The 55,513-nt window shown below is 59.2% G+C and carries 56 protein-coding genes, 1 pseudogene and 1 riboswitch (2 of these 58 cut by a window edge); of the genes and pseudogenes, 33 read left to right on the top strand and 24 right to left on the bottom strand.

Features of this window, described 5'->3' with window-relative positions; all coding sequences use genetic code 11:
- The 3 genes from PSH64_RS25375 to PSH64_RS25365 all read left to right on the top strand — a co-directional run.
- Positions 1-518 carry the 3' portion of a molybdopterin-synthase adenylyltransferase MoeB gene (locus tag PSH64_RS25375; protein ID WP_305479065.1) on the top strand. Its footprint begins 238 nt before the window's first position, so 518 of the gene's 756 nt are visible here — the last part of the coding sequence; the start codon falls outside the window, past its left edge; the stop codon is at positions 516-518.
- The gene (gene murI, locus PSH64_RS25370) at positions 511-1,302 is read left to right on the top strand and encodes a glutamate racemase (protein WP_305479063.1); all 792 of its coding nucleotides are present in this window, start codon (positions 511-513) and stop codon (positions 1,300-1,302) included. Before PSH64_RS25375 ends, murI begins: the two co-directional genes overlap by 8 nt.
- Before the next feature lie 115 nt (positions 1,303-1,417).
- Positions 1,418-1,936, top strand: coding sequence for an acyloxyacyl hydrolase (locus tag PSH64_RS25365; protein ID WP_105348001.1), 519 nt, complete (start codon positions 1,418-1,420; stop codon positions 1,934-1,936).
- Between the two features lie 134 nt (positions 1,937-2,070).
- On the opposite strand, the gene PSH64_RS25360 is transcribed toward PSH64_RS25365, so the two are convergent.
- The 6 genes from PSH64_RS25360 to PSH64_RS25335 all read right to left on the bottom strand — a co-directional run bounded on the left by PSH64_RS25360 (position 2,071) and on the right by PSH64_RS25335 (position 7,777).
- A complete protein-coding gene (locus PSH64_RS25360) occupies positions 2,071-2,376 on the bottom strand; it encodes a YkgJ family cysteine cluster protein (protein ID WP_105347998.1) in 306 nt (101 codons plus the stop codon).
- Positions 2,377-2,436: 60 nt separating this feature from the next.
- Positions 2,437-3,213 carry an SDR family oxidoreductase gene (locus PSH64_RS25355; protein WP_305479060.1) on the bottom strand — a complete coding sequence of 259 codons (777 nt, stop codon included), beginning with the start codon at positions 3,211-3,213 and terminating at the stop codon, positions 2,437-2,439.
- Between the two features lie 40 nt (positions 3,214-3,253).
- Positions 3,254-4,696 (bottom strand): deoxyribodipyrimidine photo-lyase, encoded by a 1,443-nt coding sequence (phrB, locus tag PSH64_RS25350; protein ID WP_305479059.1) that lies wholly within the window; start codon positions 4,694-4,696, stop codon positions 3,254-3,256.
- Between the two features lie 34 nt (positions 4,697-4,730).
- Complete coding sequence (locus PSH64_RS25345) at positions 4,731-5,672, bottom strand: MerR family transcriptional regulator (RefSeq protein WP_305479057.1); 942 nt, start codon at positions 5,670-5,672, stop codon at positions 4,731-4,733.
- Entirely contained in the window at positions 5,672-6,634 is a 963-nt protein-coding gene (locus tag PSH64_RS25340; protein ID WP_305479055.1) for a DUF523 and DUF1722 domain-containing protein, read from the bottom strand. The genes PSH64_RS25345 and PSH64_RS25340 overlap by 1 nt, the downstream gene beginning before the upstream one ends.
- A gap of 156 nt (positions 6,635-6,790) precedes the next feature.
- On the bottom strand, positions 6,791-7,777 hold the full coding sequence (locus tag PSH64_RS25335) for an NAD(P)/FAD-dependent oxidoreductase (RefSeq protein WP_305479053.1): 987 nt from the start codon (positions 7,775-7,777) through the stop codon (positions 6,791-6,793).
- A 196-nt stretch (positions 7,778-7,973) separates the two neighbouring features.
- Here PSH64_RS25335 and PSH64_RS25330 point away from each other — a divergent pair, with 196 nt between their 5' ends.
- Both PSH64_RS25330 and hemH read left to right on the top strand, forming a co-directional pair.
- Positions 7,974-8,876 carry a TIGR01777 family oxidoreductase gene (locus PSH64_RS25330; protein WP_305479052.1) on the top strand — a complete coding sequence of 301 codons (903 nt, stop codon included), beginning with the start codon at positions 7,974-7,976 and terminating at the stop codon, positions 8,874-8,876.
- A 13-nt stretch (positions 8,877-8,889) separates the two neighbouring features.
- Positions 8,890-9,912 (top strand): ferrochelatase, encoded by a 1,023-nt coding sequence (gene hemH / locus PSH64_RS25325; protein WP_105347981.1) that lies wholly within the window; start codon positions 8,890-8,892, stop codon positions 9,910-9,912.
- Positions 9,913-10,047: 135 nt separating this feature from the next.
- On the opposite strand, the gene PSH64_RS25320 is transcribed toward hemH, so the two are convergent.
- The gene (locus PSH64_RS25320) at positions 10,048-11,322 is read right to left on the bottom strand and encodes a uracil-xanthine permease family protein (RefSeq protein WP_305479049.1); all 1,275 of its coding nucleotides are present in this window, start codon (positions 11,320-11,322) and stop codon (positions 10,048-10,050) included.
- 2 nt (positions 11,323-11,324) lie between these two features.
- Positions 11,325-11,963 (bottom strand): uracil phosphoribosyltransferase, encoded by a 639-nt coding sequence (upp, locus tag PSH64_RS25315; protein ID WP_007939777.1) that lies wholly within the window; start codon positions 11,961-11,963, stop codon positions 11,325-11,327.
- A 176-nt stretch (positions 11,964-12,139) separates the two neighbouring features.
- Between upp and PSH64_RS25310 the strand changes: the two genes are divergently transcribed.
- Positions 12,140-12,697 (top strand): hypoxanthine-guanine phosphoribosyltransferase, encoded by a 558-nt coding sequence (locus PSH64_RS25310; RefSeq protein ID WP_007905841.1) that lies wholly within the window; start codon positions 12,140-12,142, stop codon positions 12,695-12,697.
- A gap of 60 nt (positions 12,698-12,757) precedes the next feature.
- Here PSH64_RS25310 and dauA read toward each other — a convergent pair whose 3' ends face one another.
- Positions 12,758-14,479, bottom strand: coding sequence for a C4-dicarboxylic acid transporter DauA (gene dauA / locus PSH64_RS25305; RefSeq protein ID WP_305479047.1), 1,722 nt, complete (start codon positions 14,477-14,479; stop codon positions 12,758-12,760).
- A gap of 150 nt (positions 14,480-14,629) precedes the next feature.
- Between dauA and PSH64_RS25300 the strand changes: the two genes are divergently transcribed.
- Together PSH64_RS25300 and PSH64_RS25295 are read left to right on the top strand one after the other, a co-directional pair.
- A complete protein-coding gene (locus PSH64_RS25300; RefSeq protein ID WP_105347974.1) occupies positions 14,630-15,115 on the top strand; it encodes a hypothetical protein in 486 nt (161 codons plus the stop codon).
- A 63-nt stretch (positions 15,116-15,178) separates the two neighbouring features.
- Positions 15,179-15,466 (top strand): PA4642 family protein, encoded by a 288-nt coding sequence (locus tag PSH64_RS25295; RefSeq protein WP_105347971.1) that lies wholly within the window; start codon positions 15,179-15,181, stop codon positions 15,464-15,466.
- Between the two features lie 226 nt (positions 15,467-15,692).
- Here the strand turns inward: PSH64_RS25295 and mqo are convergent, their stop codons facing one another.
- Positions 15,693-17,201, bottom strand: coding sequence for a malate dehydrogenase (quinone) (mqo, locus tag PSH64_RS25290; protein ID WP_105347969.1), 1,509 nt, complete (start codon positions 17,199-17,201; stop codon positions 15,693-15,695).
- 740 nt (positions 17,202-17,941) lie between these two features.
- Positions 17,942-18,175 carry a hypothetical protein gene (locus PSH64_RS25285; protein WP_105347966.1) on the bottom strand — a complete coding sequence of 78 codons (234 nt, stop codon included), beginning with the start codon at positions 18,173-18,175 and terminating at the stop codon, positions 17,942-17,944.
- A gap of 205 nt (positions 18,176-18,380) precedes the next feature.
- Between PSH64_RS25285 and PSH64_RS25280 the strand changes: the two genes are divergently transcribed.
- Positions 18,381-18,965 carry a YajG family lipoprotein gene (locus PSH64_RS25280; protein WP_105347963.1) on the top strand — a complete coding sequence of 195 codons (585 nt, stop codon included), beginning with the start codon at positions 18,381-18,383 and terminating at the stop codon, positions 18,963-18,965.
- 165 nt (positions 18,966-19,130) lie between these two features.
- Here PSH64_RS25280 and PSH64_RS25275 read toward each other — a convergent pair whose 3' ends face one another.
- Together PSH64_RS25275 and PSH64_RS25270 are read right to left on the bottom strand one after the other, a co-directional pair.
- Positions 19,131-19,508, bottom strand: coding sequence for a DUF6124 family protein (locus tag PSH64_RS25275; protein ID WP_105347961.1), 378 nt, complete (start codon positions 19,506-19,508; stop codon positions 19,131-19,133).
- A gap of 320 nt (positions 19,509-19,828) precedes the next feature.
- On the bottom strand, positions 19,829-20,035 hold the full coding sequence (locus PSH64_RS25270; protein ID WP_007939788.1) for a hypothetical protein: 207 nt from the start codon (positions 20,033-20,035) through the stop codon (positions 19,829-19,831).
- A 194-nt stretch (positions 20,036-20,229) separates the two neighbouring features.
- Between PSH64_RS25270 and PSH64_RS25265 the strand changes: the two genes are divergently transcribed.
- Positions 20,230-20,508: a hypothetical protein gene (locus tag PSH64_RS25265; RefSeq protein ID WP_105347958.1), complete on the top strand. Its 279-nt coding sequence runs from the start codon at positions 20,230-20,232 to the stop codon at positions 20,506-20,508.
- 179 nt (positions 20,509-20,687) lie between these two features.
- Here the strand turns inward: PSH64_RS25265 and PSH64_RS25260 are convergent, their stop codons facing one another.
- Positions 20,688-21,854: a 1-acyl-sn-glycerol-3-phosphate acyltransferase gene (locus PSH64_RS25260; RefSeq protein WP_105347956.1), complete on the bottom strand. Its 1,167-nt coding sequence runs from the start codon at positions 21,852-21,854 to the stop codon at positions 20,688-20,690.
- Positions 21,855-21,993: 139 nt separating this feature from the next.
- On the opposite strand from PSH64_RS25260, the gene PSH64_RS25255 reads away from it, so the two are divergent.
- Genes PSH64_RS25255 through PSH64_RS25245 form a run of 3 tightly spaced genes read left to right on the top strand, consistent with a single transcriptional unit; the run spans position 21,994 to position 23,108 of the window.
- Positions 21,994-22,176 (top strand): CPXCG motif-containing cysteine-rich protein, encoded by a 183-nt coding sequence (locus PSH64_RS25255; RefSeq protein ID WP_018929594.1) that lies wholly within the window; start codon positions 21,994-21,996, stop codon positions 22,174-22,176.
- 12 nt (positions 22,177-22,188) lie between these two features.
- On the top strand, positions 22,189-22,449 hold the full coding sequence (locus PSH64_RS25250) for a putative signal transducing protein (protein WP_007939795.1): 261 nt from the start codon (positions 22,189-22,191) through the stop codon (positions 22,447-22,449).
- A gap of 35 nt (positions 22,450-22,484) precedes the next feature.
- Positions 22,485-23,108, top strand: a complete 624-nt coding sequence (locus tag PSH64_RS25245; RefSeq protein ID WP_305479038.1) for an SOS response-associated peptidase — start codon at positions 22,485-22,487, stop codon at positions 23,106-23,108.
- Between the two features lie 130 nt (positions 23,109-23,238).
- Here PSH64_RS25245 and PSH64_RS30535 read toward each other — a convergent pair whose 3' ends face one another.
- Both PSH64_RS30535 and PSH64_RS30530 read right to left on the bottom strand, forming a co-directional pair.
- Positions 23,239-23,943, bottom strand: a complete 705-nt coding sequence (locus PSH64_RS30535; RefSeq protein WP_370694484.1) for a methyl-accepting chemotaxis protein — start codon at positions 23,941-23,943, stop codon at positions 23,239-23,241.
- A 198-nt stretch (positions 23,944-24,141) separates the two neighbouring features.
- A pseudogene (locus tag PSH64_RS30530) lies at positions 24,142-24,201 on the bottom strand (hypothetical protein); the annotation flags it as partial.
- A gap of 1,453 nt (positions 24,202-25,654) precedes the next feature.
- Here PSH64_RS30530 and PSH64_RS25235 point away from each other — a divergent pair.
- On the top strand, positions 25,655-26,473 hold the full coding sequence (locus tag PSH64_RS25235; protein ID WP_305479034.1) for a M48 family metallopeptidase: 819 nt from the start codon (positions 25,655-25,657) through the stop codon (positions 26,471-26,473).
- A gap of 44 nt (positions 26,474-26,517) precedes the next feature.
- Here PSH64_RS25235 and PSH64_RS25230 read toward each other — a convergent pair whose 3' ends face one another.
- The 4 genes from PSH64_RS25230 to PSH64_RS25215 form a co-directional block, all read right to left on the bottom strand.
- Positions 26,518-27,024: a hypothetical protein gene (locus PSH64_RS25230; RefSeq protein WP_105347946.1), complete on the bottom strand. Its 507-nt coding sequence runs from the start codon at positions 27,022-27,024 to the stop codon at positions 26,518-26,520.
- A 137-nt stretch (positions 27,025-27,161) separates the two neighbouring features.
- Positions 27,162-27,749, bottom strand: coding sequence for a TMEM165/GDT1 family protein (locus PSH64_RS25225; RefSeq protein WP_105347944.1), 588 nt, complete (start codon positions 27,747-27,749; stop codon positions 27,162-27,164).
- An 89-nt stretch (positions 27,750-27,838) separates the two neighbouring features.
- Positions 27,839-27,961, bottom strand: a riboswitch (yybP-ykoY riboswitch).
- A gap of 194 nt (positions 27,962-28,155) precedes the next feature.
- Entirely contained in the window at positions 28,156-29,154 is a 999-nt protein-coding gene (locus PSH64_RS25220; protein ID WP_105347941.1) for a class I SAM-dependent methyltransferase, read from the bottom strand.
- A 33-nt stretch (positions 29,155-29,187) separates the two neighbouring features.
- Positions 29,188-30,153: a 2-hydroxyacid dehydrogenase gene (locus PSH64_RS25215; protein ID WP_305479032.1), complete on the bottom strand. Its 966-nt coding sequence runs from the start codon at positions 30,151-30,153 to the stop codon at positions 29,188-29,190.
- 91 nt (positions 30,154-30,244) lie between these two features.
- Here PSH64_RS25215 and PSH64_RS25210 point away from each other — a divergent pair, with 91 nt between their 5' ends.
- Positions 30,245-30,874, top strand: a complete 630-nt coding sequence (locus PSH64_RS25210; RefSeq protein ID WP_019582369.1) for a LysE family translocator — start codon at positions 30,245-30,247, stop codon at positions 30,872-30,874.
- 13 nt (positions 30,875-30,887) lie between these two features.
- Here PSH64_RS25210 and PSH64_RS25205 read toward each other — a convergent pair whose 3' ends face one another.
- The gene (locus PSH64_RS25205; RefSeq protein ID WP_105347936.1) at positions 30,888-31,658 is read right to left on the bottom strand and encodes a helix-turn-helix domain-containing protein; all 771 of its coding nucleotides are present in this window, start codon (positions 31,656-31,658) and stop codon (positions 30,888-30,890) included.
- Positions 31,659-31,742: 84 nt separating this feature from the next.
- On the opposite strand from PSH64_RS25205, the gene PSH64_RS25200 reads away from it, so the two are divergent.
- The 7 genes from PSH64_RS25200 to PSH64_RS25170 all read left to right on the top strand — a co-directional run bounded on the left by PSH64_RS25200 (position 31,743) and on the right by PSH64_RS25170 (position 42,901).
- Positions 31,743-32,927, top strand: a complete 1,185-nt coding sequence (locus PSH64_RS25200; RefSeq protein ID WP_105347934.1) for an MFS transporter — start codon at positions 31,743-31,745, stop codon at positions 32,925-32,927.
- Between the two features lie 147 nt (positions 32,928-33,074).
- A complete protein-coding gene (locus tag PSH64_RS25195) occupies positions 33,075-34,757 on the top strand; it encodes a fatty acid--CoA ligase (protein ID WP_105347931.1) in 1,683 nt (560 codons plus the stop codon).
- A 335-nt stretch (positions 34,758-35,092) separates the two neighbouring features.
- Positions 35,093-36,982, top strand: coding sequence for a DUF1302 domain-containing protein (locus PSH64_RS25190; RefSeq protein WP_105347928.1), 1,890 nt, complete (start codon positions 35,093-35,095; stop codon positions 36,980-36,982).
- A 28-nt stretch (positions 36,983-37,010) separates the two neighbouring features.
- A complete protein-coding gene (locus PSH64_RS25185) occupies positions 37,011-38,375 on the top strand; it encodes a DUF1329 domain-containing protein (protein WP_105347926.1) in 1,365 nt (454 codons plus the stop codon).
- 227 nt (positions 38,376-38,602) lie between these two features.
- Entirely contained in the window at positions 38,603-41,338 is a 2,736-nt protein-coding gene (locus PSH64_RS25180) for a LuxR C-terminal-related transcriptional regulator (protein WP_305479028.1), read from the top strand.
- 85 nt (positions 41,339-41,423) lie between these two features.
- Positions 41,424-42,065: an MBL fold metallo-hydrolase gene (locus tag PSH64_RS25175; RefSeq protein ID WP_305479026.1), complete on the top strand. Its 642-nt coding sequence runs from the start codon at positions 41,424-41,426 to the stop codon at positions 42,063-42,065.
- Positions 42,066-42,169: 104 nt separating this feature from the next.
- Positions 42,170-42,901, top strand: a complete 732-nt coding sequence (locus PSH64_RS25170) for an OmpA family lipoprotein (RefSeq protein WP_018930113.1) — start codon at positions 42,170-42,172, stop codon at positions 42,899-42,901.
- A gap of 245 nt (positions 42,902-43,146) precedes the next feature.
- Here PSH64_RS25170 and PSH64_RS25165 read toward each other — a convergent pair whose 3' ends face one another.
- Positions 43,147-43,581: a YhcB family protein gene (locus tag PSH64_RS25165; RefSeq protein ID WP_105347917.1), complete on the bottom strand. Its 435-nt coding sequence runs from the start codon at positions 43,579-43,581 to the stop codon at positions 43,147-43,149.
- Positions 43,582-43,725: 144 nt separating this feature from the next.
- On the opposite strand from PSH64_RS25165, the gene PSH64_RS25160 reads away from it, so the two are divergent.
- The 3 genes from PSH64_RS25160 to zapE all read left to right on the top strand — a co-directional run bounded on the left by PSH64_RS25160 (position 43,726) and on the right by zapE (position 46,935).
- Positions 43,726-44,370: an alpha/beta hydrolase gene (locus PSH64_RS25160; protein ID WP_305479024.1), complete on the top strand. Its 645-nt coding sequence runs from the start codon at positions 43,726-43,728 to the stop codon at positions 44,368-44,370.
- Between the two features lie 24 nt (positions 44,371-44,394).
- Positions 44,395-45,750, top strand: coding sequence for a tryptophan--tRNA ligase (locus tag PSH64_RS25155; protein WP_305479022.1), 1,356 nt, complete (start codon positions 44,395-44,397; stop codon positions 45,748-45,750).
- Positions 45,751-45,840: 90 nt separating this feature from the next.
- Complete coding sequence (gene zapE, locus PSH64_RS25150; protein WP_305479020.1) at positions 45,841-46,935, top strand: cell division protein ZapE; 1,095 nt, start codon at positions 45,841-45,843, stop codon at positions 46,933-46,935.
- Between the two features lie 169 nt (positions 46,936-47,104).
- Here the strand turns inward: zapE and PSH64_RS25145 are convergent, their stop codons facing one another.
- Complete coding sequence (locus tag PSH64_RS25145; RefSeq protein WP_181150731.1) at positions 47,105-48,001, bottom strand: GlxA family transcriptional regulator; 897 nt, start codon at positions 47,999-48,001, stop codon at positions 47,105-47,107.
- 244 nt (positions 48,002-48,245) lie between these two features.
- On the opposite strand from PSH64_RS25145, the gene PSH64_RS25140 reads away from it, so the two are divergent.
- On the top strand, positions 48,246-49,382 hold the full coding sequence (locus PSH64_RS25140; RefSeq protein ID WP_305479018.1) for an acyl-CoA dehydrogenase family protein: 1,137 nt from the start codon (positions 48,246-48,248) through the stop codon (positions 49,380-49,382).
- Positions 49,383-49,432: 50 nt separating this feature from the next.
- On the opposite strand, the gene PSH64_RS25135 is transcribed toward PSH64_RS25140, so the two are convergent.
- Positions 49,433-50,473 carry an NADP(H)-dependent aldo-keto reductase gene (locus PSH64_RS25135; RefSeq protein ID WP_305479017.1) on the bottom strand — a complete coding sequence of 347 codons (1,041 nt, stop codon included), beginning with the start codon at positions 50,471-50,473 and terminating at the stop codon, positions 49,433-49,435.
- A 245-nt stretch (positions 50,474-50,718) separates the two neighbouring features.
- On the opposite strand from PSH64_RS25135, the gene rplM reads away from it, so the two are divergent.
- The 7 genes from rplM to PSH64_RS25100 all read left to right on the top strand — a co-directional run.
- A complete protein-coding gene (rplM, locus tag PSH64_RS25130; RefSeq protein ID WP_007939824.1) occupies positions 50,719-51,147 on the top strand; it encodes a 50S ribosomal protein L13 in 429 nt (142 codons plus the stop codon).
- Positions 51,148-51,161: 14 nt separating this feature from the next.
- Positions 51,162-51,554, top strand: a complete 393-nt coding sequence (rpsI, locus tag PSH64_RS25125) for a 30S ribosomal protein S9 (RefSeq protein ID WP_003205364.1) — start codon at positions 51,162-51,164, stop codon at positions 51,552-51,554.
- 266 nt (positions 51,555-51,820) lie between these two features.
- Positions 51,821-52,414, top strand: coding sequence for a ubiquinol-cytochrome c reductase iron-sulfur subunit (gene petA / locus PSH64_RS25120; RefSeq protein ID WP_105347901.1), 594 nt, complete (start codon positions 51,821-51,823; stop codon positions 52,412-52,414).
- Positions 52,414-53,625: a cytochrome bc complex cytochrome b subunit gene (locus PSH64_RS25115; RefSeq protein ID WP_305479015.1), complete on the top strand. Its 1,212-nt coding sequence runs from the start codon at positions 52,414-52,416 to the stop codon at positions 53,623-53,625. The genes petA and PSH64_RS25115 overlap by 1 nt, the downstream gene beginning before the upstream one ends.
- Positions 53,625-54,407, top strand: a complete 783-nt coding sequence (locus PSH64_RS25110; RefSeq protein ID WP_305479013.1) for a cytochrome c1 — start codon at positions 53,625-53,627, stop codon at positions 54,405-54,407. The genes PSH64_RS25115 and PSH64_RS25110 overlap by 1 nt, the downstream gene beginning before the upstream one ends.
- A 150-nt stretch (positions 54,408-54,557) precedes the next feature.
- Positions 54,558-55,175: a glutathione S-transferase N-terminal domain-containing protein gene (locus tag PSH64_RS25105; RefSeq protein ID WP_007905304.1), complete on the top strand. Its 618-nt coding sequence runs from the start codon at positions 54,558-54,560 to the stop codon at positions 55,173-55,175.
- Positions 55,176-55,191: 16 nt separating this feature from the next.
- Positions 55,192-55,513 carry the 5' portion of a ClpXP protease specificity-enhancing factor gene (locus PSH64_RS25100; protein WP_018930121.1) on the top strand. Its footprint extends 92 nt past the window's final position, so the window shows 322 of its 414 coding nt (coding positions 1-322); it begins with the start codon at positions 55,192-55,194; the stop codon falls past the right edge of the window.

The following is a 55,513-nucleotide window of genomic DNA, read 5'->3' as shown; positions in this document are numbered from 1 at the left end:
TCGGCCTGAGTAAGGTCGATTCGGCCATTCGTCGTCTGAGCGCAATCAATCCGGAAGTTCAGCTGATCGCCCATCGCGCCGCATTGGACGAGGACTCGCTGGCTGCCGCCGTTGCTGCGGTGGATCTGGTGCTGGACTGCTCCGACAATTTTTCCACCCGCGAGGCGGTCAACGCCGCGTGTGTGGCTGCACGCAAACCGCTGGTCAGCGGGGCGGCGATTCGGTTGGAAGGGCAATTGTCGGTATTTGACCCTCGTCGTCCAGAGAGTCCGTGTTACCACTGTTTATATGGGCACGGCAGCGAGGCCGAATTGACCTGCAGCGAAGCAGGCGTCGTCGGGCCTTTGGTCGGGCTGGTCGGCAGCCTCCAGGCGTTGGAAACGCTGAAACTGCTGGTGGGATTTGGCGAGCCACTGGTGGGCCGCCTGTTGTTGATCGATGCCTTGGGCACGCGGTTCCGTGAGTTGCGGGTCAAGCGTGATCCAGGCTGCAGCGTTTGCGGGGCAAGCCATGCGTGAAGCGCCGATCGCCGTATTCGACTCCGGTGTCGGCGGGCTGTCGGTGCTGGCCGAGATCCAGCGCCTGCTGCCCAACGAGTCTCTGTTGTACTTAGGCGATTGCGGGAATATCCCTTACGGCGAGAAAACCCCGGCATTCATCCGCCAGCGCTGCAGCGTCATGGCGCAGTTCTTTCAACAGCAAGGCGCCAAGGCGCTGGTTCTGGCTTGTAACACTGCGACAGTGGCTGGCGTTGCGGACTTGCGGCGCGATTTCCCCGAGTGGCCCATCGTCGGCATGGAGCCCGCGGTCAAACCGGCTGCTGCGGCGACGCGCAGCGGTGTGGTCGGGGTGCTCGCCACCACCGGTACTTTACAGAGCGCCAAGTTTACCGCCTTGCTCGACCGTTTCGCCACCGATGTGCGGGTGATTACTCAGCCTTGCCCCGGGCTGGTGGAGCTGATTGAAAATGGTGATCTGCACAGCGAGGCGTTGCGTCAGTTGCTGCAAGGGTATGTTGAGCCGCTACTGGCTGCTGGTGTAGACACGATCATTCTTGGCTGCACGCATTACCCCTTTCTGAAGCCGCTGCTCAAGCAGATGCTCCCGCACAGCATCAGCCTGATCGATACCGGTGCCGCTGTGGCGCGGCAGCTCCAGCGTCTGCTGGCCGAGCGTGAATTGCTGGCCGAGGGACCTGCTCGTCCCGCACAGTTCTGGTCGAGTGCGGACCCGGAGCATTTCAGAAATATATTGCCGATTCTGTGGAATATGTCTGGGGTTGTGCGAAGCTTCGATAGGTAGAGACGGTAGCAAGCGAATAATTGGGGTGAACTTCTGATTAAACGACGATTTCCATAGCTTTGTTTGTTGAGCAGCATAAAAACCATACCGAATTGTTCGGAAAAGGAAGTTTCTAATGAAGCGACTATTCTGTTTGGCCGCGATTGCGACCGCATTGATGGGGCACAGTTTTACCGCGCAGGCGGCAGGGGTGGAGTTCGGGGTCGGCCAGACCAGCGATTCGACCATGACCTACCGGCTAGGCATGCAGTTCGATTGGGACAAGAGCTGGTTGCAGAGTGACGTTGGTCGCTTGACCGGTTACTGGAGCGGCGCTTACACCTACTGGGAGGGCGACACAACAGCGAGCAACCACAGCTTGTCGTTCTCGCCGGTGCTGGTGTACGAATTTGCCGGTCAGACCATCAAACCCTACGTTGAAGCAGGGATCGGCGTAGCGGTGTTTGCCAACACCGAACTTGAAGATAACAAGCTCGGCAGTGCCTTTCAGTTCGAAGACCGTTTCGGGTTTGGTCTGCGCTTTGCCGGCGGACATGAAGTCGGGATTCGTGCCACCCACTACTCCAATGCCGGGCTCAGCAACCCGAACGACGGTGTAGAAAGTTACGCATTGCATTACACGATGCCGTTGTAAGCAGTACTGCACCTTTAATGTGGGAGCGGGCTTGCTCGCGAATACGATTTAACATTCAACACTGATGTTGACTGACAATCCGCTTTCGCGAGCAAGCCCGCTCCCACATTGGATTTTCGGTGGCCTGTTGTTGCTTACCGATACGCCGTCGCAATCCCCTGGCGTTCGGTGAGGCATTCCGGTGCGCCCATTTCGAACTCCCGGCAGATCAGCGGACGCTTTTCGTAGATGGTGCACATCATGCTGTTGCGATCCAGCGCGGCGCACCAGCCGTCATCCAGTCGCAGCATGACTTCCCCACCCCAATCATCGGTATCGATAAAGCGTTCGGGCACGCCGGTATCGGTGATCAGCATCACTTCAAGTTGGCAGCAGCAGGCCGCGCAGGTCGAACAGGTGACCGCGGGCTCGGTGACCTGGGTGTGGGGAATGGTTTTCATGGCGCGCAGTGTAAGGCAGTGGGCCCACGCTGTGTGAAAGGCCTGACAGACGCTCAGGTTTCACGGCATATCCTCGATCGGCGGATTGTTTCGCTCCATGCGCTTGCCGATTTCCAGTCCCGTCTGGCCGGGCTTTTGCGGCAGAGGCCAAAGGACAGGCATGAGCAGTTCCGGTATGGAGAGCTCTGCTGGACGATTCTCAAGTCTGTCGAAGACGTATCGCGCGGTTTTACTCGCTGACCAGTCAAGGTGCATCGGAACTTCAGTGTCCAGGGGGAGATCGATAAGCCCCGGACTGACCACAGTCACTTCGATGTTTTCCCGCGCCACGTCAATGCGTAACGATTCGAATAGCTGATGTAACCCGGCCTTTGAATTGCCCCAGGATTCGGCCCATGGCAGGGGCAGCCAGGTCACCGAGCTGGCCATGCCCACCAGATGCGGCGCCGTGCCCGCTTGTAACAGGGGCCGGGCGGCTGCGATGCAATAGCTGCTGGCAAGCAAGTTGGTACGCACGATGTGCTCGATGATGGACGAGTCGAACTGATAGGGGTCGACGTATTCGCAGGTGCCCGCGTTGAGGATCATGGTGTCCAGAGAACCCCATTCCTTGGCAATCTGCTCGCCGATTTCGCGCACCCGCTGGCCGTTGGTCAAATCACCCGCGACCACCAGCACTTGGCCGGGATAGCGTTGAGCCAGGGCTTTCAATGACGCCACTGAACGGGAGCTGACCGCCAGTTGGGCGCCGGTTTTCAGTATTTCTTCGGCCAGCGCGGCGCCAATGCCATTGCTGGCACCGGTCAACCAGTATCGCCTTGGAGGTGTACGACTCATCCCGATTCCCTTTTTAACCCAATAATTTCCCGATTCAATTTTATTGCGGTGACGATAAACCCTGTCGTGATGGCAGTTTCTTGAATGCGGCCAGGGCCCGTTCGCGGGAAGCACCCGTATGGACAATCGGTAATGGATAATCCACTACGCCGAACAATTCGTCGAGACTCGTCGGGTTGTGCAGGTGTTTTTTGTTCAGCCCGCTGAGTTCCGGCAACCAGTGCTTGATGAACACACCTTGCGCATCGAACTTTTCCGACTGGCTCAGCGGGTTGAAAATACGGAAGTAGGGCGCCGAATCGGTGCCGGTGGACGAACTCCACTGCCAGCCCCCGTTGTTCGCCGCCAGGTCACCGTCAATCAGATGCCGCATGAAGAAACGCTCGCCCTCACGCCAGTCGATCAGCAGGTTTTTGGTCAGGAACATCGCCACCACCATGCGCAAGCGGTTGTGCATCCAGCCGGTCTCCAGCAATTGGCGCATGGCGGCATCGATGATAGGCAGGCCGGTACGCGCTTGTTGCCAGGCCTTGAGGTCTTCCGGGGCGTCACGCCAGGCCAGGGCTTCGGTTTCCGGGCGGAAGGCGCGGTGCCGTGATACCCGTGGGTAACCCACCAGGATGTGTTTGTAGAACTCGCGCCACAGCAGCTCGTTGATCCAGGTGACGGTGCCGACCTTGCCGCTTTCGAACTCCCCCTGATTGCTTCGCAGTGCAGCGTGTAGACACTGTCGAGGGGAAATCACCCCGGCGGCGAGATAGGCCGAGAGTTGACTGGTGCCGGGTTTGGCCGGGAAGTCGCGCTCGCTGTGGTAATGATCGATCCGGGCATCGACAAACGAGTCGAGTCGGCGCCGGGCTTCGGTTTCACCGGCCGGCCAGAGGGCACGCAAGCTGTCGCCGGGCGTATCGAAACCCTCGACACGGGAGGGCGGTTCGTCGCTGCCGATATCCAGCGGAGCCTGGATGGCAGGGGGAACGACCAGCATGGGTAACGACGCGCGCAGGCGTTCGTAACAGACCTTGCGAAACTGGCTGAAGACCTGGAAGTAGGTTCCGGTTCTGGTAAGCACGGTGCCTGGCTTGAACAGCAACTGATCGAGGTGGCTGTAAAAGTCGATGCCCCGGGCGTTCAGCGCTTGGGCCACCGCTGCATCACGGCGTGTTTCATGGATGCCGTATTCCTCGTTGACGTGCACCGCGTCGATCTTCAACTGCTGGCACAGTTCGAGCAGCACCTTGGGGGCTTCATCCCAGCGGGCCGCCTGGCGAATCAGCAACGGGATGTTCAGGGCGTCCAGCGCGTGGCGTAATTCGCCCAGGTTGCGCAGCCAGAAATCCACTTTGCACGGTGCATCGTCGTGCTCAAGCCACTGCTGCGGGCTCAGCAAATACACCGCCACGCTCGGGCCACGGGCAGCGGCGGCCGAGAGGGCGGTGTTGTCGTGTAGACGCAAGTCGCTACGCAGCCAGATCAATTGCATGCTCGTATCCGTACGATTCATTAAGAAAGCGCCATTAAATGAGCCCGCGCTGAATCAGGTTCAGGTGGGCCGATAACGGGTCTTCGGCCAGGGACAAATCAGCAATGGCGGTGGTTTTTTCAGACAACTCGGCGTGGTGGATGCATACCGTTGCTCCGGCGATCATTTTTGGGCAGCTGACGCCATTCAAAAGTTTCGACAACTTTGAAAGATTCATCGCTTTGCTGGAATACAGCAGTACGCCGCGGGCTTGCAGGTGATCGACTGCCAGCGTCAGTTCGCCGGCAGGGAGTGGCCAGTCGAATACCTCCACCGGGCAATCGGTGCTGCTGATCAGCCAGGCGGTGAGCCACAGATGAGGCTCCAGTGGCAGGTCCGAGTGATTGATCAGCAGCATCGGCGCGGTGCGTAACTGGCGGTTGTTGTGATAGACCCTCGCGCCAAATTTGCTGCGCAACCAGGAATAGACAAACACCCGCTCCATCTGCGCGCCGAACTGGCCTTGCCAGCGTTGTTCCAGTTCCGCCAGTAACGGCATCAACAGGTGTTCACACAAGGTGCGTGGCGGATACAGCGCCATCGCCTGGTTCACGGTGTCATCGAGGGTGCGTTCGGCCAATTGAGTGACCGCGTGCAGCAGTGTCTGGCACAGCACCCGCCAATCGTTCCCGACGGGTTCGGTCAACACCTGAGGCGTATCGAGCAACTGCTTGACCTGGCTGACCGCCACGCCGCGATTGAGCCAGGTGAGGATGGTCAGGATTCGTTGAACGTGCTCGGCACAGAACAACCGATGCCCCTTGGGGGTGCGCTGAGGCACGATCAGCCCGTAGCGCCGTTCCCAGGCACGCAGGGTGACGGCGTTGACTCCGGTCTGCCGGGCCACTTCACGAATGGGCAGCCAGCCTGCGTCCAGGGCCTTCTTGAAGTCGGGGCCGAGGTCTTCGCGGGCACTGGTGTCTGGTGGGGGTTTCATTAGATCGCGTTTCGCAGACTGAGGTTTTCCGGGTGCGGTTGCAGGTAAACCTGTTGCGCAATGTACGGATCCGGGTGCTGGCGAAAGTAGTGTTTGAGCAACGTCAACGGCACCACCAGCGGCACGATGCCGTGGCGATACTGGTCGATGACGTGCTGCACTTCCCGTTTGTCTTCGGTGTTGATGACCTGTTTGAGATAGCCGCTGAGATGGTGCAGGACGTTGGCATGGGTGCGGCGCGTGGCGCATTTTTTCAAGGCCGCCATCAGTTCGCTGAAATAGCGCGGGCCGAGCACTTCGGGATCGGTCCGGCCCATGTTGCCCAGCAGGTTGCCCAGGGTTTTGTATTGCACCGGGTTATGGGCCATCAACAGGTATTTGTAGCGTGCGTGAAAATCCGTGAGGCCGCGCCGGGTCAGGCCTGTTTGCAGCAACTGTTGCCAGGCGCTGTAGGCGAACACGCGAGTGAGGAAGTTTTCCCGCAGTACCGGATCGTTGAGCCGGCCTTCTTCTTCCACAGGCAAATCGGGATGCCGCGCACAGAAGGCCCTGGCGTAAATGCCACGGCTACTGCCGTTCACCGGTGCGCCGTTGGCTTGGTAGACCTTGACCCGCTCCAGACCGCACGAAGGGGATTTCTGCATGAAGATATAGCCGCAGACGTCATCCAGCTCCACCGCCATTTTCCGAGCATATTCGGCCAGCGGTCGAGTGACATTGAGCTCAGGGTTGAGCGTGCCGACGGCGTCTGGATGTTCGGGATTGCCCACCAGGCGGATCGGTTCGCGAGGGATACCCAGGCCGATGGCGACTTCCGGACACACAGGGACGAAATCGAAATGATCGCAGAGGATGCGACTGCACAGCTGTGAGGTCTTGTGCCCGCCGTTGTAGCGCACTTCGGCCCCCATCAGGCAGGCGCTGATGGCTATTTTTGGTGGGGTATCTGACTGTGCAGGCATCGGAGCACCTCGAATCCAGACCTGTACAGGTTATTAGATCTGTACAGCATGTATCTCATCATAGAATCAAAGGTGTACAAGTCAATTTTTTTGTATAGGTTTTTAGCGAAGCTGCTGCCCATGTCGACAGCAGCGATGGGCTGGACTTGATTCAATTCACTGCAGGTGTTCGTGCAGCCGGCGGGCTGCTTCCTGACCACTGAGCCAGGCGCCTTCGACACGGCCGGACAGGCACCAGTCACCGCACACATACAGGCCCAGATCGGCATCGGCCAGGGCACCCCATTCATGGCTGCTGGCCGGCCGGGCATAAAGCCAGCGGTGAGCGAGGCTGAAGGTCGGAGCAGGCATGGCATCGTGCAGCAATTCGGCAAAGGCACCGTGCAATTGCTCGATCACCGCTTCCTTGGGCAGGTCGATATGCTGCCGGCTCCACGTGCTGGTGGCGTGCAGCACCCAAGTGTCGAGGGTGGTGTCGCGTCCCGGTTTACTGCGGTTGCGCGCCAGCCAGTCGAGGGGGCTGTCTTGCACGAAGCAACCTTCAATGGGGGTTTCCAGTGGCGTGTCGAACGCCAGGGCGACCGCCCAGGTGGGCTCCATTTTTACTCCGGCGGCGGCTCCGGCGAGTTTCGGTGCCGCAGCCAGCAGCGCGGTCGCCTGCGGGGCGGGCATGGCGATGACAACATGACTGAACGGGCCGTGAGTGAAACCCTCGGCGTCTTGCAGATGCCAATGTTCTTCGCCGCGATAGACCTCGGTGATGCGGCAGGCGAAATGCACTTCCAGATCCCCAAGCAGGCCGCGTGTGATCGCGCTCATGCGTGGCGTGCCGACCCAGCGTGTCTGTTCGTCCGGCGAGGGTCTGAGCTGGCCGCCATGAAAGGTATAGAGCTGCGGCGTCCATACGGCGACCCAACCATTGGTTTGCCAGCGCTGGACTTCAGTGACGAAGCGACGGTCGCGGGCGGTGAAATATTGCGCACCCATGTCCAGAGCACCCGCATCGCTGCGCTTGCTCGACATGCGTCCGCCGCTGCCGCGGCTTTTATCGAAAAGTTGAACGATATGCCCGGCCTCCGTGAGGGCCTGGGCGGCTGAGAGTCCGGCGATGCCGGTGCCGATGATTGCGATAGGTACAGTCATAGGGGCCTCGTTTACCTGTCTGTACAGACTACGCCGTGGTTCAAACCTGTACAATATTGTTTTTTGGTATAACTTTTAGCGTTCTTGTTCTGAGAGCTTGGCCTATTGTTAAACACAGAGCCTGCCCGATACCAAAGATCCCTGCTTATAAAAATAGACTAGTGATCCGGGTAAAACGCCACGCGAGGAAGAAGTCATGCACATATTGCTGACCGGCGGTACTGGTTTGATAGGACGTCAGCTCTGCCGACACTGGTTGAGTCAGGGACATCACCTCACAGTCTGGAGTCGCACACCCGCAAAAGTCGCCAAAATCTGTGGCGCTCAGGTACGGGGAATAGCACGGCTTGAGGATCTGGGACAAGAACCGGTGGACGCAATCATCAACCTTGCGGGGGCGCCGATCGCCGATCGGCTCTGGACTCATAAACGCAAAGCGCTGTTGTGGAGCAGCCGGATCACCCTGACCGAAACCCTGCTGGCCTGGCTCGAAAGCCGTGAACAGAAACCGCAGGTACTGATCTCCGGCTCAGCGATCGGTTGGTACGGCGATGGCGGCGAGCGGGAGTTGACCGAGGAGTCTCCACCGGTCATTGATGATTTCGCCAGCCAATTGTGCATCGCCTGGGAAGAAACCGCGCAGCGCGCCGAAGCCTTGGGCGTTCGCGTGATCCTGATTCGTACCGGGTTGGTGTTGTCCGCCGAGGGCGGCTTTTTGTCGCGGCTGTTGTTGCCGTTCAAACTGGGGCTGGGCGGGCCGATCGGCAACGGTCGGCAGTGGATGCCGTGGATTCATATCGAGGATCAAATCGCCTTGATTGATTTTCTTCTGCATCGCAATGAGGCCAGCGGTCCCTATAATGCCTGCGCGCCCAAGCCGGTGCGCAATCGCGAATTCGCTAAAACGTTGGGTGAGGTGTTGCATCGTCCGGCGTTCATGCCGATGCCGACCCTCGTCTTGAAGGTCGCCCTGGGCGAATTGTCATTGTTGTTGCTGGGTGGCCAGAAGGCCATGCCGACTCGCTTGCTGGAAGCGGGTTTCACTTTCCGGTTCACTGATTTGCGCGCGGCACTGGACGATCTGTCCAGCCGCCTCTGAAATAGGACGTTGCATGACCGATCACGCGTTGCTTCTGGTCAACCTGGGTTCACCTGCTTCCACCTCGGTGGCGGATGTGCGCAGCTACCTCAATCAATTTCTGATGGACCCGTACGTGATCGACCTGCCGTGGCCCGTCCGGCGTTTGCTGGTGTCGTTGATTCTGATCAAGCGCCCGGAGCAGTCGGCCCACGCTTATGCGTCGATCTGGTGGGAGGAGGGCTCGCCACTGGTGGTGCTCAGTCGTCGTTTGCAACAGGCCATGACCCGGCAGTGGACCCACGGGCCTGTTGAGCTGGCGATGCGTTACGGCGAGCCGTCCATTGAGTCCGCGCTGGTGCGGCTGGCTGCCCAGGGCCACAAGAAAGTGACCCTGGCGCCGCTCTATCCGCAATTCGCCGACAGTACCGTGACCACGGTGATCGAAGAGGCCAAGCGCGTGGTGCGGGAAAAAAATCTCGACGTGCAGTTCTCGGTTCTTCAGCCGTTCTACGATCAGCCGGAATACCTCGATGCGTTGGTGGCCAGTGTCAGGCCTTATTTGCAACAGGATTTCGATCACCTGCTGCTGAGTTTCCACGGTTTGCCGGAACGGCACCTGAAGAAGCTCAATCCGGGGCACAGCTTCGAAGGTGGCGGCGATTGCTGCGCCGGTGCCCCTCCGGAAGTGGTCGCGACGTGCTATCGCGGTCAGTGCCTGCGCACGGCCGCAGAGTTTGCCAGGCGCATGGGCATACCGGACGGCAAGTGGTCGGTATCGTTCCAGTCGCGTCTGGGCCGGGCCAAATGGATCGAACCCTACACCGAAGCGCGCCTCGATGAATTGGCCAAGAGCGGTGTGAAGAAAGTCCTGGTGATGTGCCCGGCGTTCGTTGCCGATTGCATCGAGACACTGGAAGAGATCGGTGATCGCGGGAAGGAGCAATTCCGCGAGGCGGGAGGGGAGGAGTTGGTGCTGGTGCCTTGCCTCAACGATGAGCCGCAATGGGCCAAGGCATTGACTGCCTTGTGTGAACGGGCGCCGTTGGCGCTTTAAAAGCTTCGCGGGCAAGCCCGCCCGCTCCCATATTTGATCGGTGTCGAACAAAAAAATCAGTGCTCACCGACTATCTAATGTGGGAGCGGGCTTGCTCGCGAAAGCTATCTCTCAAACAACAAAGAACTTAAGCCCTTACAACAGCGGCTCATCCGCCTTCTTGTGCTTCCAGCTGTCATTGCCCGGCAGCAACAGGTTCAGTGCAATCGCCACCACCGCGCACAGCGCGATGCCTTTGAGGCCGAAATCGTCCGGGCCGGTACCGGTGCCGACCAGCATGCCGCCGATCCCGAATACCAGCGTCACCGAGACAATCACCAGATTGCGTGCTTCGCCCAGGTCGATCTTGTGGCGAATCATGGTGTTCATCCCCACCGCGGCAATCGAGCCGAACAACAGGCAGAGAATCCCGCCCATCACCGGCACCGGGATGCTTTGCAGCAGTGCGCCGAACTTGCCGATGAACGCCAGGCTGATGGCGAAGATCGCTGCCCAGGTCATGATTTTCGGGTTGTAGTTTTTGGTCAGCATCACCGCGCCGGTCACTTCGGCGTAAGTGGTGTTGGGCGGGCCACCGAACAGGCCGGCTGCGGTGGTGGCAATGCCATCGCCGAGCAGAGTGCGGTGCAGGCCGGGCTTTTTCAGGTAATCACGACCGGTCACGCTACCCACGGCAATCACGCCGCCGATGTGCTCGATAGCCGGAGCCAGGGCCACCGGAACGATGAACAAAATTGCCTGCCAGTTGAATTCCGGTGCCGTGAAGTGTGGAATTGCGAACCACGGTGCCGCGGCAATCTTTGCGGTATCGACCACGCCGAAGTAGAACGCCATGGCGAAACCCACCAGCACTCCGGAAATGATCGGTACCAGGCGGAAAATACCTTTGCCGAACACCGCGACGATCAGGGTGGTCAGCAGCGCCGGCATCGAAATCATCATCGCCGTCTGGTAATGAATCAGCTCGGTGCCATCGCCGGCCTTGCCCATTGCCATGTTGGCGGCAATCGGCGCCATGGCCAGGCCAATGGAGATGATCACCGGGCCAATCACCACCGGAGGCAGCAAGCGGTCGATGAACCCGGTGCCCTTGATCTTCACGGCAAGGCCGAGGAAGGTGTAGACGAAACCCGCCGCCATCACGCCGCCCATGGTCGCCGCGAGGCCGAACTGGCCTTTGGCGAGAATGATCGGGGTGATGAAGGCAAAGCTCGAAGCGAGGAACACCGGTACCTGACGCCCGGTGACCACCTGGAACAGAATCGTCCCAAGGCCTGCGGTGAACAGCGCCACGTTCGGGTCGAGGCCGGTAATCAGCGGCATCAACACCAGGGCGCCGAAGGCCACGAACAGCATCTGCGCGCCGGACAGTACCGTGCGCCAGAGCGGATCGTTGAACTCTTGCTGCATGGTCACGCGTCCTTTTGCTTGGTGCCGAAGATCTTGTCACCGGCATCGCCCAAGCCTGGGATGATGTAACCGTGTTCATTCAGTTTCTGGTCAATGGAAGCGGTGTAGATGGTCACGTCCGGGTGAGCCTTCTCCACAGCGGCGATGCCTTCGGGAGCGGCCACCAACACCATCGCCCGGATGTCTTTGCAGCCAGCCTTTTTCAGCAAATCGATGGTGGCGACCATCGAGCCGCCGGTGGCGAGCATCGGGTCGATGATCATCGCCAGGCGCTCGTCGATTTCCGGCACCAGTTTTTCCAGGTAGGTGTGGGCTTCGAGGGTTTCCTCGTTGCGGGCCACGCCTACCGCGCTGACCTTGGCGCCCGGGATCAGGCTCAGTACGCCTTCGAGCATGCCGATACCGGCACGCAGGATCGGCACCACGGTAATTTTCTTGCCGGCGATTTTCTCCACCGACACCGTGCCGCACCAGCCTTCGATGTCGTAGCTTTCCAGCGGCAGGTCTTTGGTGGCTTCATAGGTCAGCAGGGCGCCGACTTCCTGAGCGAGCTCACGGAAATTCTTCGTGCTGATGTCGGCGCGGCGCATAAGGCCAAGTTTATGACGGATCAGCGGATGGCGGATCTCACGGATGGGCATGGGGAAAGGCTCCGGCGGCGGGCAAAAAAACCGGCCTAGATTAATCTATCCGAGGGTGTTGTCCTATAGACATACAGTACGTTAGTCCACAAACGCTTGATCTGGCCGTGCGGGATGCGTACCTTTGCCCGCTTTTCCGAATCCGTCCCTCCCCCTCAAACCCCTTGGAGAGCGCCATGTCCGCTGATCTCGAGCATATCCGTCAAATCATGCGAGAGGCTGACTGCCTGTACACCGAAGCTGAAGTCGAGGCGGCCATCGCCCGCGTCGGTGCACACATCAACGAACAACTGGCTGAAAGCAATCCGGTGGTGTTCTGTGTGATGAACGGCGGCCTGATTTTCGCCGGCAAGCTGCTCACCCATCTGCAATTCCCGCTGGAAGCGTCCTACCTGCACGCCACCCGCTATCGCAACGAAACCAGCGGCGGCGATCTGTTCTGGAAAGCCAAGCCGGAAGTTTCGTTCATCGACCGCGACGTGCTGATCATCGACGACATCCTCGACGAAGGTCACACCCTGGGCGCGATCATCGACTTCTGCAAACACGCCGGTGCCCGCAAAGTGCACACCGCCGTGCTGATCGACAAGGACCACGACCGCAAGGCTCGCCCGGACCTGAAAGCCGATTTCGTCGGCCTGCCGTGCATCGACCGTTACATCTTCGGTTACGGCATGGACTACAAAGGCTACTGGCGTAACGCCAACGGGATTTTTGCCGTTAAAGGCATGTAAGCAGGGCGACTGTCCGGGGGCGGTTTTTACCGCCGTGCGCAGTTCGCTTGAACTGCGTGTTCAGTCCTGCCCGGCGAGCCAGCGTTCGCTTTTGCGTCGAGCCTGTTCCAGGTTGTTCACGTAAGCCAACTGGCGCTGTTCCCGATGGATTCCTGCGCGCCTGAATTTCAGGCGCACCCGCGCAGCCGTCCCCACCAGAATCAGGCCGATGCCGTCGGTGCGGTAATCCCTGAGGATGTTGTCGAAAGCCGCCAGCGCTGTCATGTCCAGCATGGACACGGCACTCATCTCGACAATCACCACTTTGACCTCCGGGCTGAATTTGCGCAGCACGCCCAGGGCTTTTTCCGCAGCGCCGAAAAACAGCGGCCCGCGTATCGCATAGCAACGAACATGCTCCGGCATATCCTGCAAGGCTTGATGGAATTCGCGAGGCAGCTCGGCGGTGTCGGTGAGGTCGCTCATGCGCTTGATGAACAACCCGGCGGCCAGCAACAGCCCAACGGCAACGGCCAGCACCATGTCGAACAGCACTGTCAGGCTCAGACAGGTCAGCAAGACCAGTACATCGCTGCGTGGTGCGATGCGCAAGGTGTGCACGACATGCCGGGCCTCGCTCATGTTCCACGCCACCATCACGAGCAGTGCCGCCAGCGCGGCCATCGGCAAGTAGCTGAACAGCGGGGCGAGGACGAGTATCGCCAGCAGCACCACCGCACTGTGGATAATTGCCGCCAATGGCGAAAACGCCCCGCTGCGCACGTTGGTGGCGCTGCGGGCGATCGCCGCGGTGGCGGTAATGCCGCCGAACAACGGGGCGACCAGGTTACCGATGCCCTGACCCAGGAGTTCGGCATTGGGGTCATGTTTGCTGCCCGTCATGCCATCGGCTACCACCGCGCACAACAACGATTCGATGGCGCCGAGCATGGCAATGGCGAACGCTGGCGCCATTAATTGGCGGATCAGGTCGTAAGACAAATGCAGCGGCTGACCATTGGGGCCTGGCAGATTCCACGGCCAGTCGAAGCTCGGCAGAAACGGCGGAATGCCAGGGTGGCTGACGCCATCGACGATATAGCTGAAGCGTTCGCCCAGCGTCGCAATCGGTAACCCGCCGCTTTCCAGGGCCAGCCCCAGCAACGCGCCGACGGCCAGTGCCACCAGATGCCCCGGAATTCGTGGCACGAAGCGCGGCCAGACGATCAGAACCGCCAGGCACATAACTCCAATGATCCCGTCCCCCAGGCGGGCGCTGGGTAATGCCTGGAGCAGCGCACCTAATTGCTCGATGTAATGCTCGGCATGCCCGGTGGTACTCAGGCCCAGCAAATCCTTCAATTGGAGGGTGGCGATGACAATACCGATCCCGGCGGTAAAGCCCAGGGTCACCGGATAAGGGATGTACTGAATCAGCCGCCCGGCCCGAATCAGCCCCAAGGCAATCAGGATTGCCCCGGCAAGCATGGTGCAAAGCAGCAGGCCGCCCAGACCGTATTGCTGGGTGATCGGCAGCAGTATCACCACGAACGCGGCTGTCGGCCCGCTGACGTTGAAGCGCGAGCCTCCCGTCAGTGCGATCAGGGGGGCGGCGATCAGCACCGTATACAAACCTTGCTGGGGCGCTACGCCCACCGCAATCGCCAGGGCCATGGCCAGGGGGATGGCGATAATCCCTACCGTCACCCCGGCACTGATATCGCCGCGCAGGCGTCTGAGGCTATAACCTGCACGCAGGGTCTGACGCCAGGCGGCGAATAACGGGGGGATGGAGAATGGCATGGGGACTCCACAGTAGACGGCGCGCCGTCGAAACAGGGCTGAAGGCTCTTTCAGTATGGCCAGCCTTGCCTTCCAGAGTATTGATCTGGATCGGTTATTCGCTCGATTGATCACATGTTAGAGTGCTCGGCCTCGTCCCTGGAGCCTGTCATGAGTCTTTTGATCCGCAGCTGCGCCGCCCTGATGTTGGTCTTCAGCCTGCCCCTGGCCGCTGCCCCGGCACCGATGCACGTGCAGTTTTTGCCCCCGGACGACTTGACGCTGCGTGACGCCGAACCCGAGCAACAACAACTGTTGCAGGTCACCGAGTATTCGGTGGTCCTGGGTAGCCAGCGTCAGTCCAACCAACAGCCGATCCCGGTCACCTCACCGCTGCTGATCCGCCTCAAGGGCAAACCCTTGAACAAGGGCGCGACCATCAGCCAGGTGCTGGTCAACTTCGATGGCGAAAGCAAAAGCCTGAAAAAGCCGATCTACGACGACAAGAGCAAAACCCTGACGCTCTATTACCCGCTGGCCCAGTACCGCGTGGTGATCGACTTGCTGCGCAACGAAACGGTGTATTGCCAGTTTTTGAATTACGCCAACGGCCATATCTGGGCCGATCTGCACACCGGCAGCGTTCGTCCGCGTTGAGCCCCATGGCCGTGCGGGGGTAAACTGCCCGCCCTGTGAAATGTCTGCGAGCTGGAGTCGGCAATGCGTAAAGATAAGAAGCAAGTGATTGGTGACGAGATCGGCGATGCGCAGATCAAACTGTTCCTCGATTTCGAGCCGGTCGACGCCACTTCACCGTCGCTGCACAAACTGATCAAGGCGTACCGCGGCCTGCGCATCGATGACTTCGAGCGTTTTCTGACGTTCTTTGTCGAAGCCGGCTACGATCTGGACGGCAAGGATGAGCACGGCAATGATTTCGTGGCACTGATTCAGGATCAACGCAACGCGGCCGAGTACATCGAGTTGATCGAGAAGGCTCGCGGTTAACCTCAGACACACCAGTTGTTGCCCTGAGTTGGTTGGTGCTTGTGCTGTCCCCTTCGCGAGCAAGCCCGCTCCCACATTTGATTTGTGTACGCCGATCCACTGTGGGAGCGGGCTTGCTCGCGAAGGCGGTGTAACTAACACCGAGGATCTTAAGGCCATCTGTTGCACAGCCCATAAAAAAACGCCCCGCCCTCAATGAGGACGGGGCGTTTTTTATGCCGCCGAATCAAGCGTAGCTTTGGGTTTCGCTGCTTGCTTCAACCAGTTCCAGCGCGACGTTGTTCTGCGTATTGATCTTGCGATACAGCGCAGCATCGGTTTCCAGGACCTTTTCCCGAGCCGGGAAGATTTCCGCCAGTTTGGCAGCCCATTCGCCCTTGGCCTTGTTCGGGAAGCACTTCTCGATCAGTTCCAGCATGATCGAAACGGTCACCGAGGCACCTGGGGACGCGCCGAGCAGGGCGGCCAGGGAACCGTCCTTGGCCGCAACCAGTTCCGTACCGAACTGCAGAACGCCGCCTTTCTTCGGGTCTTTCTTGATGATCTGCACCCGTTGGCCGGCCACTTCCAGGCGCCAGTCTTCGGCTTTCGCCTGTGGATAAAAGCGGCGCAGGGATTCCAGGCGCTGCTCCATCGACTGCATCACTTCGCTGACCAGGTACTTGGTCAGGTCCATGTTGTTTTTCGCCACGGCCAGCATTGGGCCGATGTTGCCGGCGCGGACCGACATCGGCAGGTCCATGAAGGAGCCGTGCTTGAGGAACTTGGTGGTGAAGCCGGCGTAAGGTCCGAACAGCAGGGACTTCTTGCCATCGACCACACGGGTGTCCAGGTGCGGCACCGACATCGGTGGCGAACCCACTGCCGCCTGGCTGTAGACTTTTGCCTGGTGGTGCTTGACCACTTCCGGGTTGTCGCAACGCAGCCACTGACCGCTGATCGGGAAGCCGCCGAAGCCTTTGCTTTCTTCGATGCCCGAGGCTTGCAGCAGTGGCAGCGCCGCGCCGCCAGCGCCGAGGAAGACGAACTTGGCGTCGACTTCACGGGTGTTGCCGCTATTGACGTCCTTGATGCTGACGGTCCAGCCGCCGTTGTTACGCTTCAGGCCGGTGACGCGCTTGCAGTACTTGACCTGGGCATCGGGTGCGCTGGTCAGGTGCTTGAGCAGTTGGTTGGTCAGGGCGCCGAAGTTGACGTCGGTGCCGTTCATCACGCGGGTGGCGGCGAGGACTTCGTCGGCCGGACGGCCCGGCATCATCAACGGCATCCACTCGGCCATCTTGGCTTTGTCTTCGGTGTATTCCATGTCCGAGAAGGCATGGTGCTTGCTCAGGGTCTTGAAGCGTTCCTTGAGGAAGGACACGCCATTCTCACCCTGCACGAAGCTCAGGTGCGGCACCGGGCTGATGAACGATTTGCACGAACCGAAGGTGCCTTTCTTGGTCAGGTAGGACCAGAACTGCTTCGACACCTCGAACTGGGTGTTGATGTGCACGGCTTTCTTGATGTCGACGGTGCCGTCAGCGGCCTGCGGTGTGTAGTTCAGCTCACACAGCCCGGCGTGACCGGTACCGGCGTTGTTCCACGGATTGGAACTCTCCGCGGCACCGGAATCCATCAGCTCGACGACTTCCAGCTTGATCGCGGGGTCGAGCTCTTTGAGCAGTACAGCAAGGGTGGCACTCATGATGCCGGCCCCAACCAGTACTACGTCGACTGCTTCGTTATGCGCCATTTAACGCGTCTCCAAAATCTGCAGCACCAAATTGTCGGCATAGCTGCCAGGCGTTCCGGGGCGTGTCAGTGATGCCCCAGGTACCCATGGCCAGGATCGCCATGTCCGAATCTTCGCAATTTTTCGCAACTTCGACGGATGCATGCGGCCTGGCCTCAAGAGTCACATGAACTCATTTCGGCGCGCGGCTGGCAATTCGACTTATGGTCGAGACATCCGTTTGTGCAACCAAATCCGTAGTGGACAGGCTTCAGTCCCCGGTGTTCGAGGAATACTCGGTCCTGTGTCGTTGGGCTGTTGTAGACGCTAATGGTGCATGTTCAGACGCAAAACTATTCATTTGCTCGCCACACTCTTGTGAAGTTGTGAAAACCCGTTTTTTTCACGCTCTTTTGAAGACGTGAACCTCAAAAAAGGGCTGTCCCAGCCTGGCACCGTGCCCGAAGGGATTGCCGCCATGGGATACATGACAGGCAAAACGGGCAAACAGCTCAGTGACCGAGCGTAATGACAGCTCTGCAGATTCGCGAAAAGTGGGGGTTTTGCTTGAGAAACAGCAAGCACGCCAGCTTCACTCGATCTGTGTGGGCGGCTCTCTGTGGGCGGTTCGGGGTGTCAATACCGGGGCATTGAACGATGCTGCGAGGCCCGATCAGGAGACGTCCTTATAATCGGGGGGAGATTGTAACGAAGAAACGCAGGGAAATGGTCGTGTTTAATGACTTTTATTAGGTGTCCGGTCAGGTGGTCAGCAGTTGCTGCGCGTGTGCACGTGGCGGGTGCTGGCTGACACGGGCGCTGGCGGGCAAAGGCTGGTGCAGCCAGTTGAGGCGGATTTCTTCGATTTCGACCCAGCCATCACCCATGGGCTGGAGGCTGCACTGCTTGAAGGCCTGGCAGTGACCATTACGGTCGAGCAGGGCGAAGCTGCGGTGCAGCGGGCGTGGTGCGAACATCGAGATGAGAAAACGCATGGCAAAGTACCTTGTGGATAGCTGCCGTGAAGGTTGCCAGCGGGCGATGACGTGCGCGTGTCCGGGCGGTGACAAAAGTGTGACAGGAACCGCGCTGTACCGGGTTTGTCAGAGATTTCAGTAATCATTGCGCGAAGCTAGTTCGCCACAGTGGCGCACCGCTATACTGCAGGCACTGTTAGTGCCTGATTCTGGAGAGAAGAGCATGTTGCAACGCCTGTTGTTCGGTTTGATCACTGTGACCAGTTTGACCCTCGTCGGCTGCGCCCACAGCCCGCAACAACTGAACCCGGAACCCAAGCTGACGGCTCAGCTGGCGCCGGTCGGCCATGGTCAGCCGGTGGTGGTGCGTGTGGTGGACGGCCGTCCGTCGCCAACCCTGGGGACCCGTGGCGGTCTGTATCCGGAGACCAGTGCGATCACTGTGCAGGGCGCGCAGATTCTGCCGAAACTGCAGGCTCAGGCTGAGGCGGCCGTACGGTTGCTGGGCTTTACGCCGACGGCCAATGCGTTGAATGCACCGCAATTGACGGTGACCCTGGCCGAGCTGAAGTACCAGTCGCCCAAAGAAGGCCTGTATGTGACTGAGGCGACGATTGGCGCAACGTTCCGTTCGGATGTGCAGAATGCCAACCGTCGTTACAGCGGTCGTTATGGTGCGTCGCTGGATCAGCGTTTTGGCATGGCGCCGAACCAGGAAACCAATACCAAACTGGTCAGCGATGTGTTGAGTGATGCGTTGACCCGCTTGTTCAAGGACCCGACGATTGGTCAGGTGCTTGCCGAGTAACGGTTTGCGGCTTGTTTAAAGAACCCGGTGCCAGTGATGGCGCCGGGTTTTTTTCTGCCCGCAGATCCATTGTGGGAGCGGGCTTGCTCGCGAAGGCGGTGTGTCAGGTAACTGAATGTTGAATGCAAGAAAGCCTTCGCGAGCAAGCCCGCTCCCACAGGGGGATCAGCTGTGTGGCGCAGGTTTTGGCACGCTCACGTTATCCAGCATCCGATTCACCGCCAGTTCCGCCAGCATGACGATCTGTTGAATCGCCATCGCTGTGTGCCGGTGCGGCCCTTCCAGATACCCCGCAAAATCACTCGCCATCACGCTGGCCTGGGCCAACGATTCACAGGTGTGGGCCAACAGGTCTTCGTCTTTGATATCCGGCGCAACCATAAACATCGTGCTCGGTTTGCGGGCCACGGGGGATTTGAGGGCGGCTGGGTTGAGGTAGTGATCGAGCGCGCGGTTGGCGGCGTCGTGGAGTTTTTTTGAATCGAGGGATTCGTAGGGGGAAACGTCGTCGGTTTCTGGGGGATTCGGTGTTTCTTTAATCATGGCAAATCTCCATTGAGTCATTGGAGCTGCCACTTTTCCGTTTCCACACGAGTAGGTGGCAGCTGTGCGCAGGGTGGAAAACCGAGACAACGGACAAAACCCGGCAGACCCGAAGGCCTCCCACGCACAGCCGCCATAACTCAAAACGGCGGCCAGAAAAACGCCGCAGTATGCCATGGGACCATGTCTGTTGAACCTCGGGTTTCCACACCCGGTCGCTGATGTGCAGCGACCCCCAAAGCCTATCCACCCCATTTCCGAGCGACAACCTTCAAAACCTGTCGGAATCTTCCCTTTCAATCACTGCGTTTGTAGGACGCTCAAGCCGCCTCCGAATAGAAATCCAGAACACTCACCCCGGTCAGCAAGTCCGTCTCCGGCAAATCCGCATGTTGATGCCCGCCCAACGCGCAATACACCAGCCAATGCCGGTCCTGTACATTGAAGGCAAGGCTGCCGACTAAGGTTTGTTGTTCGTCGCTTTGGGCAATGAGGTAGAGGCGGTCCTGGTTTTCGGCGTGGAGCATGACGGGGTCCGTGTCGGTTTCGAGGGGCGACAGACTGGCGGATTCAGATGACGGCGCCATGACACAGGACAGTCATCGGCTAAATGGTTTCGTTATTTGTCGGAAAGCCGGGGCAGGTCAGGGCACTTTCGGTAGAATCCGCGCCGTGGTCGTCGGTCCCGGCGTCTGCTACACCGGTTTGCCTGAGGTTTGTGATGTCGCTGCAATTGATTTCGCTCTTTACCGCTCATCCTGCCAAATTGATCAACCTGCTGGCTTTGCTGTTTGCCTGCCCGGGCGGCTGGTTGCTGCATGCCACCCGTCGTCGTGAACAACGTGCCTTGGCCAGTATCGAAGCCCAGCGCCAGAGCCGACCCAGCGAAGAGCCAACGCTCGATTGGGCGACCTTGCGCATGAACCGGTTTTTCTACCGCTTCGGTTTTGCCTGCCTCGGGATGGCGTTACTGGTGTCGTGGGTCAGTACTCGCGTCTAACCGCGACGCGGTAACTTGTGGCGAGGGGGCTTGCCCCCGTTGGGCTGCACAGCAGCCCTGAAATGGCAATCGCTGGTCTTTCTGACATGCCCGCTGCCATCGGTTCTACGACTGCTGCGCAGCCGAACGGGGGCAAGCCCCCTCGCCACAGGGCGCTGTTGTCATTTCCAGCCATTGCCCTACAGCGGCAACCCGGCCTTGACCCGATACTGATTGCGCACCGGCGTCGCATATTGCAGCACCAGGAACGGACGATGCTCCTCAGGGCAAGCCTCCAGCCGGCGCTGCCACTCTTCCTGAGCCTTGGCCAGCTCATCAGCCGCAAACAGCTCGGCCGCTTTTGGCACCTGCAATTGCGGGTCAGCATCTTTCCACTGTGCATACGCCAGGTAGTGCACCGGGAACAACCGGTAACCGCCAAGGATCTGCTTGTCCATTTCGATCGCCAATTGCTTGGTGTCTTCGAACAATTCGGTGATGGGCGCGGCGAAGTTCACATGAACCCGGCCCTTGTAACCGGTAATGCCCTTGGCGATGCTCACGTCATCCTCGCCCGGCGCCTTGGTGTAGCTGCCAGTGGTGGCGCGAATATAGAGCTCGCGGGCCTTGGCCTGGTCGCACGGGTCGTATTCGTAGCTGATCGACACCGGGGTGAGGTTCAGCGAACGGATGACTTCGCCGAACGGCTCGTCCTTGCGGCTCATGTGGAACATCTTGAGGATCGCCGATTCGGTGCGGTCGTCACCGTCCTTGGCGCGACCTTCGGCCTGGGCGATCCAGATCGAGGCGCAATCGTTGCGGATCGAGTGGTTGATGTAGGCCGACAGCAATTGATACGCCGCCATTTTCTCGCGACGACCGGTAATCGAACGGTGCACGATGAAGCTTTTGTTCAGGCGCATCAGGTCACTGACAAATGGCTTTTGCAGCAGGTTGTCGCCAATGGCGATGCGCGGGGTCGGCAGGCCGGCGTGGTACACGGCGTAGTTGACGAAGGCCGGGTCCATCACGATGTCGCGGTGGTTGGCGATGAACAGGTAGGCGCTGCCGGATTTGAATTGCTCCACGCCGGTGTAGGTCACCCCGTCCGTGGCGCGCTCGATGGTGTGGTCGACGTAAAACTCGACTTTGTCCTGCAACGTGGCCACCGACGTGACGCCGGCGAACTCACGGCGCAGCCGATGCGCTATAAGAGGTTTGAGCATCCAGCCGAAGGCACCGGCAAAACGCGGGAAGCGGAAGTGGGTGAGGATATCTAGAAACGCCTTGTCGCCGAGCAGCCGTGCCAGCACCGCTGGGACTTCGCTGTCGTCGTAAGGTCGGATGGCATCGAATTCGCCCATCATGCTCTCTTGTTGGAAACGGCTAGGGTAAGTAAAGGTTTTGATCGAAAACCAACGGGGCACGGTCTGAAAAGGTAGCCAGACAAAAATAGCCCTGCAAATAGACCGGCGATTATACGCACAAGTCACCTGGGAGACCGCGATGCTGGAAACTGCGCAGTATGAATGTCCGTATTGCGGTGAAGAAGTCGAGGCTGTTCTGGATTTGTCTGGCGGTGATCAGACCTATATCGAGGATTGTCCGGTGTGTTGTCGTCCCATTACCTTTGTATTGCAGGTTCACGGTGAGGAATGGCACCTCGACGTCTACAGCGAAAACGAATGAAGGGGTTCACCCATGCAGCGTATCTACGAGCCGGAAAACCTGATGGAAGGCGAATTGCTGCTGAGCATGCTGGCCAGTGAAGGCATCGAGGCGCATCTGGTGGGCCGGGATTTGATCGGCGGCACCGGGGAATTGCCGATATTCGGCCTGCTGGGTGTATCGGTCGATAACGACCAGGCGCAATACGCCCGGGAGCTGATCGCCGCGTACAATGCCGCGCTGCCCCTGTCCGGCGATGAACCGGACAGCTTTCCCGGCACGCTGGTCTGTTAGGCTGACGTTCGTTTGATCAAGAGTCGTATTACCCCATGTGTGGACGTTATGCCCTGTTTCGCTGGAACCCCGCCTTCGCGGCCCTGCCCGGATTCCCCGCCGATCAGCAGGCCCAGTGGAATATCTCCCCCAACGATTCGGTACTGATGCTGCGTGCCGGTGCAGACGGGCAGCGTGAGTTGGCCCGTGCCCGCTGGGGCCTGACGCCGCCATGGCTGACCGACTTGTCCCGCACCCCGGCCCATGCCCGCGCCGAAACCGTGGCCGAGCAACCGATGTTTCGCGAAGCCTTGCGCCTGCGTCGTTGCCTGCTGCCGGCCAATGGTTTTTACGAATGGCGCGGCACTACGCGCAAACGTCCATATTGGCTGACGCCGGGGGAGGGCTCGACGCTGTACTTCGCGGCGATCTGGGAAGCGTATCCAGTGCAGGAGCAGGTATGGCTGAGTACGGCGGTGATCACCCAACCTGCTTCGAGTCAGCGTCGGCCGTTGATTCTCGATGCGGCGGGGCAGGAAGCCTGGCTCAATCCTGAAACCCCGCTACATGCCTTGCAGGCGCTGCTGGCCAGCGAACCTGCGCCATTGCGCGAGCGGGTGCTGGCGAACCTGGTGAATGATCCGAAGCTGAATGGGCCGGAGTGTTTGACCCCGGGTTGAGTGATTGGGTGTCTGTGCTGACGCCTTCGCGAGCAAGCCCGCTCCCACAGTGGATCTCCATTGTTCACGGATTTTGTATCCACTGGAGATCAAATGTGGGAGCGGGCTTGCCCGCGATGGGGTCCTATGATCAAACCTTGAACTGATTGATCAACCGCCGCTGCTGTTCCGCCAACTTGGTCAAGTCCGCACTGGCCGCGCTCGACTCATCCGCACCACCGGCCACTTCATTGGCCACTTGCCCAATGTTGATCACGTTGCGGTTGATGTCGTCGGCCACCGCGCTCTGTTCCTCGGCGGCGCTGGCGATCTGGGTGTTCATGTCGTTGATCACCGACACCGCCTGGGTAATGGTTTCCAGCGCTTGGGCCGCTTTCGCCGCGTGCTGCACGCTTTCGTCGGTGCGGTTCTGACTGTCCTCCATGACCCGCACCACATCCCGGGTGCCTTGTTGCAATTGCTGGATCATGGTCTGGATTTCTTCCGTGGCCTTCTGGGTTTTCTGCGCCAGGTTGCGCACTTCATCGGCCACCACCGCAAAACCCCGACCCTGTTCACCGGCCCGCGCGGCTTCGATGGCCGCGTTCAAGGCCAGCAGGTTGGTCTGCTCGGCGATGCCGCGAATGGCCGTCAGGATCGCGTTGATGTTTTCGCTGTCCTTGGCCAGGGTCTGCACCACGCCAACGGCCTTGCCGATTTCCACCGCCAGAACACCAATCGAATTCGACGTATCCCGCACGATTTGCATGCCCTGCGCCGCCGCCTGATCCGCATGGCTGGCGGCTTGCGCGGCCTGGGTGGCGTTGCGCGCCACGTCCTGGGCGGTGGCAGTCATTTCATGCACGGCGGTGGCGACCTGATCGATCTCGGCCATTTGTTTATGCACACCGATGTTGGTGCGAATGGCGATGTCGGCGGTGTGTTCCGACGAATCGCTGACGCTCTGCACCGATGTCACCACTTGGGTAATCATCGCCTGCAACTTGGCCAGGAAAGTGTTGAAACCCTTGGCGATCGAGCCCAATTCATCGGCGCGGTCGCTGGTCAGACGGCGGGTGAGATCGCCTTCGCCCTGGGCAATGTCGTCGAGCATCGCGACCATTTGCTTCAGCGGCCGGGCAATGCCGTGGCCCACCAGCCAGATCACCAACAAACCAATGCCGGCGATCAGCAAGCCGACCATGGCCATGCCAAAGGTGTCGGACTTGCGCTGTGCGTCCAGGTCACCCTGAAGTTTTTGCAGGTCGGCCATCACTGCATTCAGCGGCAGTTGCAGCATCAAGGTCCAGTGGGCGTCGGTCTGGCCGATGCCGAAGGGCAGGTACAACTCGATCCGGCCCTGGGCCTTGTCGACGGTGTAAGTCACTTCGCCGCGCTTGAGATTGGCCATGTTGGCAATCTGCTTGCTGTCGAGGATGTCGCTGACCTTTTCGCCGAATTTACTCGGGTCTTTGGTGTAGGCGACGATCCGGCCGTTACCGCCGATCAGGGCCATTTCCCCGGCGCCGCTGTACAGTTTCTGATTCGCCCCCAGGAGCATTTCCTGGATGAAGTTCACCGACAGGTCGGCGCCGACGATGCCCTGGAACGCACCGTTGAGCATGATCGGTTCAATGAAGGAGGCGAGCATGACGATCTTGTCGCCAACCTTGTAGGGCGCCGGATCGATCACGCAGGCTTTTTTGGTTTCTTTCGAGCACAGGTAGTACTCGCTGGCGCGCACACCGGTGGACAAGGTTTTCTGGTCGTCGACGTCGACCAGTTTGTCCAGGCCCAGGCTGCCGTCTTCGTTACGGAACCACCATGGCAGGAAGCGCCCGTTGCTGGCGTCGATGCCGACTACTTTGGTGTCGACGTAGGCCGCATCGTTGTGGTCGAGGGCGTTTTTTTCCCACCCAATGTAGGTGCCGAGAATTTTCGGGTTCCGGGCGACGTTTTCCTTGATCAGGCTGATCAGTTGCTCACGGCCCAGGCTCAGTTGCGGCTGGCCGTCGGCGCCTGGTGTGCCGATCAGCGCATTGACCCGCACCAGACCGCCGGCAATCAGCAGCGGCGCTTCGAGTTCGCGCTGGATCTGGCTGACCTGGGTTTGCGCCAGCGACGTCAGGCGCTGTTCGATGACTTGCTCGAACTGCGCCTGAGTCCGTTGCTGGACCATGTCTTGGGTCCGGGCGCCGGAAAACAGCGCGTACAGCACCAGGGCTGCGACAACGCTGAGCACAATGGCGCCGGCCAGGGCGGCAACGGAAAACTGGATCGACTTGAATTTCATGGGTGCTCCGCACGCAAGAGGACGTCTGCAGAGCTGTATCGGCACTGGGGCGGTGGGGCATGAGCCAGGTGTAACGAATTGGCTGTTTTAGAGTGCTGGATGTCGTAAATGAATCATTGCTGGCCGTGATCAGCCGCGGCGGACGCTGTTGTGTGAATTTTTTCCTACGGTGATCGGGGCTTTGTCTGAAATGTACGTGCTACACGTCCGTTGTATCTAGCGCCGATACAAATCCCCACCTAGGATACGCGGCATGTTTCCAGGGAGCTTCTTGATGAGTAAGACATTGGTTTTGTGTGCACTGAGTGCAAGTCTGCTGCTTGCCGGTTGTCAGTCGGTCAACACCACCAGCGGTGGCGCCGTGGGCGTTGAGCGCACGCAATACATGTTCAGCATGTTGTCGACCTCCGAGGTCAACCAGATGTACGCCCAGTCTTATCAACAGACCATCGGGGAGGCGAGCACCAAAGGCGTGCTGGATAAATCCAGTAACAATGCGAAGCGCGTCCAGGCCATCTCCAATCGCCTGATTGCCCAGGCACCGGTGTTCCGTCCGGATTCGGCCCAGTGGCAATGGGAAGTGAACCTGATCAAGAGCGACGAGCTGAATGCCTCCTGCGGGCCTGGCGGCAAGATCATTTTCTACAGCGGGCTGATCGACACCCTGCAACTCACTGACGACGAAATCGCCGCCATCATTGGCCATGAAATCGCTCACGCCTTGCGCGAGCACAGTCGTGAAGCGATGTCCAGGGCTTACGGTATCGAAATGGCCAAGCAGGGCGCCGGTGCGCTGCTCGGTCTGGGCCAGGACAGCCTGGCCCTGGCAGACACCGTGGCCAAATACGGCATGACCTTGCCCAACAGTCGCGAAAACGAAAACGAAGCGGACCTGATAGGCCTCGAACTGGCCGCCCGCGCCGGTTACAACCCGAACGCCGCGATCACCCTGTGGAACAAGATGAGCAAAGCCTCGGAAGGCGCACCGCCAGAGTTCTTGAGCACTCACCCGGCGTCGGGCAGCCGGATTGCGTCGTTGCAGGCGGCGATTCCGAAAGTCATGCCGTTGTATGAGAAAGCACGGAAGTCTTGAACTAAAAAAGGCGCTCTTGTTTTTTCAAGAGCGCCTTGAATCGCTTAGTGTTCTGTTTCGAGTTTGAATGTGTCCCTGAATATTCCGCCTGGGTCCTTTATTGGATAATCAATGGTGATGTACGTGAGGGCCGGGTTGTAATCATATTTGTTGCCAAACACCAAGAAAAACTCACACATAATCTCGTAATATCTTGAGTCCGACGTCTTTACGAAGTTGATCCGGAAAGGATTGTCTGCGCCATCTGAAATTTTGAAGTGAGAATTATCGCCTGCGGCAGGAAAGGTCCAGTAGTAGCTGTTCTGGTCATCGCTTTCGTGCTTGTCGGCAGACGAATAATAGCCTCCCCCAACGGTTGAGACGTTGAGGGTGGCACGTCCATGCAGTGCTTCCAGTTCTTTCAGGCCATTTTCAGTTCGGCCCTTCAAACAAATGCGCACACGTTTCGTATCAATCGGGTCCACTGTCGCGGTGTAGCTACAGTCGTTACTGAAAGGGGATGGGGGAATTAGAATAGGGTTGGTTTTAGAGGCGGAGCTGTCGGTATTCATGGTGACGATCCTTGTGTGTAGATCAGGAACCATGAAGATAAGCGTGGCGAGAAATCGCCGATAGCTGTCAGTTATGTCAGCTATCGATGATATTTTATTTATAGTCGTGCTCTATATCTGGCGCAAAGATATGGAAGTTATCCAATCCACCCACTGCTCTGCATCGCCTTGTACACCGCGACGATCGCCAGGATGAAGAACGCCGACGCCGCCAGGCGACGAATCAAAGTCAGAGGCAGTTTTTCCGCCGCAAAGTTGCCCGCCAGTACCACCGGCACGTTGGCAATCAACATCCCGGCGGTGGTGCCGATAATCACCAGCCACAGTTCCGGGTATTGCGCGGCCAGCATCACGGTCGCGACCTGGGTCTTGTCGCCCATCTCCGCAAGAAAAAACGCAATCAACGTGGTCAGGAACGGTCCGAACTTGCGGGCGGTGCTGGCTTCGTCTTCGTCCATCTTGTCCGGCACCAGTGTCCACAGTGCGGTAGCGGCGAAGCTGGCGGCGAGGATCCAGTGCAGCGTCGCATTCGAGAAGAAACTGCCGAACCAGGCGCCTACCGCACCGGCCGCCGCGTGGTTGGCCAGGGTCGCGGCGACGATGCCGGCAATGATCGGCCAGGGTTTGCGAAAACGAGCGGCGAGAATGAGCGCGAGCAGTTGCGTCTTGTCGCCGATTTCGGCCAAGGCAACGATTGCGGTGGGAACGAGAAGTGAATCCAGCATCAGGGTTTTCCTAAGGGGCGGGTCGACACGGCTATGACACGTACAGCCTTCCCGCCCCGGGTAAGGTGTTCGTGTCATAGGTCTTGTCAAACCCTGCGATCCGTCTGGTGCGGACGCGTGGGTCGCATACGCCATGGTCTGAGGACCAAGTATGTTGACGTATGCCGGACGAGCATGGCGCTCGTGGGAGACTACTCCCCTAGGACGGAGCGGATTCTGCCTAGGCAAATCCGATTGGGCAAGCCCCAATGTTGGTAGTTAATCGGCAGAACCTGTGGGAGCGGGCTTGCTCGCGAAGAAAACGCCGCGGTTTTTCAGGCCTTACGCGTCATCGTTCTTAGCGAGCAAGCCCGCTCCCACAGGAGCTTCGTCGCTCCAGGGCAAGCCCTCTTTTGCAAAAGCGTTTTCAGCCGCGCTTGGCCCGGTAGATGCGGAAACCCTGGCCTTCAGCCTTGATTGCACATACGCCCAAGTGCTCTTCGATCAGCGGCTGATACTTCAGGAAGCTGTTCGCTACCAGGCGCAGTTCGCCGCCGTTTTTCAGATGTTTAGCTGCTTTTCGCAGCAGGTTTTCCGTGGCGAAATAATCGGTGTGTACGCCGACATGGAACGGAGGATTGCTCAGAATCGCGCTCAAACCCATGGGCGCGGCATCAATACCGTCACCGGTCATCACTTCTGCTTCCAGGCCGTTGGCGGCCAAGGTCAGGCGGCTGCTGGCGGCGGCAAACGCGTCGACATCGAGCAAGGTCACCTGGTTGTGCGGGTAACGCCGCTTCACCGCAGCCCCCAACACCCCCGCGCCGCAACCGAAGTCCAGCAAGTGGCCGCTGGGCAGTTTGTCCAGATGCTCCAGCAACAGGGCGCTGCCACGGTCCAGTCGGCCGTGGCTGAACACACCCGGCAGGCTGATGACTTTCAACGGCCCTTCGGCCAACGGCAGTTCATAGGTCTGGGCCAGGCTTTCCAGCGACTTGGCTTCTGGCGCATTGGCCACGGTGACCTGCCAGAGCTGGCAATGCCGTGCGCTGTCGAGCTTGCGTGGTTTGCCGAAGGGGTTGAGCTGCTTGGCGGCGCCTTCGATGCCACTGCGTTTTTCGCCCACCAGGTACAACTCACGACCGGCCAGACGAGAAGCGAGGGCGTTGAGGAGGTAGTCGGTCAGGTCCTTGGACTTGGGCAGAAACACCACGGCGCTGTCGAATTCGCGCTCGGGCGCATTCACGCCAAAATGGCTGCGCCCGGCGAAACGGGCGTCCAGCGCGGCTTGATCGCCGGCATGCCAGCACCAGCCGTGGGCATCGGGCAAGCGGCCCAGCAAGTCGTCGGCGGGCAAACCGGCCAGCAATACCGAACCCTGGAACAACTCGGCCTGACGAAGCAGTACTTCACTGCGCGGATCCATACTCTGCTCCTTGAAAAAAAGTGCCGCAGTTTATCAACTGACGACCCGCAGCGCTTTACCGCTGAAATAAGCCTGAGCGTTTTCCGTCAACTGGCCAACGATCCGTTGCCGCGCCTCGCGACTGCCCCAGGCATTGTGCGGGGTGACGATCAGCCGTGGAATGTCCTGGGCCAACAGCGGGTTGCCCGCACTCGGTGGTTCGACGCTCAACACGTCGGTGGCCGCGCCACCCAGGTGGCCGTTGCGCAGGGCGTCGGCCAAGGCCTGCTCGTCAATCAAGCCACCGCGTGCGGTGTTGACCACGAAAGCACCGGGCTTCATCGAAGCCAGTTCGCGGGCACCGATGAAGTGGCGAGTGTGTTCGTTGAGCGGGCAGTGCAGGGTCAGGGCATCGATTTGCGGCAGCAGTTCATTCAGCGGCAAGCGATCCGGCCGGGCAGGACGCCCGGGAATCTGCCCCAGCAAAACACGCATGCCGAACGCTTCGGCCAGTCGTGCCACGGCACTGCCCAGTTCCCCGTGGCCGAGCAGGCCGAGGGTTTTGCCTTCGAGTTCGACGATCGGGTAATCCAGCAGGCAGAACTGTTTAGCCTGCTGCCAGCGACCTTCGGCGACGGCTCTTTGATAGTCGGCCAGGCGCGTCGCCAGGTTCAGCAACAACATGATCGTGTGCTGGGCCACCGACGGCGTGCCGTAACCCTGACAATTGCAAACGGTGATCCCATGGGCGCGAGCGGCGGCAAGGTCGACGTTATTGGTGCCGGTGGCGGTGATCAGGATCAACTTCAACTCGGGGCTGGCCGCCATGGCCGCCGCATCGATCAGGATTTTGTTGCTGATGGCGACGGTGGCGCCTTTGAGGCGGTCGATCACTTGCGCAGGCGTAGTCTGGGCGAACAGTTGCAAGTCGCTGAAGCAGTCGCGCAACGGACTGAGGTCGAGATCGCCGAGGTCCAGGGACGGATGGTCAAGGAAAACGGCGCGGCGAGAGTTCGTCATCAACTGTACCTTTTGTGCATTGAACTGAGGGCGTAATCTGCCGAGCCTACCAGATGAAACAAGCAGTTACGCTTGGCCAAAAGGAGCCCCCATGTACTGGACAGAATTCTTGACCGTTGCGCTGATTCACCTGCTGGCTGTTGCAAGCCCGGGCCCGGATTTCGCCGTGGTGGTGCGAGAGAGCGTGACTCACGGTCGCCGTGCCGGGACCTGGACGGCGCTGGGCGTCGGTTCGGCGATTTTCCTGCACGTTGGTTATTCGCTGCTGGGGATCGGGCTGATCGTGTCTCAGTCGATCGTGCTGTTCAACGCCTTGAAATGGGCCGCTGCCGCGTACCTGCTGTACATCGGCTACAAGGCCCTGCGCGCACAACCGGCCAAACCTGCAGCTGACGACCTGCACCAGGAAGCGGGTGAGCGCACCGCGCGGGGCGCTTTCACTGCGGGGTTCGTGACCAATGGCCTGAACCCGAAAGCCACGCTGTTTTTCCTGTCGCTGTTCACCGTGGTGATCAACCCGCACACGCCGTTGGCGGTACAGGCCGGTTACGGGATCTATCTGGCAGCGGCAACGGCGCTCTGGTTTTGCCTGGTGGCGATGTTGTTCAGTCAACAGCGCGTGCGTGCTGGTTTCGCCCGCATGGGCCATTGGTTCGACCGGACCATGGGCGCGGTGCTGATCGCCATCGGCGTGAAACTCGCGTTCACCGAGATGCATTGATCGCGCTGAGTGTCTACGGGGGATTGAGTTCGCTCAATTTGTTCAGCGCGTTCAGGTATTCCCGAGGGTTTTCCCCGAGCAAGCGGCGAAACATCGCGCTGAACGCCCGAGCACTGCCGTAGCCCAGATCGCGCGCCACGCTCTGCACGCTTTCCCCGGCGAGCAGACGCGGCAGGGCTTCCATCAGGCGCAGTTGCTGGCGCCAGGCATTGAAATTCATCTTCAGTTGCTGCTGGAACAGCCGCGCCAAGGTTCGAGAACTGGCGCCGACCTGCTGTGCCCAGTCTTCCAGGGTGTTGGAGTGATTCGGTGTGCGCATCAGCGCCAGGCAGATGCCCAGCAGGCGTCGATCTTCGGGCATTGGAATGTGTAGCGGAAGGTTTTCCAGGCTGGCGATTTCTTCCAGCATCAGCCGCTGAATCAATGAGTTTTTCGCGTGTTGCGGACCTTGCACCGCACGCAGGATCAGCTCACGCAGCAGTGGCGTGACGGCCAGCACGCAACACTGTTGCAGCGTTGGCGGCGACAGTTCGGGGGCAATGAACAGCGAACGCATGCGCACCTCGCCCGACATGAAAATTTCATGCGCCACCAATGGTGGAATCCACACGGCTCGGGTTGGTGGAATGACCCAGGCACCTTGCGCAGTGACCACTCGCATGGTGCCGCAAACGGCGTACAGCAACTGAGCTTCGCGGTGTTGATGCAGTTCCTGGTGAGCACCGTCCACGTAATCTCGTGGATAGGCGCTGACCGGCCCGTGCAGGAAATGGCTGATTAACATGTCAGATCCAATGACTTTGTTGTCAGAATTACTCTTTTTCGCCAACTTAGCATAAGCCGCTCACTACAACGTAAGCGTGCCGCGATGAACCAATCCAGAAATGTCCTCCGCTATATCAACGCAGCCCATGTGATCGATCACATGTTCATGCTGATTTTCCCCGCCGCCGTTCTCGGCATGACCCAGGCCTTCGCACTGGACTACGCCGCGCTGATCGGCCTGTCTCTCGGTGGCTTTATTGCCTTTGGCGCCTGTTCGCTGCCGGCCGGCTGGCTGGGGGATCGCTGGAGCCGACGGAAAATGATGCTGGTGTTTTTTTTCGGCATTGGCGCTTCGGCGATCTTTACCGGCGTGAGCAGCAGCGCACCGATGCTGGTACTCGGCCTGACGCTGATCGGTATTTTCGCCGCGATCTATCACCCGGTGGGCACCGCGATGCTGGTGGCTTACGCGCACAACCGGGGCCGCGAAATCGGTATCAACGGTATGTGGGGCAACCTTGGCGTGGCGTTTTCGGCGCTGATCACCGGGTTGCTGGTGGCGCAACTCGGCTGGCGTTCGGCATTCGTTTTGCCTGGCGTGGTGGCGATTGGGCTGGGCATCGGTTTCGCGTTTCAGGTGCGCGAAGAACCGATCCCCAAGCGTGCGCACACACCGCTCAAAGATGCGGCTGGCCAGCGGATTTCCATGGTCATGGTGTTCGGCGTACTGGCCTTGGCCACCGCGACCGGCGGTGTGGTGTTCAACGCCACGACCATGACCTATCCGAAATTGTTTCAGGAACGCCTGCACGATTTGTTTACTTCACCGCAAATCCTTGGCGTCGTGGTCAGCCTGGCATATGCCTTCGGCGCCGTGGCGCAGTTGAGCATCGGCCGGGTCTTGCATCGTTTCAGTCTGAAATGGCCGTTCATAGTGTTGACGCTGTGCCAGGCGCCACTGTTGTTCGGGTTGGCCTATGTCGACGGCTGGGCCGTGATCGTGTTGGGTGCGGCGTTCATGTTCGTGGTGTTTGGCCAGGTTACGGTGAATGATGCGATGGTCGCCAACTTTGTCGCGCCGCAATGGCAATCCCGAATCTTCGCGCTGCGTTACTGTTTATCGTTCGGTGCCAGTGCTACCGCGATTCCGCTGATTTCGTTCGTCGAACCGCGCCAAGGTTTTGTAGGCCTTTACCTGATATTGGCGAGTATTGCGGCGTTGACCTTCGTGGCTGCAATGGTTTTCCCCCGGACACCAGCCGAGGCTGCCCTCGGAAAAATGGCGTAACGGCTGACGAACTCTCGCAAATGCTGGCGCAAAGCTAGCATTTGTACGGCTCTGCAAATCATACCTTTGGCTGATTTGACTGGCGTTCAAGGCCTCTAGAGTGCTTAGCTTTAGCAGCCAAGACTGTGCAGTCAAAAAGGGACTCTTATGTTGCAGACTCGCGTTATTCCTCCAGCCGAGGGCGCTTACCGGTATCCGCTGTTGATTAAACGGCTGCTGATGTCCGGCGCTCGTTACGAAAAAACTCGCGAGATCATCTACCGCGATCAGTTGCGCTACAGCTATCCGACCCTGATCGAGCGGGTTGCGCGGCTGGCCAATGTGCTGACAGAGGCCGGCGTGAAGGCCGGTGATACCGTGGCGGTGATGGACTGGGACAGCCATCGCTACCTGGAATGCATGTTTGCCATTCCGATGATCGGCGCGGTGATTCACACCATTAACGTGCGACTGTCGCCGGAACAGATTCTCTACACCATGAACCACGCCGAGGACCGCTTTGTGCTGGTCAACAGCGAGTTCGTCGGGTTGTACAAGGCGATTGCCGGGCACCTGACCACGGTGGAGAAAACCCTGCTGCTGACCGACTTGCCGGAAAAGACTGCCGAGCTGCCGAACCTTGTCGGCGAGTACGAGCAATTATTGGCCGCCGCGAGCCCGCAGTACGACTTTGAAGACTTCGACGAAAACTCGGTGGCCACCACGTTCTACACCACCGGCACCACCGGTAACCCCAAAGGCGTGTATTTCACCCACCGGCAACTGGTGCTGCACACCATGGGCGTGTCGACCATCATGGGGGCCATCGACAGCGTGCGCCTGTTGGGTACCAACGACGTGTACATGCCGATCACCCCAATGTTCCATGTGCACGCCTGGGGCTTGCCGTATGTGGCGACCATGCTCGGGCTCAAGCAGGTCTATCCGGGCCGTTACGACCCCGAGTATCTGGTGGAATTGTGGCGCAAGGAGAAGGTGAGCTTCTCCCACTGTGTGCCGACCATCCTGCAAATGGTCCTCAATGCCAAGGCTGCGCAAAACATCGATTTCGGTGGCTGGAAAATCGTCATCGGCGGCAGTGCGCTCAACCGTGCGCTGTATGAAGCAGCCAAAGCCAAGGGCATTCAGTTGACCGCCGCTTACGGCATGTCGGAAACCGGGCCATTGGTATCGTGCGCGCACCTTAACGATGAGCTGATGGCCGGCACCGAAGACGAACGCACCACTTACCGGATCAAGGCCGGAGTGCCGGGGCCATTGGTCGAGGCGGCGATCATCGACACCGACGGCAACTTCCTGCCTGCCGATGGTGAGACCCAGGGCGAACTGGTGCTGCGTGCGCCGTGGCTCACCGAGGGTTATTTCAACGAGCCACAGAAGGGCGCCGAGCTCTGGGCCGGGGGCTGGCTGCACACCGGCGACGTGGCGACCCTGGACAGCATGGGGGTGATCGACATTCGTGACCGGATCAAGGACGTGATCAAGACCGGTGGCGAGTGGATCTCTTCCCTGGATCTGGAAGACCTGATCAGCCGCCACCCTGCGGTACGCGAGGTAGCAGTGGTGGGCATCGCCGATCCGCAGTGGGGCGAGCGCCCGTTTGCGCTGCTGGTGGTTCGCGAAGGGCATCAGATCGGGGCCAGGGAACTCAAGGAGCATCTCAAGCCGTTCGTTGAGCAGGGGCACTTGAGCAAATGGGCCATCCCGAGCCAGATTGCCGTTGTTACTGAAATTCCCAAGACCAGCGTCGGCAAACTCGACAAGAAGCGCATCCGCGTCGACATCACCGAATGGCAGGCCAACAACAGCACCTTCCTCTCGACGCTTTAAGCGTCATCTGGCGTGCCCGAAAGGGCGCGCCAGAGCCACCAAGCAAGCGCTTGGCTTGTGAAATCCGAATTTTCAGCCATCCTTGCCGTGCCGACATGTGTCGGACTGGCGAAAGGACTGTTCCAGAGTGGCCGGCAGCTGCAAATCACACTTTAGAGGGATCAAGCACTACTACCTGCTGGCTATAGTCCGCTCAAGGATTTTTAAGAACGGAGCTCACGCACAAAACGGGGCAATGCAACTTTGGAGTGACTTCGGGACCACTTGGCTTCCGGTCACCCACAACGTTTTTAAAAGTACTCAGCCATAACAATAATGCACATGGAGTAGCGTCGATGACATCAGTAAACCAGTTCTGGCGCCGGGCGAAACTGCCCCTGGCGGTCAGTCTCGCCTCTTCGCTCGCCGGGCCAGCATTCGGCGTCAGTTTCAACGTCGGTGAAATCGAAGGTCAATTCGACTCATCCCTGTCGATCGGGGCCAGTTGGTCTACTCAGAGTCCCAACAAGAACCTCATCGGTGTCAATAACGGGGGCCATGGCCTGTCCCAGACGTCCGATGACGGTCACGCCAACTTCAAGAGCGGTGAAACCTTCTCGAAAATCTTCAAGGGTATCCATGACCTTGAATTGAAATACGGCGACACCGGGGTCTTTGTCCGGGGCAAATACTGGTACGACTTCGAACTCAAGGATGAAAGCCGCGAATTCAAGGACATCAGCGACAGCAATCGCAAGGAAGGCGCCAAGTCTTCCGGCGGCCAGATCCTCGACGCCTTCGTCTACCATAATTACTCCATTGCCGATCAGCCGGGCTCCGTGCGTCTGGGCAAACAGGTGGTGAGCTGGGGTGAAAGTACCTTCATCGGCGGCGGTATCAACTCGATCAACCCGATCGACGTATCCGCATTCCGTCGTCCTGGCGCCGAGGTCAAGGAAGGTCTGATTCCGGTCAACATGTTCTACGTGTCCCAGAGCCTCACCGACACGCTGTCGGCCGAAGCCTTCTATCAACTGGAATGGGACCAGACCGTTGTCGATAACTGCGGCACCTTCTTCTCCCAACCCGACATCATTGCCGACGGTTGCGACAACAACCTGCGCGTGCTGAACAAGCGTTCGACCATTCCGGGCGCCGCCTTGCCTACATTGACCAGGCTGGGCGTCGACGTTAACGACGAAGGTGTACTGGTACGTCGTGGCCCTGATCGCGATGCACGGGACAGCGGCCAGTGGGGCGCGTCCCTCAAGTACATGTTCGAGCCGCTGGACACCGAGTTCGGTGCCTACTTCATGAACTATCACAGCCGTGCGCCGATCTTCAGCGCTACGGGGGCTCCAGCATCGGCCTATGCGCGGGCAGCGGCCTTGCCGGGGGCGCTTCGGGCTCTGGCGCCGTTGGTGGTCGCGGGTAACTCGAACTATTTTGTCGAGTACCCGGAAGACATCCGCCTCTATGGCTTGAGCTTCTCCACCACCCTGCCCACCGGCACGGCGTGGAGTGGCGAGATCAGCTACCGTCCGAACGCACCGGTGCAACTCAACTCCACCGACATTCTGTTCGCCGGCGTGCGTCCATTGGGTGGCGCCCTGACCAATGCTTCGCTGCTGAATGGTGTGCCAGGTCAGGACTTGCATGGCTATCGCCGCAAGGAAATCACCCAGTTCCAGACCACCCTGACGCACTTCTTCGATCAGGTCATGGGCGCCAGCCGTCTGACCCTGGTGGGCGAAGTGGGCGTGACCCATGTCGGCGGCCTGGAAAGCAGCTCTGATGTCCGTTATGGCCGTGACCCGGTCTACGGACCTGGTGAATTGCCGTCCACCGGTGGCCTCGACACCTGTTCGGCGATTCTCAACACCAGCACCATCAACGGTGCCGGCGCAGGTGCTGCCACCAACAACCGCAGCCGTAATTGCAACAACGACGGCTTCACTACGGCCACTTCGTGGGGCTATCGCGCCCGGGCCATCTGGGATTACAACGACGTATTTGCCGGGGTGAACCTCAAGCCGAACGTGGCCTGGTCCCACGACGTGAGCGGTTACTCGCCCGGCCCTGGCGGCAACTTCGAGGAAGGTCGTAAGGCGGTGAGCCTGGGTCTGGATGCCGAATACCAGAACACTTACACCGCGAGCCTGGCGTACACCAACTTCTTCGACGGCAAGTACACCACCGTGGATGACCGCGATTTCGTTGCGCTCAGCTTCGGCGTGAACTTCTAAGCACTGTATTTTCAGGACGAACACATTTATGAAAATAACAAAGAGTCTGTTCCACGTTGGCGTTCTGGGGCTTTCGCTGCTGGCGACCGGTGTCATGGCGGCGGTCCCTGCGGCCGAAGCGGACAAGCTGGGCAAGAGCCTGACCCCGATGGGGGCCGAGATGGCAGGCAACGCCGACGGCTCGATCCCTGCCTGGAAACCCATGCCGAAAAACGCCGGTAGCGTGGACAGCAAGGGGTTTCTGTCTGATCCGTACGCGAGTGAAAAACCGCTGTTCACCATCACCGCGCAGAACGTCGACCAGTACAAGGACAAGCTCGCGCCGGGCCAGTACGCGATGTTCAAGCGCTACCCGGAAACCTTCAAGATGCCGGTCTATCCATCCCATCGCGGCGCCACCGTGCCGGATGAGGTGTTTGCCTCCATCAAGAAGAACGCTACCAACACTAATCTAGTGTCCGGCGGTAATGGTCTGGAGAACTTCGAAACCGCGATCCCTTTCCCGATTCCGAAAAGCGGCGTTGAGGTGATCTGGAACCACATCACCCGTTATCGCGGCGGCAGTGTGACCCGTCTGATAACCCAGGCCACGCCGCAGCCGAACGGCTCGTTCAGCCTGGTGTATTTCGAGGATCAGTTCGTGTTCCGCGACAGGATGAAGGATTTCGATCCGAAGAACCCGGGCAACATCCTGTTCTACTTCAAGCAGAAAGTGACCGCGCCGGCTCGTCTGGCCGGTGGCGTGCTGCTGGTGCATGAAACCCTCGACCAGGTTAAAGAACCGCGTTCGGCGTGGGTCTACAACGCCGGGCAGCGCCGTGTGCGTCGTGCGCCGCAAGTGTCCTACGACGGGCCGGGTACCGCTGCCGATGGCCTGCGTACCTCCGACAACCTGGACATGTACAACGGTGCGCCGGATCGCTATGACTGGAAGCTCGAAGGCAAGAAAGAGATGTACATCGCCTCCGACAGCTACAAGCTCGATTCGCCACAGCTGAAGTACGCCGACATCATCAAGGCCGGTCACATCAACCAGGATCTGGCTCGCTATGAACTGCGTCGGGTCTGGCATGTGGTCGCGACCCTGAAGGAAGGTCAGCGTCACATCTACGCCAAACGTGACTTCTACATCGACGAAGACACCTGGCAGGCGGCTGTGGTCGACCACTACGACGGTCGCGGGCAACTGTGGCGCGTCGCCGAGGCTCACTCCGAGAACTACTACGACAAGCAAGTGCCGTGGTATGCCCTCGAAACCTTGTACGACCTGCAGTCGGGCCGCTACCTGGCACTGGGCATGAAGAACGAAGAGAAGTCGGCCTATAACTTCGGTTTCACCGCCAGCACCGCCGATTTCACTCCGGCCGCGTTGCGTCAGGAAGGCGTTCGCTAAAAACGTTGTAACCCGAGGCCGCATCCTCGAAAAAAACGCCCCGACTGGTTCGGGGCTTTTTTTTGGAAGTTCATAAAGAGCGTCGTAGCAGCTGTCCGGTATACCGACATTTTTGGTTGTAGTCTTTTTGTAGTCATTTGTAGCAATAACCTTCAATAGCTCTTCGTTTACCGCTAGGCTGCGGACATCTGTAACGCCGCCATCAGTATTTCAAACAAGAGCCGGCCATGACTGATCTGTCCCCACTTCCGGGTCCTGCAAGCGTTGCCGTCGCGGCACTGGACGGGCGCTTTTTCCGGCCTCCACTGCCCGACGGCCATGTGCTGCGGCCGCGTCTGTGCGAGCGCCTGAGTGCAGGCCTGGGTGGCAGGCTGCTGCTGGTCAGCGCGCCGGCGGGGTTCGGCAAGAGTTCATTGGCGGTGGAGTTTTGTCAGGGACTACCGGATCACTGGCAAAGCCTGTGGCTGGGTTTAAGTCCACGGGACAGCGATCCCGGCCGCTTTCTTGAGCGGTTGCTCGAAGGTCTTCAGGAGTATTTTCCGCAACTGGGCAGTCAGGCGCTGGGGCTGCTGAAAATGCGCCAACGTCATCAGCCATTTGCCTTCGAAGAATGGCTGGACGGTTTGCTCGATGAACTGGCCGTGCATCTTTCACCCGGTAAGCCGCTGCTGCTGGTGCTTGATGACTATCATCTGGCCCAAGGCCCGGTGCTTGATCGTTGTCTGCAGTTTTTCCTCAATCATTTACCCGATGGCCTGCTGGTCATGGTCACCAGCAGGCAGCGTCCCGACTGGCATCTGGCGCGGCTGCGGCTGTCGCGACAGTTGCTCGAGCTGCATGAGCAGGATCTTCGACTGACCCACGATGAAGCCCTGAGCCTGCTTGATCGACACAGCATTTCATTGCGTGGCGAGGCGCTGGAGAATCTGATCCAGCGCAGTGAAGGCTGGGTGGCCGGGTTGCGCTTCTGGCTGCTGGCGGCCTCCGAGGCGGGCAGTGAGGGCGCATTGCCCCAATCGTTGTACGGTGGGGAAGGGCTGATTCGCGATTACCTGCTCGAAGAAGTCATCGATTGCCTGCCCGCCGAGGTGCAGTCATTCCTGTACGAGACCGCGCCTCAGGAGCGCTTTTGCAGCGAACTGTGCGACGCCGTGCGCGAAGCCCATGACAGCGCCGAGATCCTGCGTTTCCTGCTGGCGCATCAGGTGTTCCTGGTGCCGCTGGACGAACACGGTCACTGGTTTCGCTATCACCACCTGTTTTCCGACCTGCTGCGCAGCCGGCCCACCGCCCAGGCGATGGTACCGACGGCCAGCCTCCATCTGCGTGCTTGCCGCTGGTTCAATGCCCAAGGGTTACTCGATGAGGCGGTAGAGCAGGCGTTGCGTGCCGGGCATCTGGACGTTGCAGCAAATCTGGTACAAAACCTCTCTGAAGAACAGCTGCTGGCCGAGCAGAACGTCGGCATGCTGCTGCGCTGGAAAATGGACTTGCCCGACAGCCTGTTGATCAGCACGCCACGGCTGATCGTGCTCTACAGCTGGGCGTTGGGGCTGGCCTGCCAGCTGGACGCTGCCGAGGAGCTGGCCAGTCATCTGAGCCGCTTCCTGCCGGCCCCATCGGCTACCGCGCAAAAATCCATGCTGGCGCAATGGCTGGCCCTGAGCGGCATCATTGCCCGGGGGCGAGGCAATCGCGAGCTGACGTTGCTCTATTGCACCGAAGCACTGGAAAGCCTGCCGGCCAAACGCTATGGGCAGCGGCTGATGTGCCTCTCGACTTTATCCAATCTGGCCATTGCCGACAGCGACCTCTGGCGTGCACGAGGGTTGAACCGTGAGTCCCTGGAGCTGGCGCAACGGGTCGGCAATCCGCTGTTCGAGGCGCTGGCTCATTACGATCGCGCCCGCGTGCTGCAGGCGCGTGGGGAGATTCTTCGTTCACTGGATGAAGTCCGTCAGGGGTTGCAACGCTTGCAAGGTTTATCCCCTCAACGACTCTATGCGGTGCGCGCACGCCTGACCTTGTACGAGGGTTTTTTACTGGCCCTGCGCTTGCAACCCCAGGCCGCACGGGCACGTTTGCTCGCGGGGTTGGGTGAAGCCAGGGCCTGTCGTGACATCAGCGTACTGATCGGCCACTGTGTTATTGCCCGGCTGGACGGCAGCAGCGGCGAATTTGCAAAAGCCTTCGCCGAACTCGCCGAGGCCGAGCGGCTGATGCACATCTGGGACGTTCCGCCGATTTACTATCTGGCGATGATTACCCTGGTCAAATGCGAGCTGTGGCTGGCCCAGGGCCGCATCGATCTGGCCGAAGCCTGGCTCGCGCGATTGGGCCAGACCTACAACGGCGAGCACCCGGCGGCCCCCCCGGAATTCCATCCACAACTGCCGCTGCACATTGAGTTGCAACAGGCGGTGCTGGACATGATGAAGGGCCAGCCCATGCTCGCCGAAGGGCGCTTGAACGCACTGCATGAACACGGTCAGCGCAGTGGCCGGCAGATGCTCAGCGTGATGGCGCTGAGTCAGAAAGTCATGCTGTTGCTGGTGAGCGGGCGCGAACCCGAGGCCCGCAAGGCGCTGGCCCAGGCTTTGGAAGCGGCCGCCGGAGGTGTCCTGCAACCGTTTGACCGATTACTGGCTGAGCACGCGGACTGGCTGCGTGGGCAACTTCAACTCTGTGCGCCGACGGCCGTTTCGCAGAGCCTCTCGGAAAAACTTCCGGCCATGGTTTCCCGAGCGGTGGTGGAGTCATCCCCTTCGGAACAGCTCAGTACGCGCGAGCTGGCCGTTCTGCGGCTGATCGCGCAAGGGTGTTCGAATCAGGAAATCAGTGATCAGTTGTTTATTTCATTGCACACAGTCAAGACCCATGCCAGTCATATCAACAGTAAGTTGGGGGTGGAGCGGCGTACGCAGGCCGTGGCTCGGGCGAAGGAGTTGGGGGTATTGGGGTAACGCATTGTTACGAAGCAGATGCGCATAAATGGATTAAGGCAATTTTGTGCCAAAATTGGCCATTCCTGTTTTCCGAGCGTGCCCGATGTCTCAGCAACCCACCCTCATCCGCGAAACCTTCCCCGTCGGCCCGTTGCAGTGCAACTGCACAATCATCGGCGACCCGATCACCAAAAAGGCCATCGTGGTCGACCCGGGTGGCAATCACGAACTGATTCTGGCGCGGCTCGACGCCCTGGGCCTGAAGGTGGTCAGCATCATCCATACCCACGCGCACCTCGATCACTTCCTGGCCTCCGGCCAGATGAAGGAGAAAACCGGCGCGACCCTGCACCTGCATAAAGAAGATCAATTTCTCTGGGACAATCTGGAGATGCAGTGCCAGATGTTCGGCGTGCCTTACACCCCGGTGCCATCGCCGGATCGCTGGTTGGCCGATGATGAAGAGTTGGCGTGCGGGTGTGGCGTGGCGTTGCACACGCCGGGTCATACACCAGGTTCCATGAGCTTCTGGTTTTCAGAGGCTAAGCTGCTGATTGCCGGTGACACGCTGTTCAAGCGTGGGGTAGGGCGCACGGATTTGTGGGGTGGCGATCAGGCAACGCTCGTGCGATCGATCAAGCAGCGGTTGTATACCCTCGATGAAGAGGCAACCGTAGTGGCCGGGCATGGTCCGGACACCTGTCTGGGCGATGAAATGCGCGGTAACCCCTTTGTAAGAGCTTGAAGGGCTTTGACGGAATTTTTGTCGTTGCCAGTGATCCAACGCCCGCAAAGGTTCATTGCTTAAGTCCGTTGCACCACAGAATGCAAAAAAGTAGGAGCTCCTCCATGTTCACCTCGCGTCGTTTGATCGTTGTCGCTACTGCAGTGGCTCTGTTGTCCGGTTGTGCATCGCCGAACCCTTATGACAACCAGGGTCAGGCCGATGGCAGCTCCACGGGCATGAGCAAAACCGCCAAATACGGTGGCCTCGGCGCCCTGGCCGGTGCGCTGGCCGGTGCTGCCATCAGTCACGATAACCGTGGCAAGGGCGCGCTGATTGGCGCCGCCGTGGTGGGGGCTTCCGCCGCCGGTTACGGTTACTACGCCGACCAGCAGGAGAAAAAGCTGCGCGCCAGCATGGCCAACACCGGGGTTGAGGTGCAGCGCCAGGGCGATCAGATCAAGCTGATCATGCCGGGCAACATCACCTTCGCCACCGATTCGGCGAACATCGCGTCGAGCTTCTATCAGCCGCTGAACAATCTGGCGGGCTCGCTCAAGGAGTTCAACCAGAACCAGATCGAGATCGTCGGCTACACCGACAGCACCGGCAGCCGTCAGCACAACATGGACCTGTCCCAGCGTCGTGCGCAGAGCGTGGCGACCTACCTGACCTCCCAGGGTGTCAGCGGCGCCAACCTGTCGGCACGTGGCGCCGGGCCGGATAACCCGATTGCCAGCAACGGTGATGCCAATGGCCGGGCGCAGAACCGCCGTGTCGAGGTCAACCTGAAGGCGATTCCGGGCCAGCAATATGGCGGTCAGCAACAGCCAGGCACTGTTCAGCAGTACCCATAAGCAGCTGATCTCTCCCTGAAATGAAAATGCCCGATCCTTAAATGATCGGGCATTTTTTTTGTGCCGCCTGTACTGACCTCTTCGCGGGCAAGCATGGCTGTCACAATATTTCGCTCATCGCCGATCCATTGTGGGAGCGGGCTTGCCCGCGAAGAGGCCTGAACAGGCGATGAAACGCTTCAGAAATGAAAAAGCCCCCGGACAATCACTCGTCCGAGGGCTTTTTCATGTCGCGCGAAACCTGATTACTTCTTCAGGCCGTAATGCTCATCGAGCATGCCCGGCGCGTTCGGGGCTTTGGGAGCGTAATCGCGAGGCGGTTCCTGATCGCGCGGTGGCGTCAGGCGTTCCCGTGGAGCCTGCGCCGCGTCGGCGTGCAGGGCAGCCAGCAAGCGTTGGCGAGTCTGCTCGTCCAGGGCCAGGCGGTTGGCGCCCTCGGCGAGATGATCCTGCACTTCCTGATAGCTCTGAGTCAGTTTCTTGACCAGGTTTGCAGTGCTGTTGAAGTGGGTGACCACTTCGTTCTGATAATTGTCAAAACGTTCCTGAATATCATCCAGCTGACGTTGCGTGCGGTTAGGCGCGGCATTCGGCACCAGGCGAGCGATCAGGAATCCAATGGCGACACCCACAACCAGGGCAAGAGTCGGCAACAACCAAACTAAGAGCGAGTGTTCCACGAGTCCTTCCTCTATAAACGGCTTTGCTTTACGTTAACGGCTCGAACCTGCGCTGTATACCGCGATTCACTCGCAATAGATTGGCACAGACAATTGGCTAGACGAGTCGACCCGATTCGAGGTCACGGAGTTCCTTCCTTGCTTATGCGCGAAACCCCTGTAGTGATTGACGGCCCAGTCGGCCAACTGGAAGCCCTGTATCTGGAAAACAAGAGCCTGGATATTGAACAGCCCCGGGGCCTGGCGCTGATCTGCCATCCGAACCCGGTGCAAGGCGGCACCATGCTCAACAAAGTCGTCTCGACCTTGCAGCGCACCGCACGCGATGCCGGTTTGGTTACCTTGCGTTTCAATTACCGTGGCGTCGGTGCCAGTGAAGGCATGCACGACATGGGCACCGGCGAAGTCGACGATGCCCAGGCAGCGGCCGAGTGGCTGCTGGCCAAACATCCTGAATTACCTTTGACCCTGTTCGGTTTCTCCTTCGGCGGTTTTGTTGCGGCCAGTCTCGGCGGACGCCTGGAAGCCACGGGCGAGCAGATCAAGCATCTGTTCATGGTCGCGCCTGCGGTCATGCGTCTGGGTGATCAGGATCAATTGCCGCAACAAGGTACATTGACCCTGATCCAGCCGGAAACCGACGAAGTGATCGATCCGCAACTCGTTTACGATTGGTCCGACGCACTCGATCGCCCCCATGAGCTGCTGAAAGTGGCAGAATGCGGACACTTTTTTCATGGCAAGCTGACCGATCTCAAGGATCTGATCCTGCCGCGTCTTTCGAATTGATTGCAGTCTGACAAGCGATTACCCATGACGACTCGTACCCGTATCCTCACCGGCATCACCACCACCGGCACGCCACACCTGGGCAACTACGCCGGGGCTATCCGCCCGGCGATTCTTGCCAGCCGTGACAGCAATGCCGATTCGTTCTACTTCCTGGCCGACTACCACGCCCTGATCAAATGCGATGACCCGCTGCGCATCCAGCGCTCGCGTCTGGAAATCGCCGCGACCTGGCTGGCCGGTGGTCTGGATGTGGATCGCGTGACCTTCTATCGTCAGTCCGACATCCCGGAAATCCCTGAGCTGACCTGGCTGCTGACCTGCGTGGCCGCCAAGGGGCTGCTCAACCGTGCCCACGCCTACAAGGCATCGGTGGACAAGAACGTCGAGAACGGCGAAGACCCGGATGCGGGCATCACCATGGGCCTGTACAGCTACCCGGTGCTGATGGCAGCGGACATCCTGATGTTCAATGCCCACAAGGTGCCGGTGGGCCGTGACCAGATCCAGCACGTGGAAATGGCCCGTGACATCGGCCAGCGCTTCAACCACTTGTTCGGCCAGGGCAAGGAGTTCTTCACCATGCCCGAGGCGCTGATCGAGGAAAGCGTCGCCACCTTGCCAGGCCTCGACGGTCGCAAGATGTCGAAGAGCTACGACAACACCATCCCGTTGTTCAGCAGCGCCAAAGAGATGAAAGACGCGATCTCGCGGATCGTCACCGACTCCCGTGCTCCGGGCGAAGCCAAGGATCCGGACAATTCGCACCTGTTCACCTTGTTCCAGGCCTTCGCAACACCGGCACAGTCCGACGAGTTCCGCAGCGAATTGCTCCAGGGCCTGGGTTGGGGGGAGGCGAAGAACCGACTGTTCCAACTGCTCGACAGCGAGCTGGGCGAGTCCCGCGAACGTTATCACCAGTTGATCGAGCGCCCGGCAGACCTGGAAGACATCCTGCAGATCGGCGCCAAAAAGGCCCGTGCCGTGGCCACGCCGTTCCTTGGCGAGCTGCGTGAAGCAGTCGGCCTGCGCTCTTTCATTGCCCAGACCCAAGTCGCTGCGGTCACCAAGAAGAAAGCCGCGAAAGCCGCGCGTTTTGTCAGCTTCCGTGAAGACGACGGCAGTTTCCGCTTCCGTCTGCTGGCGGCCGATGGCGAACAACTGCTGTTGTCGCGCCACTTCGCTGACGGCAAAACCGCAGGACAAGTGACCAAACAGCTGCAATCCGGCCAACCGCTGGACGTACGCAGTGAAGACCTGAGCTTCAGCGTGTGGCTGGAAGGCGAGTGCGTTGCCGACAGCCCGGCCTTCGCCGACAGCGCTGCTCGTGATGCGGCCATCGACGCGTTGCGGGTTGCGTTGACACCGATTCAGGAATAACCAACGGCTCGGTCCGACCAAGGGCCGATTGCCATTCCCACGGGCCGTCGCTACAGTGACGGCCCGTTTTTGTTGCCTTGCTAACGAATTATGACGCCCCTAGAACGATATCAAGCTGATCTGAAACGCCCGGAATTCTTCCATGATGCAGCCCAGGAAACGGCGGTGCGTCATTTGCAGCGCCTGTACGACGATCTGGTCGCAGCCTCGCAGAACAAGCCAGGCCTGCTCGGCAAACTATTTGGCAAGAAAGACCAGGTGCCGGTCAAGGGTCTGTACTTCTGGGGCGGCGTTGGTCGCGGCAAGACTTACCTGGTCGACACCTTCTTCGAAGCGCTGCCGTTCAAGGAAAAGACCCGCACTCACTTCCACCGCTTCATGAAGCGCGTACACGAAGAAATGAAGACGCTGGGCGGCGAGAAAAACCCGCTGACCATCATCGCCAAGCGTTTCTCCGACGAATCGCGAGTGATTTGTTTCGATGAGTTTTTCGTCTCCGACATCACCGACGCCATGATCCTGGGCACGCTGATGGAAGAGCTGTTCAAGAACGGCGTGACCCTGGTCGCGACCTCGAACATCGTGCCGGACGGTCTGTACAAGGACGGTCTGCAACGAGCGCGCTTCCTGCCGGCCATTGCGCTGATCAAACAGAACACCGAGATCGTCAACGTCGACAGCGGCGTCGATTACCGTCTGCGTCACCTGGAGCAAGCGGAGCTGTTCCACTTCCCGCTGGACGAGGCCGCCCAGGAAAGCCTGCGCAAGAGCTTCCGGGCCCTGACGCCGGAATGCACGGCAGCCATCGAGAACGATGTACTGGTGATCGAGAATCGTGAAATCCGTGCCGTGCGTACCTGCGATGACGTGGCCTGGTTCGACTTCCGCGAGCTCTGCGACGGCCCACGTAGCCAGAACGATTACATCGAGCTGGGCAAGATCTTCCATGCTGTGTTGCTCAGCAATGTCGAGCAGATGAGTGTCACCACCGACGACATCGCCCGGCGTTTTATCAACATGGTCGACGAGTTCTACGACCGTAACGTGAAGCTGATCATCTCTGCCGAAGTCGAGCTTAAAGACCTCTACACCGGCGGTCGCCTGACCTTCGAGTTCCAGCGCACGCTTAGCCGCTTGCTGGAGATGCAATCACACGAGTTCCTGTCCCGGGCGCACAAGCCGTAAGATATTTCGCAAATGAAAAAGGCCTGCAATGCAGGCCTTTTTCATGCGCGGCAGATTTCCTGTGGGAGCGGGCTTGCTCGCGAAAGCTGTCTGACATTCAACATTGATGTCGACTGATACACCGCTTTCGCGGGCAAGCCCGCTCCCACATTGGATTTGTGTCTAGTCCTTAAGCCGCCTGCTGAAACTGCTGCCGATACTGGTTCGGCGACAGCTCCGTATGCTGGCGGAACAGCCGGGCGAAGAAGCTCGCATCGTCGTAACCGACTTCATAGCTGATGGTCTTGATGCTCTTGCGGCTGCCGGACAGCAAGCCCTTGGCCGTCTCGATGCGCAGCCGTTGCAGGTAATGCAGCGGCTTGTCGCCGGTGGCGGTCTGGAAGCGGCGCATGAAGTTGCGGATGCTCATGCCGTGTTCGCGGGCCACGTCTTCGAAGCGGAATTTATCGGCGAAGTGCTCTTCGAGCCAATGCTGGATTTGCAGGATGATCACGTCCTGATGAAGTTTTTGCCCGCCGAAGCCGATTCGTCCCGGCGCATAGCTGCGCTGCACTTCGTAGAGAATGTCGCGGGCCACGGCCTGGGCGACGTTGGCGCCGCAAAAGCGCTCGATCAGGTAAATGTAGAGGTCACAGGCCGAGGTGGTGCCGCCGGCGCAATACAGGTTGTCGGCGTCGGTCAGGTGTTTGTCCTGATTGAGCTGAACCTGCGGGAAGCGTTCGGCGAAGGCGTTGAAGAAACGCCAGTAAGTGGTCGCTTCCTTGCCGTTGAGCAGCCCGGCTTCGGCGAGCCAGAACACCCCCGTGGCCTCGCCGCAAAGCACGGCGCCACGGGCGTGTTGCTCGCGCAGCCATGGCAGGACCTGTGGATAACGTTTGCATAGAGTGTCGAAATCGTCCCAGAAGGCGGGGAGGATGATGACATCGGCATTTTCCAGGCCGCCGTCCACCGGCATGATCACGTCGCTGAAGCTGTTCACCGGTTTGCCGTCGGGGCTGACCAACCGGGTTTCAAACGCCGGTGTCAGGCCTTGGCCCAGTTGTTTGCCATAGCGCAGGCTGGCCAGGTGGAAGAAATCCTTGGCTTGCATGAGGGTGGAAGCGAAAACCCGGTCGATAGCCAGGATACTGACGCGCCGCAAGGGCTTTGAGACTTGGTTAGACATAATTCAACTTTATTTTTATAGGGGAAAGTGGTCACCAGACGGCTGGATCGTCTTATTTTTTGTCGGATGTGTCCAGTGTCCTGTATCGGAAGCGAGGCTTAGTCTCTGAAGGTCAATTCCGTCTAACAATAACGACAGGTGCCGCATGATCCCCAGAACCTTGTTCAGCCCCGACCACGAACTTTTTCGCGACAGCGTGCGAACGTTCCTCGAAAAAGAGGCCTTGCCGTTCCATGGGCAATGGGAAAAACAAGGCTATATCGACCGCAATCTCTGGAACAAGGCGGGGGAGGCGGGGATGCTCTGTTCCCATCTGCCGGAAGAATACGGCGGGCTGGGCGCTGACTTTCTCTACAGCACGGTGGTGATCGAGGAGATCGGCCGCCTGGGGTTGACCGGGATCGGCTTTTCTCTCCATTCGGACATTGTTGCGCCTTACATCCTGCATTACGGCAGTGAAGCGCTGAAGCACAAATACCTGCCCAAGCTGGTGTCTGGCGAAATGGTGACGGCCATTGCCATGACCGAGCCGGGTGCCGGTTCCGATCTGCAAGGGGTGAAAACCACCGCCGTGCTGGAGGGTGACGAATACGTGATCAACGGTTCGAAGACCTTCATCACCAACGGCTTTCTGGCTGACCTGGTGATCGTTGTGGCCAAGACTGATCCCAAGGCGGGGGCGAAGGGCACCAGTCTGTTTCTGGTGGAGGCCAACACGCCGGGTTTCGCCAAGGGCAAGCGTCTGGAAAAGGTCGGCATGAAGGCTCAAGACACCTCGGAGCTGTTCTTTCAGGACGTTCGAGTGCCCAAGGAAAACCTGCTGGGCCAGGCCGGGATGGGCTTCGCTTACCTGATGCAAGAGTTGCCGCAGGAGCGCTTGACGGTCGCGGTGGGTGGCTTGGCGTCAGCCGAAGCGGCGTTGCAATGGACGCTGGATTACACCCGTGAGCGCAAGGCGTTCGGCAAGGCTATCGCCGACTTCCAGAATACCCGCTTCAAGCTCGCTGAAATGGCGACCGAGATCCAGATCGGCCGGGTCTTCGTCGATCGTTGCCTGGAACTGCATCTGCAAGGCAAGCTCGACGTGCCGACGGCGGCGATGGCCAAGTACTGGGGCACCGACCTGCAATGCAAGGTGCTCGACGAATGCGTGCAGTTGCATGGCGGTTACGGCTTCATGTGGGAATACCCGATCGCCCGGGCATGGGCGGATGCGCGGGTGCAGCGGATCTATGCCGGGACCAATGAAATCATGAAGGAGATTATTGCGCGGTCGCTGTAATGCAGCGTGATCGTTCCCATGCTCTGCGTGGGAACGATCGTCGACGTAAGTTACGGCGCAGGATTCGGCTGATCCTGGTGAATCGCCTCAATGCCTGCCAGCACTTCATCCGACAGCTTCAAATCGACACTGGCAATGTTGCTGTCCAGTTGCTCAAGCGTGGTGGCGCCAATGATGTTGCTGGTCACGAATGGCTGTTGTGTGACGAACGCCAGCGCCATCTGCGCCGGGTCCAGGCCGTGTTTACGGGCCAGTGCCACGTAACGACTGCACGCTGCTTCCGACTGTGGGTTGAAATAGCGGCTGAAGCGGCTGTAGAGGCTCAGGCGACCTTTGGGCGGGCGCGCGCCACCTTCGTATTTGCCCGACAGGAAGCCGAACGCCAAGGGTGAGTAGGCGAGCAGACCGCATTGTTCGCGGATCGCGATCTCCGCCAGGCCGACTTCGAAGCTGCGATTGAGCAGGTTGTAGGGGTTCTGGATCGACACCGCGCGTGGCCAGCCACGGGCTTCGGCGAGGGCGAGGAAGCGCATGGTGCCCCACGGGGTTTCATTGGACAGGCCGATGTGGCGGATCTTGCCGGCCTTGACCTGCTCGTCCAGCGCTTCGAGGGTGTCTTCCAGTGGCGTTAGATTGGCTTCGATCTTGTGTTTGTAACCCAGCTGACCGAAGAAATTGGTGCTGCGTTCCGGCCAGTGCAGTTGATAGAGGTCGATGTAATCGGTCTGCAAGCGCTTGAGACTGGCGTCCACGGCTTCGCTGATGTGTTGGCGGTTGTGCCGCAGGTTTTTGTCGCGAATGTAATCGATGGTGTTGCCGGGGCCAGCGATCTTGCTCGCCAGGATCCAGTCGGCGCGGTCACCGCGGCTTTTGAAATAGTTGCCGATGTAACGTTCGGTGGTGGCGTAGGTTTCGGCCTTGGGCGGTACCGGGTACATTTCGGCGGTGTCGATGAAATTGATCCCGGCGCTCTTGGCCCGTTCGATCTGGGCGAAGGCTTCAGCCTCGCTGTTTTGCTCGCCCCAGGTCATGGTGCCGAGGCAGAGTGCACTCACGTTCAGATCGGTACGGCCTAGCTGGCGATAGTCCATCGGGTGCTCCTTGGGCAAAACAATCATAAAAGCAGGTTGAAATATTTTTCGCAATCTGCATAATTGCGCACCTCTTTCTGCAGTGGAAGTGATGCGCCGCCGCCGAAGAATCTTGCCGTTGAACGGACGCGCCGACCCGAGCCCCCGAAAGCGTCTGTATCCGGCTGCCTTTGACTTGTCAAAGTACGCACTATTCAGTAAGATCCGCCGTCTAATTTACAGGGCGGCCCCTGAGGCTATAAAGAATGAAAACTTTTACTGCTAAACCGGAAACAGTAAAGCGCGACTGGTTTGTCGTCGACGCTGCTGGTCAGACCCTGGGTCGTCTGGCCACTGAAATCGCGAGCCGTCTGCGTGGCAAGCACAAGGCTGAGTACACTCCTCACGTTGACACCGGCGACTACATCGTCGTAATCAACGCCGAGCAAGTACGTGTTACTGGCGCTAAAACCACTGACAAAATGTACTACTCCCACTCCGGTTTCCCGGGCGGCATCAAGTCGATCAACTTCGAAAAGCTGATCGCTAAAGCCCCTGAGCGCGTGATCGAGACCGCGGTCAAAGGCATGCTGCCTAAGAACCCGCTGGGTCGCGACATGTATCGTAAGCTGAAAGTCTATGCGGGCGCTGCTCACCCTCATACTGCTCAGCAGCCCCAAGAACTGAAGTTTTAACGGAATAGTTCATTATGTCGGCGACTCAAAATTACGGCACTGGCCGTCGCAAGACTGCAACCGCACGCGTTTTCCTGCGTCCGGGCACTGGTAACATCTCCATCAACAACCGTTCGCTGGATAATTTCTTCGGCCGCGAAACTGCCCGCATGGTAGTTCGTCAGCCGCTGGAATTGACTGAGACTGTCGAGAAGTTCGACATCTACGTCACCGTGATCGGCGGTGGTGTAAGTGGTCAAGCTGGCGCAATCCGCCACGGTATCACTCGCGCTCTGATGGACTACGACGAAACTCTGCGCGGTGCTCTGCGCAAAGCCGGCTTCGTAACCCGCGATGCACGTGAAGTTGAACGTAAGAAAGTCGGTCTGCGTAAAGCGCGTAAGCGTCCGCAGTACTCGAAGCGTTAATTCGCTTTCACGTTCAAAAAGAACGCCCAGCTTCTCGCGAAGCTGGGCGTTTTTTTATGGGCGCGATTTATCAGGGAATTACGCTGTGACAACTTGCCACATCCGCAGAGGCCCTATACTGCAAGGCTTGGCAGTGGAGCCCTTCGGTAATTACCTTGTCAGAATTGGGGCTTTTCATTACCATTCGGCAAAATTTTTATAAGTTCAGATTTTTACTTAGTAGACGCCTGATTTAACAGGCCACAAAGCTGATGGGAGAGGACTGAATGAGCAATGACGGCGTGAATGCAGGCCGGCGTCGCTTCTTGGTAGCAGCCACATCCGTGGTGGGTGCTGCAGGAGCGGTGGGGGCTGCGGTCCCGTTCGTGGGGTCATGGTTTCCCAGTGCCAAGGCGAAAGCCGCAGGTGCACCGGTGAAAGTGAATGTCAGCAAAATCGAGCCAGGTCAGCAAATGATTGCTGAGTGGCGCGGCCAGCCGGTGTTCATCGTCCGCCGTACCGAGGAAATCCTGGGGAATCTGAAAAAGATCGAGGGCCAGTTGTCTGACCCCACCTCCAAGAACTCGACACAACCGGCTTATGTCGACCCGCAAACGCGTTCGATCAAGCCGCAAGTCCTGCTGCTGATCGGTATCTGTACTCACCTGGGGTGCTCACCGACCTTCCGTCCGGAAGTGGCACCTGCCGATCTGGGCAAGGATTGGGTCGGGGGCTACTTCTGCCCTTGCCACGGTTCCCACTACGATTTGGCTGGCCGCGTCTACAAGTCGCAACCCGCGCCTTTGAACCTGCCAGTTCCCCCGCATTCCTATGAGACCGATGACATCATTGTCATTGGCGTCGATACGGAGAAAGCGTGATGAGCAAGTTCATGGATTGGGTTGATGCGCGCTTTCCCGCAACCAAAATGTGGGAAGACCATCTCAGCAAGTATTACGCCCCGAAGAACTTCAACTTCTTCTATTTCTTTGGCTCCCTGGCGCTGCTCGTTCTGGTCAACCAGATCGTTACCGGTGTCTGGCTGACCATGAGCTACACCCCGTCGGCGGAAGAAGCGTTTGCTTCCGTCGAATACATCATGCGCGACGTCGAGTACGGCTCGATCCTGCGTCTGTTGCACTCCACCGGCGCTTCGGCGTTCTTCATCGTGGTTTATCTGCACATGTTCCGTGGCCTGCTCTACGGTTCGTACCAGAAGCCGCGCGAGCTGGTGTGGGTGTTCGGCATGCTGATCTACCTGGCGCTGATGGCTGAAGCCTTCATGGGTTACCTGCTGCCGTGGGGCCAGATGTCCTACTGGGGTGCCCAGGTGATCATCTCGCTGTTCGGTGCGATCCCGGTCATCGGTAACGACCTGACCCAGTGGATCCGTGGTGACTACCTGATTTCCGGTATTACCCTGAACCGCTTCTTCGCCCTGCATGTGGTGGCCTTGCCGATCGTGATCCTCGGTCTGGTGGTACTGCACATTCTGGCGCTGCACGAAGTCGGTTCGAACAACCCGGACGGCGTGGACATCAAGAAACACAAAGACGAAAACGGCGTACCGCTGGACGGCATTGCCTTCCACCCGTACTACACCGTGAAAGATATCGTCGGCGTGGTGGTGTTCCTGTTCATCTTCTGCACGATCGTATTCTTCTTCCCGGAAATGGGCGGCTACTTCCTCGAGAAGCCGAACTTTGAAGTGGCGAATGCCTTCAAGACTCCTGTGCACATCGCTCCGGTCTGGTACTTCACACCGTTCTACGCGATTCTGCGGGCGGTTCCGGACAAGCTCCTGGGTGTTGTTGCCATGGGTGCTTCGATTGCCTTGCTGTTCGTCCTGCCCTGGCTTGACCGTAGCCCGGTCAAGTCCATGCGCTACAAGGGCTGGCTGAGCAAGATCTGGCTCTGGGTGTTCTGCATCTCCTTCCTGATTCTTGGTTGGCTGGGTGTCATGGCGCCTACCCCGGAGCGTACGTTGCTGTCGCAGGTATGTACCTTCCTGTACTTCGCCTACTTCATTCTGATGCCGTTCTACACCAGGCTCGAGAAGACCAAACCGGTTCCGGAAAGGGTGACTGGCTGATGAAAAAGCTATTTGCTGTACTGATTCTTGCGGCGATGCCTGTACTGTCCTTTGCGGCCGAACCGGGTGGGCCCGAGCTGGAAAAGGTCGACATCGACGTTTCCGACAAAGCCGCCATGCAAGACGGCGCGCGTACATTCGCCAACTACTGCATGGGCTGCCACAGTGCCAAGTTCCAGCGCTACGAGCGTGTCGCCGATGACCTCGGCATTCCTCATGAGCTGATGCTCGAGAAACTGGTGTTCACTGGCGCCAAGATTGGCGACCACATGAGCATCGGCATGCAGCCGGCTGACGCCAAGGCCTGGTTCGGTGCGGCGCCGCCCGACCTGACCCTGGTGGCTCGTGTGCGTGGCACTGACTGGCTCTACGGCTACCTGCGTTCGTTCTATGAAGACCCGTCGCGCCCATGGGGTGTGAACAACAAGGTGTTCCCGAACGTCGGCATGCCTAATGTTCTGGTCGGCTTGCAGGGTCGTCAGGTGGTAGGCTGTAAACAGATTCAAGTCGTCGACGAAGGTAAGAAGCAATACGATCCTCTGACCGGCACCGCCTTGACCCATGAGGCGTGCGATCAGCTGACTGTATTGCCGAAAACCGGCACGCTGACCGAAGAGCAGTTCAACGAGAAGGTCAAGAATCTGGTGACCTTCCTGGCCTATTCGGCCAACCCGGTGAAGCTGCAGCATCAGCGCATCGGTACCTATGTGTTGCTGTACCTGGCGTTCTTCTTCGTATTCGCTTACTTGCTCAAGCGTGAATACTGGAAAGACGTCCATTGATTAAGCTGTAAGCCATTGCTGTTAATCGCGCGCGCCCAGGGGCGTCTCTGAAGGTGTAACGAGTCTGGTGATCCAGGCGTTACGGGAGGCGCCCTCTGGGCGCGCGTGTTTTTCCGTTTTCGATAATTTCAACAAGCGAGGAGGACCGCCATGGGCGTGACCAATCGGTTGGCCTGTTACTCCGACCCCGCCGACCACTATTCCCACCGAGTGCGCATCGTACTTGCAGAGAAGGGTGTCAGCGCCGAGATCATTTACGTGGAGGCTGGTCGCCAGCCACCTAAACTGATTGAAGTGAACCCTTACGGAAGCCTGCCCACCCTGGTCGATCGTGACCTGGCGTTGTGGGAGTCGACCGTGGTGATGGAATATCTGGATGAGCGTTACCCGCACCCGCCGTTACTGCCGGTTTATCCCGTGGCGCGTGCCAACAGCCGTCTGCTGATTCATCGTATTCAGCGTGACTGGTGTGGCCTGGTGGATCTGATTCTGGATTCGCGGACCAAGGAAGCAGCCCGTGTAGTGGCTCGTAAAGAGCTGCGCGAAAGCCTGACAGGCGTGTCGCCGTTATTCGCCGACAAGCCGTTTTTCCTCAGTGAGGAACAAAGTCTGGTGGATTGCTGCCTATTGCCAATACTCTGGCGATTGCCGATTCTGGGTATAGAACTGCCGCGGCCTGCCAAGCCGCTGCTTGATTACATGGAGCGCTCGTTTGCGCGTGAGGCTTTCCAGGCGAGTCTGTCTGGTGTCGAACGCGATATGCGCTAAGGCTTAAGGAGCCGCTATGAACTCCAGTCGACCTTATCTGGTCCGCGCGCTCTACGAGTGGATTGTGGACAACGATTGCACCCCGCACATGCTGGTCAATTCCGAGTATCCGTCGGTGCAGGTGCCTCAGGGTTTTGCCAGTGACGGGCAGATTGTCCTGAACGTATCCCCGGCAGCCGTGCGTCATTTGCACATGGATAACGAGGCGGTCAGTTTCGAGGGGCGCTTCGGTGGTGTGCCGCACACGCTGTACGTGCCTATCGCGTCGATCCTGGGCATTTACGCTCGGGAGAACGGCCAAGGCATGGTGTTCGATATGGAATCGCCGCTAGAGGACG

Origin of the sequence: Pseudomonas sp. FP1742 (assembly GCF_030687145.1) — a bacterium.
Lineage (GTDB): Bacteria > Pseudomonadota > Gammaproteobacteria > Pseudomonadales > Pseudomonadaceae > Aquipseudomonas > Aquipseudomonas frederiksbergensis_D.
This window is presented reverse-complemented; position numbering and strand designations above follow the sequence as displayed.

Bases quoted from the DNA above. Each gene is read 5' to 3' on its own strand.
- murI (WP_305479063.1), top strand. From the start codon at position 511: ATGCGTGAAGCGCCGATCGCCGTATTCGACTCCGGTGTCGGCGGGCTG.
- PSH64_RS25365 (WP_105348001.1), top strand. From the start codon at position 1,418: ATGAAGCGACTATTCTGTTTGGCCGCGATTGCGACCGCATTGATGGGG.
- PSH64_RS25360 (WP_105347998.1), bottom strand. From the start codon at position 2,376: ATGAAAACCATTCCCCACACCCAGGTCACCGAGCCCGCGGTCACCTGT.
- PSH64_RS25355 (WP_305479060.1), bottom strand. From the start codon at position 3,213: ATGAGTCGTACACCTCCAAGGCGATACTGGTTGACCGGTGCCAGCAAT.
- phrB (WP_305479059.1), bottom strand. From the start codon at position 4,696: ATGCAATTGATCTGGCTGCGTAGCGACTTGCGTCTACACGACAACACC.
- PSH64_RS25345 (WP_305479057.1), bottom strand. From the start codon at position 5,672: ATGAAACCCCCACCAGACACCAGTGCCCGCGAAGACCTCGGCCCCGAC.
- PSH64_RS25340 (WP_305479055.1), bottom strand. From the start codon at position 6,634: ATGCCTGCACAGTCAGATACCCCACCAAAAATAGCCATCAGCGCCTGC.
- PSH64_RS25335 (WP_305479053.1), bottom strand. From the start codon at position 7,777: ATGACTGTACCTATCGCAATCATCGGCACCGGCATCGCCGGACTCTCA.
- PSH64_RS25330 (WP_305479052.1), top strand. From the start codon at position 7,974: ATGCACATATTGCTGACCGGCGGTACTGGTTTGATAGGACGTCAGCTC.
- hemH (WP_105347981.1), top strand. From the start codon at position 8,890: ATGACCGATCACGCGTTGCTTCTGGTCAACCTGGGTTCACCTGCTTCC.
- PSH64_RS25320 (WP_305479049.1), bottom strand. From the start codon at position 11,322: ATGCAGCAAGAGTTCAACGATCCGCTCTGGCGCACGGTACTGTCCGGC.
- upp (WP_007939777.1), bottom strand. From the start codon at position 11,963: ATGCCCATCCGTGAGATCCGCCATCCGCTGATCCGTCATAAACTTGGC.
- PSH64_RS25310 (WP_007905841.1), top strand. From the start codon at position 12,140: ATGTCCGCTGATCTCGAGCATATCCGTCAAATCATGCGAGAGGCTGAC.
- dauA (WP_305479047.1), bottom strand. From the start codon at position 14,479: ATGCCATTCTCCATCCCCCCGTTATTCGCCGCCTGGCGTCAGACCCTG.
- PSH64_RS25300 (WP_105347974.1), top strand. From the start codon at position 14,630: ATGAGTCTTTTGATCCGCAGCTGCGCCGCCCTGATGTTGGTCTTCAGC.
- PSH64_RS25295 (WP_105347971.1), top strand. From the start codon at position 15,179: ATGCGTAAAGATAAGAAGCAAGTGATTGGTGACGAGATCGGCGATGCG.
- mqo (WP_105347969.1), bottom strand. From the start codon at position 17,201: ATGGCGCATAACGAAGCAGTCGACGTAGTACTGGTTGGGGCCGGCATC.
- PSH64_RS25285 (WP_105347966.1), bottom strand. From the start codon at position 18,175: ATGCGTTTTCTCATCTCGATGTTCGCACCACGCCCGCTGCACCGCAGC.
- PSH64_RS25280 (WP_105347963.1), top strand. From the start codon at position 18,381: ATGTTGCAACGCCTGTTGTTCGGTTTGATCACTGTGACCAGTTTGACC.
- PSH64_RS25275 (WP_105347961.1), bottom strand. From the start codon at position 19,508: ATGATTAAAGAAACACCGAATCCCCCAGAAACCGACGACGTTTCCCCC.
- PSH64_RS25270 (WP_007939788.1), bottom strand. From the start codon at position 20,035: ATGCTCCACGCCGAAAACCAGGACCGCCTCTACCTCATTGCCCAAAGC.
- PSH64_RS25265 (WP_105347958.1), top strand. From the start codon at position 20,230: ATGTCGCTGCAATTGATTTCGCTCTTTACCGCTCATCCTGCCAAATTG.
- PSH64_RS25260 (WP_105347956.1), bottom strand. From the start codon at position 21,854: ATGATGGGCGAATTCGATGCCATCCGACCTTACGACGACAGCGAAGTC.
- PSH64_RS25255 (WP_018929594.1), top strand. From the start codon at position 21,994: ATGCTGGAAACTGCGCAGTATGAATGTCCGTATTGCGGTGAAGAAGTC.
- PSH64_RS25250 (WP_007939795.1), top strand. From the start codon at position 22,189: ATGCAGCGTATCTACGAGCCGGAAAACCTGATGGAAGGCGAATTGCTG.
- PSH64_RS25245 (WP_305479038.1), top strand. From the start codon at position 22,485: ATGTGTGGACGTTATGCCCTGTTTCGCTGGAACCCCGCCTTCGCGGCC.
- PSH64_RS30535 (WP_370694484.1), bottom strand. From the start codon at position 23,943: ATGACTGCCACCGCCCAGGACGTGGCGCGCAACGCCACCCAGGCCGCG.
- PSH64_RS25235 (WP_305479034.1), top strand. From the start codon at position 25,655: ATGAGTAAGACATTGGTTTTGTGTGCACTGAGTGCAAGTCTGCTGCTT.
- PSH64_RS25230 (WP_105347946.1), bottom strand. From the start codon at position 27,024: ATGAATACCGACAGCTCCGCCTCTAAAACCAACCCTATTCTAATTCCC.
- PSH64_RS25225 (WP_105347944.1), bottom strand. From the start codon at position 27,749: ATGCTGGATTCACTTCTCGTTCCCACCGCAATCGTTGCCTTGGCCGAA.
- PSH64_RS25220 (WP_105347941.1), bottom strand. From the start codon at position 29,154: ATGGATCCGCGCAGTGAAGTACTGCTTCGTCAGGCCGAGTTGTTCCAG.
- PSH64_RS25215 (WP_305479032.1), bottom strand. From the start codon at position 30,153: ATGACGAACTCTCGCCGCGCCGTTTTCCTTGACCATCCGTCCCTGGAC.
- PSH64_RS25210 (WP_019582369.1), top strand. From the start codon at position 30,245: ATGTACTGGACAGAATTCTTGACCGTTGCGCTGATTCACCTGCTGGCT.
- PSH64_RS25205 (WP_105347936.1), bottom strand. From the start codon at position 31,658: ATGTTAATCAGCCATTTCCTGCACGGGCCGGTCAGCGCCTATCCACGA.
- PSH64_RS25200 (WP_105347934.1), top strand. From the start codon at position 31,743: ATGAACCAATCCAGAAATGTCCTCCGCTATATCAACGCAGCCCATGTG.
- PSH64_RS25195 (WP_105347931.1), top strand. From the start codon at position 33,075: ATGTTGCAGACTCGCGTTATTCCTCCAGCCGAGGGCGCTTACCGGTAT.
- PSH64_RS25190 (WP_105347928.1), top strand. From the start codon at position 35,093: ATGACATCAGTAAACCAGTTCTGGCGCCGGGCGAAACTGCCCCTGGCG.
- PSH64_RS25185 (WP_105347926.1), top strand. From the start codon at position 37,011: ATGAAAATAACAAAGAGTCTGTTCCACGTTGGCGTTCTGGGGCTTTCG.
- PSH64_RS25180 (WP_305479028.1), top strand. From the start codon at position 38,603: ATGACTGATCTGTCCCCACTTCCGGGTCCTGCAAGCGTTGCCGTCGCG.
- PSH64_RS25175 (WP_305479026.1), top strand. From the start codon at position 41,424: ATGTCTCAGCAACCCACCCTCATCCGCGAAACCTTCCCCGTCGGCCCG.
- PSH64_RS25170 (WP_018930113.1), top strand. From the start codon at position 42,170: ATGTTCACCTCGCGTCGTTTGATCGTTGTCGCTACTGCAGTGGCTCTG.
- PSH64_RS25160 (WP_305479024.1), top strand. From the start codon at position 43,726: ATGCGCGAAACCCCTGTAGTGATTGACGGCCCAGTCGGCCAACTGGAA.
- PSH64_RS25155 (WP_305479022.1), top strand. From the start codon at position 44,395: ATGACGACTCGTACCCGTATCCTCACCGGCATCACCACCACCGGCACG.
- zapE (WP_305479020.1), top strand. From the start codon at position 45,841: ATGACGCCCCTAGAACGATATCAAGCTGATCTGAAACGCCCGGAATTC.
- PSH64_RS25140 (WP_305479018.1), top strand. From the start codon at position 48,246: ATGATCCCCAGAACCTTGTTCAGCCCCGACCACGAACTTTTTCGCGAC.
- PSH64_RS25135 (WP_305479017.1), bottom strand. From the start codon at position 50,473: ATGGACTATCGCCAGCTAGGCCGTACCGATCTGAACGTGAGTGCACTC.
- rplM (WP_007939824.1), top strand. From the start codon at position 50,719: ATGAAAACTTTTACTGCTAAACCGGAAACAGTAAAGCGCGACTGGTTT.
- rpsI (WP_003205364.1), top strand. From the start codon at position 51,162: ATGTCGGCGACTCAAAATTACGGCACTGGCCGTCGCAAGACTGCAACC.
- petA (WP_105347901.1), top strand. From the start codon at position 51,821: ATGAGCAATGACGGCGTGAATGCAGGCCGGCGTCGCTTCTTGGTAGCA.
- PSH64_RS25115 (WP_305479015.1), top strand. From the start codon at position 52,414: ATGAGCAAGTTCATGGATTGGGTTGATGCGCGCTTTCCCGCAACCAAA.
- PSH64_RS25110 (WP_305479013.1), top strand. From the start codon at position 53,625: ATGAAAAAGCTATTTGCTGTACTGATTCTTGCGGCGATGCCTGTACTG.
- PSH64_RS25105 (WP_007905304.1), top strand. From the start codon at position 54,558: ATGGGCGTGACCAATCGGTTGGCCTGTTACTCCGACCCCGCCGACCAC.